This window comes from Cupriavidus cauae, from assembly GCF_008632125.1.
Classification (GTDB): Bacteria; Pseudomonadota; Gammaproteobacteria; order Burkholderiales; family Burkholderiaceae; genus Cupriavidus; species Cupriavidus cauae.
The window spans coordinates 57672-115342 of record NZ_VWRN01000019.1 but is presented as its reverse complement, the minus strand read 5'-3'; the positions used below and the strand labels follow the sequence as shown (position 1 = coordinate 115342).

The 57671-nt window shown below is 67.8% G+C and carries 49 protein-coding genes (2 of these 49 cut by a window edge); 31 read left to right on the top strand and 18 right to left on the bottom strand.

Annotation, left to right across the window (positions count from 1 at the left end; translation table 11 throughout):
* Window positions 1-60 carry the 5' end (the start) of a 2-dehydropantoate 2-reductase gene (locus tag F1599_RS05965; protein ID WP_150082508.1) on the bottom strand. 915 nt of this gene lie to the left of the window's left edge, so only the first 60 of its 975 coding nucleotides appear in the window; the start codon lies at window positions 58-60; its stop codon lies beyond the left edge, outside the window.
* Between the two features lie 390 nt (window positions 61-450).
* On the opposite strand from F1599_RS05965, the gene F1599_RS05960 reads away from it, so the two are divergent.
* From F1599_RS05960 to F1599_RS05940, 5 genes are all read left to right on the top strand, one after another.
* Window positions 451-2070, top strand: coding sequence for a glucan biosynthesis protein (locus F1599_RS05960; protein ID WP_150082507.1), 1620 nt, complete (start codon window positions 451-453; stop codon window positions 2068-2070).
* Between the two features lie 916 nt (window positions 2071-2986).
* Window positions 2987-3784, top strand: coding sequence for a hypothetical protein (locus F1599_RS05955; RefSeq protein ID WP_150082506.1), 798 nt, complete (start codon window positions 2987-2989; stop codon window positions 3782-3784).
* 328 nt (window positions 3785-4112) lie between these two features.
* A complete protein-coding gene (locus F1599_RS05950; RefSeq protein WP_150082505.1) occupies window positions 4113-5354 on the top strand; it encodes a hypothetical protein in 1242 nt (413 codons plus the stop codon).
* A complete protein-coding gene (locus F1599_RS05945; protein ID WP_150082504.1) occupies window positions 5342-6013 on the top strand; it encodes a hypothetical protein in 672 nt (223 codons plus the stop codon). The genes F1599_RS05950 and F1599_RS05945 overlap by 13 nt, the downstream gene beginning before the upstream one ends.
* 70 nt (window positions 6014-6083) lie before the next feature.
* Window positions 6084-6479, top strand: a complete 396-nt coding sequence (locus F1599_RS05940; protein ID WP_150082503.1) for a hypothetical protein — start codon at window positions 6084-6086, stop codon at window positions 6477-6479.
* Window positions 6480-6683: 204 nt separating this feature from the next.
* Here the strand turns inward: F1599_RS05940 and F1599_RS05935 are convergent, their stop codons facing one another.
* The gene (locus F1599_RS05935) at window positions 6684-7157 is read right to left on the bottom strand and encodes a DUF2269 family protein (protein WP_149316250.1); all 474 of its coding nucleotides are present in this window, start codon (window positions 7155-7157) and stop codon (window positions 6684-6686) included.
* A complete protein-coding gene (locus F1599_RS05930; RefSeq protein ID WP_223819504.1) occupies window positions 7145-8701 on the bottom strand; it encodes an SDR family oxidoreductase in 1557 nt (518 codons plus the stop codon). Before F1599_RS05930 ends, F1599_RS05935 begins: the two co-directional genes overlap by 13 nt.
* Before the next feature lie 9 nt (window positions 8702-8710).
* Between F1599_RS05930 and F1599_RS05915 the strand changes: the two genes are divergently transcribed.
* Window positions 8711-9241, top strand: coding sequence for a hypothetical protein (locus F1599_RS05915; protein ID WP_223129670.1), 531 nt, complete (start codon window positions 8711-8713; stop codon window positions 9239-9241).
* A 174-nt stretch (window positions 9242-9415) separates the two neighbouring features.
* Here the strand turns inward: F1599_RS05915 and gdhA are convergent, their stop codons facing one another.
* The 5 genes from gdhA to F1599_RS05890 form a co-directional block, all read right to left on the bottom strand.
* Window positions 9416-10759 carry an NADP-specific glutamate dehydrogenase gene (gene gdhA / locus F1599_RS05910; RefSeq protein WP_149316251.1) on the bottom strand — a complete coding sequence of 448 codons (1344 nt, stop codon included), beginning with the start codon at window positions 10757-10759 and terminating at the stop codon, window positions 9416-9418.
* Window positions 10760-10884: 125 nt separating this feature from the next.
* Window positions 10885-11640 (bottom strand): DeoR/GlpR family DNA-binding transcription regulator, encoded by a 756-nt coding sequence (locus tag F1599_RS05905; protein WP_150082502.1) that lies wholly within the window; start codon window positions 11638-11640, stop codon window positions 10885-10887.
* A gap of 133 nt (window positions 11641-11773) precedes the next feature.
* Complete coding sequence (phnY, locus tag F1599_RS05900) at window positions 11774-13237, bottom strand: phosphonoacetaldehyde dehydrogenase (RefSeq protein WP_150082501.1); 1464 nt, start codon at window positions 13235-13237, stop codon at window positions 11774-11776.
* A 76-nt stretch (window positions 13238-13313) separates the two neighbouring features.
* Window positions 13314-14603 (bottom strand): phosphonoacetate hydrolase, encoded by a 1290-nt coding sequence (phnA, locus tag F1599_RS05895; protein WP_150082500.1) that lies wholly within the window; start codon window positions 14601-14603, stop codon window positions 13314-13316.
* A 126-nt stretch (window positions 14604-14729) separates the two neighbouring features.
* The gene (locus tag F1599_RS05890; RefSeq protein ID WP_150082499.1) at window positions 14730-15518 is read right to left on the bottom strand and encodes a phosphonate utilization associated transcriptional regulator; all 789 of its coding nucleotides are present in this window, start codon (window positions 15516-15518) and stop codon (window positions 14730-14732) included.
* 310 nt (window positions 15519-15828) lie between these two features.
* Between F1599_RS05890 and F1599_RS05885 the strand changes: the two genes are divergently transcribed.
* The 6 genes from F1599_RS05885 to F1599_RS05860 all read left to right on the top strand — a co-directional run bounded on the left by F1599_RS05885 (window position 15829) and on the right by F1599_RS05860 (window position 23207).
* Window positions 15829-16860, top strand: a complete 1032-nt coding sequence (locus tag F1599_RS05885) for a putative 2-aminoethylphosphonate ABC transporter substrate-binding protein (RefSeq protein ID WP_395895010.1) — start codon at window positions 15829-15831, stop codon at window positions 16858-16860.
* A gap of 192 nt (window positions 16861-17052) precedes the next feature.
* The gene (locus tag F1599_RS05880; RefSeq protein ID WP_150082498.1) at window positions 17053-18162 is read left to right on the top strand and encodes a putative 2-aminoethylphosphonate ABC transporter ATP-binding protein; all 1110 of its coding nucleotides are present in this window, start codon (window positions 17053-17055) and stop codon (window positions 18160-18162) included.
* Entirely contained in the window at window positions 18159-19952 is a 1794-nt protein-coding gene (locus tag F1599_RS05875) for a putative 2-aminoethylphosphonate ABC transporter permease subunit (RefSeq protein ID WP_150082497.1), read from the top strand. Before F1599_RS05880 ends, F1599_RS05875 begins: the two co-directional genes overlap by 4 nt.
* Before the next feature lie 57 nt (window positions 19953-20009).
* Window positions 20010-21143, top strand: a complete 1134-nt coding sequence (locus tag F1599_RS05870; RefSeq protein ID WP_150082496.1) for a 2-aminoethylphosphonate--pyruvate transaminase — start codon at window positions 20010-20012, stop codon at window positions 21141-21143.
* Between the two features lie 154 nt (window positions 21144-21297).
* Window positions 21298-22149 carry an EamA family transporter gene (locus F1599_RS05865; protein WP_150082495.1) on the top strand — a complete coding sequence of 284 codons (852 nt, stop codon included), beginning with the start codon at window positions 21298-21300 and terminating at the stop codon, window positions 22147-22149.
* A gap of 272 nt (window positions 22150-22421) precedes the next feature.
* The gene (locus tag F1599_RS05860) at window positions 22422-23207 is read left to right on the top strand and encodes an IclR family transcriptional regulator (RefSeq protein ID WP_149316507.1); all 786 of its coding nucleotides are present in this window, start codon (window positions 22422-22424) and stop codon (window positions 23205-23207) included.
* Between the two features lie 138 nt (window positions 23208-23345).
* On the opposite strand, the gene F1599_RS05855 is transcribed toward F1599_RS05860, so the two are convergent.
* From F1599_RS05855 to tauA, 3 genes are read right to left on the bottom strand one after another with little or no spacing between them, the layout of a single operon-like run.
* A complete protein-coding gene (locus F1599_RS05855; protein WP_223819503.1) occupies window positions 23346-24284 on the bottom strand; it encodes an ABC transporter permease in 939 nt (312 codons plus the stop codon).
* A gap of 10 nt (window positions 24285-24294) precedes the next feature.
* Window positions 24295-25071, bottom strand: coding sequence for a taurine ABC transporter ATP-binding protein (locus tag F1599_RS05850; protein ID WP_150082494.1), 777 nt, complete (start codon window positions 25069-25071; stop codon window positions 24295-24297).
* A 56-nt stretch (window positions 25072-25127) separates the two neighbouring features.
* Complete coding sequence (gene tauA, locus F1599_RS05845) at window positions 25128-26138, bottom strand: taurine ABC transporter substrate-binding protein (RefSeq protein ID WP_150082493.1); 1011 nt, start codon at window positions 26136-26138, stop codon at window positions 25128-25130.
* 492 nt (window positions 26139-26630) lie between these two features.
* Here tauA and pta point away from each other — a divergent pair, with 492 nt between their 5' ends.
* Both pta and F1599_RS05835 read left to right on the top strand, forming a co-directional pair.
* Window positions 26631-27725 carry a phosphate acetyltransferase gene (gene pta / locus F1599_RS05840; RefSeq protein ID WP_150082492.1) on the top strand — a complete coding sequence of 365 codons (1095 nt, stop codon included), beginning with the start codon at window positions 26631-26633 and terminating at the stop codon, window positions 27723-27725.
* Window positions 27725-28498: a sulfite exporter TauE/SafE family protein gene (locus F1599_RS05835; RefSeq protein ID WP_149316264.1), complete on the top strand. Its 774-nt coding sequence runs from the start codon at window positions 27725-27727 to the stop codon at window positions 28496-28498. The genes pta and F1599_RS05835 overlap by 1 nt, the downstream gene beginning before the upstream one ends.
* A gap of 108 nt (window positions 28499-28606) precedes the next feature.
* Here the strand turns inward: F1599_RS05835 and F1599_RS05830 are convergent, their stop codons facing one another.
* Both F1599_RS05830 and F1599_RS05825 read right to left on the bottom strand, forming a co-directional pair.
* The gene (locus F1599_RS05830) at window positions 28607-30337 is read right to left on the bottom strand and encodes a cobaltochelatase CobT-related protein (RefSeq protein WP_150082491.1); all 1731 of its coding nucleotides are present in this window, start codon (window positions 30335-30337) and stop codon (window positions 28607-28609) included.
* A 152-nt stretch (window positions 30338-30489) separates the two neighbouring features.
* The gene (locus F1599_RS05825; RefSeq protein ID WP_370639485.1) at window positions 30490-31464 is read right to left on the bottom strand and encodes an AAA family ATPase; all 975 of its coding nucleotides are present in this window, start codon (window positions 31462-31464) and stop codon (window positions 30490-30492) included.
* Between the two features lie 299 nt (window positions 31465-31763).
* On the opposite strand from F1599_RS05825, the gene xsc reads away from it, so the two are divergent.
* The 6 genes from xsc (at window position 31764) to F1599_RS05795 (ending at window position 40845) form a co-directional block, all read left to right on the top strand.
* The gene (gene xsc / locus F1599_RS05820; RefSeq protein ID WP_187829069.1) at window positions 31764-33566 is read left to right on the top strand and encodes a sulfoacetaldehyde acetyltransferase; all 1803 of its coding nucleotides are present in this window, start codon (window positions 31764-31766) and stop codon (window positions 33564-33566) included.
* A 204-nt stretch (window positions 33567-33770) separates the two neighbouring features.
* Window positions 33771-35171, top strand: coding sequence for an amino acid permease (locus tag F1599_RS05815; RefSeq protein WP_149316511.1), 1401 nt, complete (start codon window positions 33771-33773; stop codon window positions 35169-35171).
* A gap of 228 nt (window positions 35172-35399) precedes the next feature.
* The gene (locus F1599_RS05810) at window positions 35400-35822 is read left to right on the top strand and encodes a nuclear transport factor 2 family protein (protein ID WP_149316512.1); all 423 of its coding nucleotides are present in this window, start codon (window positions 35400-35402) and stop codon (window positions 35820-35822) included.
* A gap of 28 nt (window positions 35823-35850) precedes the next feature.
* Complete coding sequence (locus F1599_RS05805; RefSeq protein ID WP_223819502.1) at window positions 35851-37335, top strand: NAD(P)/FAD-dependent oxidoreductase; 1485 nt, start codon at window positions 35851-35853, stop codon at window positions 37333-37335.
* Between the two features lie 137 nt (window positions 37336-37472).
* A complete protein-coding gene (gene pdxR, locus F1599_RS05800) occupies window positions 37473-38996 on the top strand; it encodes a MocR-like pyridoxine biosynthesis transcription factor PdxR (protein WP_150082490.1) in 1524 nt (507 codons plus the stop codon).
* 280 nt (window positions 38997-39276) lie between these two features.
* Window positions 39277-40845, top strand: a complete 1569-nt coding sequence (locus F1599_RS05795; protein ID WP_150082489.1) for a tannase/feruloyl esterase family alpha/beta hydrolase — start codon at window positions 39277-39279, stop codon at window positions 40843-40845.
* A gap of 20 nt (window positions 40846-40865) precedes the next feature.
* Here F1599_RS05795 and F1599_RS05790 read toward each other — a convergent pair whose 3' ends face one another.
* The gene (locus tag F1599_RS05790) at window positions 40866-41312 is read right to left on the bottom strand and encodes a hypothetical protein (protein WP_150082488.1); all 447 of its coding nucleotides are present in this window, start codon (window positions 41310-41312) and stop codon (window positions 40866-40868) included.
* 298 nt (window positions 41313-41610) lie between these two features.
* Between F1599_RS05790 and F1599_RS26135 the strand changes: the two genes are divergently transcribed.
* The 9 genes from F1599_RS26135 to fdxA all read left to right on the top strand — a co-directional run bounded on the left by F1599_RS26135 (window position 41611) and on the right by fdxA (window position 51128).
* On the top strand, window positions 41611-42309 hold the full coding sequence (locus F1599_RS26135; RefSeq protein WP_223819501.1) for a protein-L-isoaspartate(D-aspartate) O-methyltransferase: 699 nt from the start codon (window positions 41611-41613) through the stop codon (window positions 42307-42309).
* Between the two features lie 120 nt (window positions 42310-42429).
* Window positions 42430-43776, top strand: coding sequence for an erythromycin esterase family protein (locus tag F1599_RS26130; RefSeq protein WP_223819500.1), 1347 nt, complete (start codon window positions 42430-42432; stop codon window positions 43774-43776).
* 121 nt (window positions 43777-43897) lie between these two features.
* Entirely contained in the window at window positions 43898-44830 is a 933-nt protein-coding gene (locus tag F1599_RS05780; RefSeq protein ID WP_150082542.1) for a LysR family transcriptional regulator, read from the top strand.
* A 114-nt stretch (window positions 44831-44944) separates the two neighbouring features.
* Window positions 44945-46096 (top strand): CaiB/BaiF CoA transferase family protein, encoded by a 1152-nt coding sequence (locus tag F1599_RS05775; protein ID WP_150082487.1) that lies wholly within the window; start codon window positions 44945-44947, stop codon window positions 46094-46096.
* Between the two features lie 211 nt (window positions 46097-46307).
* On the top strand, window positions 46308-47243 hold the full coding sequence (locus tag F1599_RS05770; RefSeq protein ID WP_395895013.1) for a Bug family tripartite tricarboxylate transporter substrate binding protein: 936 nt from the start codon (window positions 46308-46310) through the stop codon (window positions 47241-47243).
* A gap of 7 nt (window positions 47244-47250) precedes the next feature.
* Window positions 47251-48153, top strand: coding sequence for an enoyl-CoA hydratase (locus F1599_RS05765; protein WP_223819499.1), 903 nt, complete (start codon window positions 47251-47253; stop codon window positions 48151-48153).
* Between the two features lie 182 nt (window positions 48154-48335).
* A complete protein-coding gene (gene loiP / locus F1599_RS05760) occupies window positions 48336-49088 on the top strand; it encodes a metalloprotease LoiP (protein ID WP_149316271.1) in 753 nt (250 codons plus the stop codon).
* Window positions 49089-49410: 322 nt separating this feature from the next.
* Complete coding sequence (locus F1599_RS05755; protein ID WP_150082486.1) at window positions 49411-50469, top strand: porin; 1059 nt, start codon at window positions 49411-49413, stop codon at window positions 50467-50469.
* A 326-nt stretch (window positions 50470-50795) separates the two neighbouring features.
* The gene (fdxA, locus tag F1599_RS05750) at window positions 50796-51128 is read left to right on the top strand and encodes a ferredoxin FdxA (protein WP_149316516.1); all 333 of its coding nucleotides are present in this window, start codon (window positions 50796-50798) and stop codon (window positions 51126-51128) included.
* Between the two features lie 115 nt (window positions 51129-51243).
* On the opposite strand, the gene F1599_RS25775 is transcribed toward fdxA, so the two are convergent.
* From F1599_RS25775 to F1599_RS05735, 4 genes are all read right to left on the bottom strand, one after another.
* Window positions 51244-51417: a hypothetical protein gene (locus tag F1599_RS25775; RefSeq protein ID WP_174105085.1), complete on the bottom strand. Its 174-nt coding sequence runs from the start codon at window positions 51415-51417 to the stop codon at window positions 51244-51246.
* A 36-nt stretch (window positions 51418-51453) separates the two neighbouring features.
* A complete protein-coding gene (locus F1599_RS05745) occupies window positions 51454-52623 on the bottom strand; it encodes a DUF4382 domain-containing protein (RefSeq protein WP_149316273.1) in 1170 nt (389 codons plus the stop codon).
* A gap of 217 nt (window positions 52624-52840) precedes the next feature.
* Window positions 52841-54934 carry a TonB-dependent receptor family protein gene (locus F1599_RS05740; protein WP_223819498.1) on the bottom strand — a complete coding sequence of 698 codons (2094 nt, stop codon included), beginning with the start codon at window positions 54932-54934 and terminating at the stop codon, window positions 52841-52843.
* 29 nt (window positions 54935-54963) lie between these two features.
* A complete protein-coding gene (locus F1599_RS05735) occupies window positions 54964-56304 on the bottom strand; it encodes a PQQ-dependent sugar dehydrogenase (RefSeq protein ID WP_150082485.1) in 1341 nt (446 codons plus the stop codon).
* A 337-nt stretch (window positions 56305-56641) separates the two neighbouring features.
* Here F1599_RS05735 and F1599_RS25770 point away from each other — a divergent pair, with 337 nt between their 5' ends.
* Window positions 56642-57094, top strand: a complete 453-nt coding sequence (locus F1599_RS25770) for a YybH family protein (protein ID WP_187829070.1) — start codon at window positions 56642-56644, stop codon at window positions 57092-57094.
* Between the two features lie 89 nt (window positions 57095-57183).
* Window positions 57184-57671 carry the 5' portion of a TetR/AcrR family transcriptional regulator gene (locus F1599_RS05725; RefSeq protein ID WP_150082483.1) on the top strand. The gene runs 247 nt beyond the window's last position, so the window shows 488 of its 735 coding nt (coding positions 1-488); it begins with the start codon at window positions 57184-57186; its stop codon lies beyond the right edge, outside the window.

The window sequence follows — 57671 nt, the reverse complement described above, 5'->3', positions numbered from 1 at the left end:
GGCCAGTTGCGCGCCGATGTAGCCGCCGATGGCGCCGGCGCCGTAGATACATACCTTCATGATGGCTGTCTCCCGTGCTTTTTTGGTGAATTGATATATCACATACTATATTTCACAAGCGCGGAATCACAACCTCTATTTGCGTGCGGGGCGAGTCCGAGCAGGGTCGCAGAAGGTGCCAGCTGGGTTCAGGCAGCCCCCAACCAGCGTCCGGCAAGGTCTCATTCCGATCTCACCCCGGTCTCAGCGGCGTCTCGTCTGCTCCTTGTCACGTCTCGACCGCGTCCGTAGCGCATGCCTTCAAGTGCCGAGTGCGCCGGGGCCATGCGGTACCATGCTGCGTTCTGTCGTGCCCGCGGCGTCCGGCTCCCCACGGAGCCGTCGAACTTTTTGCGCCAGCGGGCGTCTTTTCTGCAACTTCATTGAAGGCGCCAGACGCCGATTCACCGCATGCCGAAAATGAACCGACGGACCGTGCTGGTCTCCGCCGCCGCCACTGCTGCGCTCGCCGCACTGGGCATTCCCGCTTCCGCTCTGGCCGCCGGCCGCATCAAACTGGCCAAGGGCCAACCCTTCACCCACGAGGGCCTGGTCGAACTGGCCCGCACCATGGCAGGCCGGCCGTATGTCGCGCCCCCCTCCCCGCCGGCCGACATCCTGGCCCGCATCGACTACGAGGAACACGGCAAGATCCGCTATCGCACCGACGATGCGCTCTTTGCCGACGGTCCCGGCCAGTTTCCGGTGACCTTCTTCCACCTGGGCACCTTCTTCCGCGTGCCGGTCCGGATGCATCTTGTCGAGACCGGCGGTGCAAGTTCGGGAGGCACTGCCCGCGAGATCGTCTATGACGAGTCGTATTTCGACATGCCGGCCAACAGCCCGGCGCGCAAGCTGCCGCGCGGCAGCGGTTTCGCCGGCTTTCGCTTCCAGGAGAGCCGGCTCGGCGACCAGAAGAAGCTCGACTGGCGCAAGAACGACTGGGTCGCCTTTCTTGGCGCCTCGTACTTCCGCGCGATCGGCGAGCTCTATCAGTACGGCCTGTCGGCGCGCGGCATCGCGGTCGATGTCGCGCAGCCGGACAAGCCCGAGGAATTCCCCTCCTTCACTCATTTCTATTTCGAGGCGCCGCGCGACGGCAGCGATACCGTCACCGTGCACGCGCTGCTCGACGGGCCCAGCGTCACCGGCGCCTACCGCTTCACGATGCAGCGCGCCAAGGGCGTGGTGATGGACGTCGACTGCGCGCTGTTCCTGCGCAAGGACGTCGGGCGCCTGGGCCTGGCACCGCTGACCTCGATGTTCTGGTATTCCGAGTCGGTCAAGCGCACCGGCGTCGACTGGCGCCCCGAGGTGCACGACTCCGACGGGCTGGCGATGTGGACCGGCGCGGGCGAGCGCGTCTGGCGTCCGCTGAACAATCCGCCGCGCACCATCGCGTCCGCCTTCGGCGACGACAACCCGCGCGGCTTCGGCCTGCTGCAGCGCGACCGCAATTTCGACCACTACCAGGACGGCGTCTTCTACGAGCGCCGGCCGAGCCTGTGGGTCGAGCCGCGCGAGGGCTGGGGCGCCGGCACCGTGCAGCTGATCGAGATCCCGACCGACGACGAGATTCACGACAACATCGTCGCGATGTGGGTGCCGAAGGCGCCGGCCAAGGCCGGCAACGCCTATCGCCTGCGCTACCGCCTGCACTGGCTGGCGGACGAACCCTATCCCACGCCGCTGGCCCGCTGCGTGGCCACGCGCATGGGCAACGGCGGCCAGCCCGGCCAGCCGCGCCCGCCGGGCGTGCGCAAGTTCATGGTCGAGTTCAAGGGCGCACCGCTCGAAGGCCTGCCCTTCGGCACCAAGCCCGAGGCCGTGCTGTGGGCCTCGCGCGGCAAGTTCTCGTACATCTTCACCGAGGCCGTGCCCAACGGCGTGCCGGGCCACTGGCGCGCGCAGTTCGACCTGACCGTCGACGGCGACGAGCCGGTCGACATGCGGCTGTTCCTGCGTCTGAACGGCAAGCCTCTGTCGGAGACGTGGCTGTATCAGTACCATCCGTTCCGGACGAACGTCTGAGCGGGCAGCGTCGACCCGGCCCGCATCGGTCGGCATCGGGGCACACGACGCTCAGGAGCGCTCCGTAACGCCCCGTAGCGCGCAGGGGCAACGCGGTCAATCATGGGCGCGGATTTGCGCCCGAAGCGCCTCTCTCACCGCCGCACACCTGTTGCCCGAAAGCGACGACCCTGTGATGACGATGGGGTCGTCGTTCCTTCCTCCCGGATCGTTCCCGACCGTCGTCCGTTCGTTCCCTGACCTATTCCCGAACGGTCGGCGATCGGCGCGCCAGGTCCGCGCCGGCCTGGTTCCTCAAATCGCAAAAGTTGCGGCGGAATTCGACAGTTGAGTAAAACCTCGACGTCGACACTTCCGCGTTAGCACCGGCAAGCACGTCCCCCCATCGGTGCTAACCACCGCCAAGCGCTGGCGGTCCCATCCCCACTTCCTCAGGAGCAATCATGGCTGGCACCACTCATGCCTGTTCGTCCGCCGCCGTCGATACCAGACCACCGCCCACAGCAGACGTCAATTCACGGAGCCATCATGGAACGATGGCAATTCAGGCTGGCGGAAGCGCGGCCTGCGTTCAATATCACCGCCGAACGCAAGACGCTGCCCCCCGCTCTCCGCGCGAAGGCATTACCGGCGCATGGGATGCGGTGCTCTCCTTCTTCGGCCGCCTCAATACGCCGTCGCAGCGGCTAAAGCGATGCGCCAGCTCCGATTTGCGCGTCGGGCCGGACAAGCCGCCGCGAGAGGATGATCAGATGTATGCGCCGGTCCAACAGCAGCCCAGGCCGGTACTGCCTTCGAAACCCGCCACGCCGTTTCCAGTACTCGATCTTCCGTCCGAATTGTTATGTGAGGTATTGGTCCGGATTCCCCCAAATGAGCGGTATCTCCAGATCGGAGGTTCCACACTCGCCACCACATGCAAGGCCTTTCATTCGCCCTCAAGGCCTTGTCGATGATGCCGCAGTATCGAAACGACGATGTCATTGCCCGACGCATCGCCGGAATGGATCGCTCCGATCAGATCCTCTCGATGGTCGATACAGTGGCAACGCAGAAGCCGGTCACGCGCGAATGGGCCATGCGAACAGTGATTTTCATGACGCGGTCAATGTCGGTCCAGGGCAGGCAAAACCTGATCATCGACGTGCTCGACCGCGCGCGGAGGCACTCGGATCTGTGGGCACTGGAATTGATGCGCTACTTCGCACGTTGGATCCCCCATACCGACAGCAAGTCCTTCGACATGCTGACCAAAACGGCGCTCGAGCTGGATCCAGCCAATGAGGAAATTCGCTTCGCCCGATTGCGCGTTCTGGCGCAGTTGGCGCAAAGAATCAGTCCGAACGATGTGCCGGGCTCCGTGCGGCGTTGGGAATCGATTTACAAATCAATGTCCGCCGTTCCCCGTGACGAGGACTATGTGGCATTGCGTGCGCTGCGCCATGGCTTCAGCCAACTTACCCACAAGTTCCGCGTCAAGTTCTCGATTGGCCATGAGACGGATCTCTTGATCAGCCTCCTCGACCGGTTATCCAACACGCGCGGACGAGGATCGGATCCCTATATGGCTGCTTGCAGCGAAGAAGAACTCGACTATCTGGCCCCGCCCGAACCCCTACCGGGTACGGTGCCGCCGATCGATCCCATGCGTGCCTATGAGCCCAAGAGTAAGCCGGTGCCTCGCGCCGACTCATTGCCGGCCGTCCTGTGGTAGCCAGGCGAGCGAGCGCGGGCAAACCGCATGAGATTTTTTATCTGCCGTGCGCCGGGACATATGGGCCAAGGCGGCGCTGGCGATAACGAACGGAACAACCCCTGGAGGAGACCATGCCAATTGGCTCTTTTCGGTCTGTCGTTTGTGGGAATCAAGGAAAAATTCTCGAGTCAGTCGGTGGTATCGCAGATCGCGATCCGAGCCCTGCAGAGGCCGACATCGCCACGCGCTCGACAGAAGAGCTAGACAAGTCCCTCCCAAGAACTGCTCAGTTGGCCAACCAGGCAGCTCCCGGCGAGGTTCCCGCAGGCAGTATGGAAACGCCAAGGTGGCCGCCTCCTTTTTTGACACATGCCAAACTGGAAAAAACCAAAGGTTGGCATTTACTCAACGAGTTGACATATGGCGCGTGGGGTTCGACGACGGCCGGTCGCGCGATCCTCCAGGTGACCGCTTTTGCGACCGGAAAGATGGATACGCTGTCCATTACCTCTCACGCGCCAGCGACGAGCGAAGCGGGGTTGGTCGCGGCGTCTTCGCTATTCTGGAAGCAGCTGGGACTGTTCACCTGACATGGAAGGCCGATCGCAAGAAAAGCGAGCTGAAAGAATACATCCGCCAGTGTGCAAATGGTCATGAGCGATTCGTGCACGGCGATGATGAGTACAAAGAGCGGATCGCATGGTTGTTCGACCGGCAACGTGAATTGGAGGCCCTGCTGCGGAACTGGCCGGTCGACGATGAGAACAAACCTCTACCAGAGATCGCGCACGAATCGGATCCGACCCAGCCGCCCAGAAAATTGGCCGATACAGAAGCCGGCCTGCAGGACGTAGTCGAGCAGCTCAAGGAGCGGGCCCTGGAGCTCGTCAAGGATCTCAAAGACTATATCCAGTACGAACAGGCTGCCAACGAACTGGCCGACGCCACCGATAACATTCACGCGCTGGGTCTGGCTACCGCACGCGACGTCGTGATCCAGTTGGGCGGGACCGCGTGCAGCGTTGCGGCGACCCTCGGGAAGGCCGGTGTTCCGGGAGTGAACCTCGCCGCAGCCGGTGTCGCCGGTGGTGCGTTTAGCGTGGCGATGGGCACCATGCATGTCGCTGCGGGGGCACTGGCCTGGTATCAGGCCACGCGCCGGCTGGAAGACATCCAAGCGGCTCGAATCCGGGGATCGGACTGGCAGGACCCGCACGCTCGCCAGCGGCGCGTGTCGGATATCGCGAGTGCGCTTCCACAGGAGCGGCCACGCAATGCTGCTTCCGCCAAGGCATCCGTGCCAGTCATCGCACAACAGCATGAACCGGCACAAGAGGTCGAGCACGCGGAATCGGCAAGACTTGCCGATATTCAGCGCGCCAATGACATGATCGAAGTCATGATGCACCACCGCGAAAAGGCATTTGGGGCCATCGAGGCAGCCGAACGGCTGAAGATCTGGTGGGCCAAGTTCCGCATGGCATATGGCGGCGTCTCGATCGGGATCGGTACCGGTTTGATCGTGGCCGCGGCGGTATTCGGACTGGTACCCCGGTCGGCATCGTGGTGGGTGCCGTGGCGCTGCTGAGCGGCACGGTATGGCTTGTCGCCAGCGTTATCCGCAACTACAAGAACCGCCATAACACCAATGTGCTGGCCGACAACGACATGCAGGCGCATGAGCAAGCCAAACACTTCCTCGATGCACAACGTGACGCCACGATCGACGAGATGCGGGAAAACAAGTTCCTTGCCATCGATGCCTTGCTGAAAGCACTCCTCGATCGCGATCGGCCCGTTACCCGAGACACTCTGTGGAAAGCGATGGCAGAGTTTGGAATGGATCGAGCCCTGCTCCAGGCATTGGAGCTGCGATCCCTGGTTCGTCTCGACGACGTTTATGCCGACGACAGGAAGACAATGATCGACAGCCTGCGGTGCTGTGCGTCTTCCGCCGACGAAATGGCGCTGAGGAAACTGATCGAAAGCATGACCCTACGCAGCGACGAAGCGATGCTCAAGCCGTTGCGGCAGCTGTTCCAGGACTTTGTCGAGGGCAAGACGTCGATGCGGCTGGAATATGAGCGGCGCGCGGGCTTCTTGCTGTACATGGCGGGTAAACTGCCTCCAGGGCTTCGCCATTGGCTTGGCTTCGACAGGCCCGCCGGCGTGGAAGCCGGAGCAACGGTAACCGCTCAGGCGACGGTACCCGTGCACGCCACCGAGCCGCCGGTCCGGCTCGGCTGATCCGGGCGCGCCTCTCCTTGGCCCGGGTTGTGCTTCAAGGGTCGATATCCGGTCCACAAGGAGAGAAATCATGCTGTTCCATCGACATGGTGTCTGCGCCGCGTTGCTGGCGCTCGGCGCGGCGTGGGCGACCACGGCCGCTGCGCAGCCGGCCAATGTGCCGACCGAATCCGAACGCGGCAGCGGCAACCAGATGTCGCGCCAGCCCAAGGCGGTGACCCAGCCGTCGACCCGCGAAGGTGAAGCGATCCGCTCGAATCCGGGCGGCCTGGGCAAGCTGGGCGATCCGATGCCCAGCGCGCCCGGTGGCAAGGACGAGCCTTCGCCACGCACGCAGGCCTCCGGCGCCGCGCCGTCGCCGCCGCAGGCGCCGCTGAAGGGCCGCGAGCGCAAGGGCAGCGGCGGTGCCGCAATCGATCAGGCGCGCGAGCCCAGCACCGATCCGCGCGAGAGCGGCGCACGCTGAAGCCGGTCCAGGGGGGCGCCGAAACTCGCCGCGGGCGCACGCTGTAGCGGCCACGGGCGCGCTGTGGGTCGCCCCCTTGCCGCGCCGAGGCCGGCCACTGACGCGCGCCGAGGCCAGCCACTGACGCGCGCGGAGGCCGTCACTGACGCGCGCGGACGTCGGTCACTGGCACACGCTGAAGCCGGTCACCCCGTCGGCACGCCCTCAGAACAGCGTGGCCGGCTTGGCGATCATCAGATAGAAGATCGCCAGGAAGCTGAACAGCGCCGGCACACCGAGCGCGAACCACCAGCGGAAGTACCGCCAGTAGGCCGGCGGCAGCGGTGCCTGCGCGCCTGCCGCGGCGGCGGACACGGTGCGCATCCGCATCTGCAGCCAGACCACCGGCAGCCAGCACGCGATGGCGACTACATAGAGCAGGATCGACACGCGCAGCCACGCCAGCTCCCACGAGAAATTGGCAATGCGCATCAGCATGTAGCCGGTCACCGGCTGCAGGATCGCCGTGCTGGCGGTGAACAGCCAGTCGGCGATCACCACATGGCGCGAGGTCACCGCGACCGCGCGGCTGTCGCGCGTCAGCGTGGCGGCCAGCAGATAGAAGGCGCTGCCCACGCCGGTGCCGAACAGCAGCGTGCTGCCGACCACGTGGATCCATTTGACGATCATGTAGTCCATCGCTTGCGCTCCAGCGTACCCAGCAGCCACAACACGGCCAACATGGGCAGGTTCTTGGTGAGCGGACCATAGGGATGCAGCCAGAACTCTGGCAGCCGCACGCTGATGATCGCCGTGTAGCCGAGGATCAGCGCGGCCTGCGCGGCCCAGATCCATGGAAAGCGCCAGCGCGCGGGCGCGAAGCACATCAACCCGAACAACAGGTCGAGCCCGGCCGCGCCGTACAGCGCCAGCGGCCGCAGCGCCTGCGGTACGCCGGCGCGTGCCAGCAAGGCATAGCTGTCCTCGACCGGATAGAGCCCCAGCGAGACGATGCCGGTGATGATCCAGACCAGCGCGACGGCGGTGCGCAATATCGGCAATTGCCAGCCGAGCACGGCCTGCGTGCGCGCGGCCTCGCGCCAGCGCGCCGGTACGAATTCGTCGACGGCGCGCGGCGGCCTTCCCAGCAGCCGATGCATCGGCGCGGGGTCGCCGGTATTGCCGCGCGCGAGCATCGCCAATGCGTCCTCGTTCAACGGCAGCCCCGGCGCCAGGCGCGTCATCAGCGGCAGGCCGGCGCGGACCAGCGCGTCGGGCACCGGCAGCACGCGCAGCGCGCCGGGTTGCCCGAGCGTATGGCGCAGTTGGGCGAGGTAGTCGCGCAGGCTCAGGGCCGTCGGTCCGACCACGGGGATGCGTCCTTGCGGCCAATTCCGCCGCATTGCCGGATCGCCGCCGGGATCGCCTCCACGACCGACTCCGCGACCGCCGCTGTAATCACCACCGGAATCACAACCGGGACCAACACCGCGACCACCACCGAGACCACCGCCAGAACCACCGCCAGGGCCACCGCCAGGACCACCGCCAGGACCACCGCCGGGACCACCGCCAGGACCACCGCCGGGACCCCCGCCGTCGCTGTCTCCGGCCATCATTACCAACCGCACGATCGCGGCCACCACATCGTCCAGATGGACCGGCTGCACGCGCTGCTTCCCGCCCTCGGGCAACAGCAGCAGCGGCATCGTCGCCAGCGTGCCGAACATCCGCGCGCTGGTCCCGCCCGGCCCGTAGACCAGCGAGGGCTGCAGGATCGCGGCCGGCAGGCCCAGGCCGGCGAGGAAATCGTCGGCGCCCTTCTTGCTCAGGTGGTACGGCGTGGTGGCCTGCTCGTCCGCGCCCAGCGCCGAGATCTGGATCACCGCGCGCACGTTGGCCTGCGCGCAGGCGGCGAACAGCGCGATCGGCGCGCGCCGATGCAGCAGTTCGAAGGTCTGCGTGCCGCGCTCGGCAAAGATGCCGACCGCATTGACGACCACGTCCACGCTGTCGAGCAGCGGCAGCCATGCCTGCGCGTCGGTCAGCGCGCCGAAATCGACGGCACGGAATTCGCATGCGCCCAGGTCGCGCGCGGCCTTCGCCGGATCGCGCACGCCGCAGAGGACCCGGCAGCCGGCCCGTGCCAGCGCCGCGGCAATCGCGGCGCCGATGAAACCGCTGGCGCCGGTCAGCAGCACCGTGGGAGGCGCGGTGCCGCCGGTCGCCGCATCCCGTTCCAAGGAACCGACATGAGCGCCAACATGAGCCCCATCAAGGATTTCGTTGGCCGCAGCCTGGTCTCCGGCACCAGCGCCAGCGCGCTGTCCACCATCGCCCTGGCCTGCGCCGGCCATTTCGATTGCCGCGACACGCTGGCGCCGGTCAATGCCGTCAGCCACTGGGTCTGGGGCGATCGGGCGATCCATGCCAATGGTCCGGCGTGGCGCTATACCGCGGTGGGATACGTGATCCATCATGCGATGTCGGTATTCTGGGCCGCGTTCTACGAAGCCTGGGTGGGCCGCTCACCGCAGCGGCAGAGGCCCGCGGCGGCGATCCTGGCCGGCCTCGCGGTCGCGGCGGCGGCCTGCGTGGTCGACCTGCGCCTGACGCCGAAACGGCTGACCCCGGGCTTCGAGCGGCGGCTCTCGCCGTGGTCGCTGGCGCTGGTCTATGTCGCCTTCGGGCTCGCGCTGCCGCTGGTCACGCTATGCCGGCCGCGCCAGGGCCCAGATGCAAGAGCCATTCCGGCCTCGGCGCCGTCGGCGGGTACCGACTGACAAAAAGAAAGCGGGCCCGAAGGCCCGCTGTGCGGTGCGGTATCGCTGGCGCCGGCGGCGCGTTCTTACACGGGCTTGCAGAATTGCCACGCCGCAAGCGCCGCCGCTGCGACACGGGCAAGACGCGAGTAAGAAGCTACATCGCCGGCGCGCCCGACCTGAGCGTCAAGAGCGTCAGATCACGCCCTGCGCCAGCATGGCGTCGGCCACCTTGACGAAGCCGGCGATATTGGCGCCTTCGACATAGTTGATGTAGCCGTCGTCCTTGCGTCCGTGATGGATGCAGTTCTGGTGGATGTCCTTCATGATGAAGTGCAGCTTGGAGTCGACCTCGGCGTGATGCCACGACAGCCGCATCGCGTTCTGCGACATCTCCAGGCCCGACGTCGCGACGCCGCCGGCATTGCTGGCCTTGCCCGGCGCGTACAGGATGCGCGCGGCAAGGAAATGGTCCACCGCCTCCAGCGTCGACGGCATGTTGGCGCCCTCGGCCACGCAGAACACGCCATTGGCCAGCAGCCGCTTGGCATCCTCGCCATCGAGCTCGTTCTGCGTCGCGCACGGCAGCGCGATATCGGCCGGCACATGCCACGGCGTGCGGCCGGCCTCGAAACGCAGGCCCTGGCGCTCGGCGAAGTCCGACAGGCGGCCGCGCTCCTCGTTCTTGAACGCCATCAGCGCGGCGAGCTGCTCGTCGTTCATGCCTTCCGGATAGTGCAGCACGCCGCCCGAGTCGGACACGGTCAGCACCTTGGCGCCCAGTTCGATCGCCTTCTGCGCGGCGTACTGCGCGACGTTGCCCGAGCCCGAGATCAGCACGCGCTGGCCGTCGAAGTCGCGACCCGTCCGGTGCAGCATCTCCTGCGCGAAATAGACGGTGCCGTAGCCGGTCGCCTCGGGACGCATCAGGCTGCCGCCGAAGGCCAGGCCCTTGCCGGTAAAGACGCAGGCCGACTGGTTCGACAGCTTCTTCATCATGCCCGCCATGAAGCCGACCTCACGGCCGCCCACGCCGATATCGCCGGCCGGCACATCGGTGTCCGCGCCGAGATGGCGATAGAGCTCGGTCATCAGCGCCTGGCAGAAGCGCATCACCTCGCCGTCCGACTTGCCCTTGGGATCGAAATCCGAACCGCCCTTGCCACCGCCCATCGGCAGCGTCGTCAGTGCGTTCTTGAAGGTCTGCTCGAAGCCGAGGAACTTGAGCACCGACAGGTTGACGGTCGGATGGAAGCGCATGCCGCCCTTGTAGGGGCCGATCGCCGAGCTGTGCTGCACGCGGAAGGCGCGATTGACCTGCACCTTGCCCTGGTCGTCGGTCCATGCCACGCGGAACTGGATCACACGCTCGGGCTCGACCAGCCGTTCCAGCAGGGCCTGGTCGGCGTAGCGCGGGTTGCGCTCGACGAACGGCCACAGGGTCATCATCACTTCCTTGACCGCCTGCTGGAACTCGGGCTGGTCAGGATCGCGCCGGGCCACGCCGGCAAGGAAGGCATCGAGGGTCGGAAGGCTCACAGCTGTCTCTGTCGAATTTTCTTGAGTCGGAGCGCGACTTTAGCACCGAAATGGTGAAATTCGACAGTCAAAAGTGTTGTGACCCGCAGCGCAAAAATGCGGAACTGCCCGTTCCGGCCGCCAATTCAGGCGATCAGCAGCGCCGGTCCGCGGCGCTTCAGCGCCTCGGCCAGCGAGGCCTCGGGGGCCATGTCGCTGATCAGATAGGCCGCCTTGTCGAAGTGCCGGACCTGCACGCCGGTATGCCGGCCGTACTTGGTATGGTCCGCCACCACGCAGGGCACGCTGGCCGACAGCAGCATCCGGCCGCGCAGTTCGGCCGCCGGGCGCGAATACTCGCTGACCTCGCCATCGTTGCTGATGCCGCCGATGCCGATGAAGGCGAAATCAGCGTGATAGCGCGACAGCTGCTCGACGGTGTCCCAGCCGTTGGTGGCGTCCTCGTTGTCCTGCAGCTCGCCGCCGAGCACGACCACACGGTTGCCGTTGCGGCGGCCGAGCAGCAGCGCGATCGACAGGTCGTTGGTATAGACCAGCAGGTTGTGGTGGCCCAGCAGCGCCTGCGCGACGGCATGCGTGGTGGTGCCGTAGTCGATGATCACCGAGGCCCCGTCGGGCACCAGCTCGGCGGCGCGCACGCCGATCGCGCGCTTGCCCTCGGCATTGACGGCCGCCCGCGTCTGGGTATCGGCCTCGGCGCGGTTCGACGCCAGCGCACCGCCATGGGTCAGCGTCAGCAGGCCGCGCGCGGCGAGCGCATTGAGGTCGCGGCGAATGGTCTCGCGCGAGACGTCGAGCTCGCTGACCAACTGGCTGATCTGCAGCGCGCCGCTGGCGGCCAGCTGGTCGAGGATGTATTTCTGCCGTTGTTCGGCCAGCACGGGAGCTCCGAGGCTTGTGGAAGGTGCGGGGATTTTAGCGGAGCGTTGTGACAGGACGGCAGCGGCGACCGCGCACGCCGCTTGCGCACGCACCTCTGACCCCCCCGCTCTCACCCGGCCCCTCTCACCGCTCTCACCCCCACGGCATCGTGATCGACTTCAGGTTGGTGAAGCTCTTGATGGCCTCCTGCACGCCCTCCTTGTAGCCCAGCCCCGAGTCCTTGATGCCGCCGAACGGCGTCAGCTCGATGCGGTAGCCGGGCACCTCCCACAGGTTGACGGTCCCGACCTGCAGTTCGTTGGCAAAGCGCGTGAAGTCGTCCATGCGGTTGGTGCAGATGCCGGATGACAGGCCGAAGGCCGTGCCGTTGGAGATGCGGATGGCCTCGTCAATATCGCGGAACGTGATGATCGGTGAGACCGGGCCGAAGGTTTCCTCCCTCACCAGCGTCATTGCCGGATCGACGCGATCGACCACGGTGGGCGCATAGCGCGCGCCGTCGCGCTGGTTGCCGATCAGCAGCCGCGCGCCCTGCGCCACCGCCTCGTTGACGCGGGCCTCGAACAGCGCCGCGGCCTGCGCATCGATCACCGTGCCCATGTCGACGCCGCGGTCCATCGGGTCGCCGTACTTCCACGCCCGCGTCTTCTCGACCACCAGCTCGGTAAAGCGCGCGGCGACGGCCTGGTGCACCAGCATGCGCTTGACCGCGGTACAGCGCTGGCCGGAGTTCTTGTACGAGCCCTGCACCGCGAGGTCCGAGGCGCGCTCGAGGTCGGCGTCGTCCATCACGATCAGCGGATCGTTGCCGCCCAGCTCCAGCACCACGCGCTTGTAGCCCGCCTTGGCCGCGATGTACTTGCCGATCGCCACGCCACCGGTGAAGGTGATCAGGTCCACCGCCGGATGCGTGATCAGCTCGTCCGCGATTTCGGCCGGATCGCCGGTCAGCACCTGCAGCATCTGCGGCGGCAGCCCCGCTTCGTACAACAGATCGGCCAGGTAGTACGCGGACAGCGGCACCTTCTCCGAGGGCTTGAGCACCATCCGGTTGTTGGTCGCGATCGACGGCGCGACCTTGTGCGCGACCTGGTTCATCGGGTGGTTGAAGGGCGTGATCGCGGTGATCACGCCCAGCAGCGGCTCGCGCTGCGTCATCACGCGGCGCTTCTTGCCGTGCGGCGTCAGGTCGCACGAGAACATCTGGCCGTCGTCGCGCAGCGCCTCGTTGGCGGCGAAGTTCAGCACGTCGGCGACGCGGCCGATCTCGTACAGCGAATCCTTCTTCGACAGTCCCGATTCGAGCGTGATCAGGTCCGAAGCCGGCTCGGTGCGCTCGCGCAGCAGCGCCGCGGCGCGATTGAGGATCGCGGCGCGCTCGTAGCGCGTCAGCGTCGAGCGATAGGCGCGCGCCACCGTATAAGCGCGCCGCACGTCCTCGACGGTCGCCTTCGGCACCGTGCCGACCAGCTTGCCGTCGTAGGGATTGCGCACGTCGATGACGCGGTCGCGCACGACCTTCTCGCCGTCGATGCGCAGCGCTTCGGCGCGGAAATGCGGGCTGACAGAGGCGGCGGGAAACTGGGGGGCGTTCATGTTCGGGGCTCCGTGAGGTGCAGGCAAGGGGCGATCCGGTCCAGGCCAGGCCTAGCCGAGGCCGGGCCGGGCCGGATCAATGCAGATGATTCAGCGCGACGTCGAAGATGTCGAAGTTGCGCAGCACCGCCTTGCCCGGAATGCCGGCGGTGGGACGGTTGAACAGCAGCGGCACGGTCTGCTCCGACACGCCGCCGTGCGAGCGCAGCGGCGCGTCCAGTCCGCTCAGGTCGTGGCGGCTGCGGCTGGTGCCCAGCACCACATGCTTGCCGCTGATCACCACCAGATCGCCGACGCGATCGGGCGGCAGCTCGAAGCGCGCGCAGGCCTCGGCATTGTCGAGCACCGCTTCGACGCCCTCGATATCGCCGAGCTTCGACTTCAACGCGGCGGCGTCGCTGGCGTCGGCATCGTCGGGCAGATAGACGGTCGCGTACGAACCGAGCGCGCCGTGGTGGACGACATAGGGATCGGTGATCGGCAGGATCACGCGCGCCCCGCCCTGCTCCACGCCGCGGCCGAGCCAGGCATCGAGCCGGTCCTGCAGGAAGATCACGTTCGGCGCCTTGGTGTGCGCGTCATGCTTGGCGTTCATGCCGTGGTCGGCGGTCAGCGCCACCACGCAGCCCAGCGCGTCGAGCCGCGCCAGATAGCGGTCCATCATCGCGTAGAAGGCGTTGGCGCCGTCCGAGCCCGGGGCGAACTTGTGCTGGATATAGTCGGTCGTCGACAGATACATCAGATCGGGACGCCGCGTCTCCATCAGCCGCACGCCGGCGGCGAACACGAATTCGGACAGCTCCGCGCTGTAGACGCTGGGCACCGGCATGCCGACCAGTTCCAGCACGTTGTCGATGCCGTTCTCTTCCACGCTGGCCTGGTCTGCCTTCTCCGACGAGAAGCAGATGCCGCGCAGCCCATGGCCAAGCAGCCGGCGCAGCTTGTCCTTGGCCGTGACCACGGCGACGCTGGCGCCCGCTTCGGCGAACGCCGCGAGGATGGTGCCGGCGCGCAGGTACTTCGGGTCGTTCATCATCACTTCCTCGCCGCGGCCGCCGTTGGCCGTGCGATCGAAGAAGTAGTTGCCGCAGATGCCGTGCACCGACGGCGGCGCGCCGCAGACGATCGACAGGTTGTTCGGGTTGGTGAAGGTCGGCACCACGCAGGCACCACGGAACGCCGCGCCCTCGGCCAGCAACCGCTGCAGATACGGCGCGCTACGGCTGGCGGCGGCGGCTTCCAGGTAGTCGAACTCGCAGCCGTCGACGCAGACCACCACCACGGGCTGCTGCATCCATCGGTAGGTGCGCTGGTTGACGGTCACGGCGGGCTTGCCGGGCGAGGAGTCGGAGCGAGGGGCGGGCATGTCGGGGTCCTGTGCGGAAAAAGTCGTGAGAGTCGTAAGGGACAGGCGCGTAAGGGCTGTAAGGGGTGTAAGGAGCGTAAGGGCCGGCAGGCGCGGCCGGGGCCCCGCGCCTGCAGATGGATTGGATCAGGCGGCGCCCGGCGGCGCAGCGGCCTCCGATGTCGCGTCGGAGCCAGTGCCGGTGCCGGCGTCAATGCCGGTGCCGGCGTCAGTGCCGGTGCCGGCCCCGGCGTGGCCCTGCACCGCCGCATGCAGCCGCGCACGGCCGCGCTCGACGTGCTCGCGCATCAGCCGGCCGGCAAGCTCCGGATCGCGCGAGGCGATCGCCGAGACGATGTCGCGATGCTCGCGCGTCGAGGTCGGCATCGCGGTCGGCGCGGCGGACAGTGCTTCCCTCCGGTACAGCGTCAATTCCTTGACCAGGCGGCGATAGGTCTCGAGCAGCTTGCCGTTGCCGGCCAGCTCGACCATGCGATCGTGGAAGGCGAAGTTCAGCCGCGCATATTCGTCGAGGTCGCGCGCCGCGCTGGCGGCGCCCAGCGCCTCGATCATCGCGCGCAGTTCGCGCAGCGCCTCGGGCGTGATGCGCTGGGCCAGCTGCCGGCCGACGTATTCGTCCAGCACGGCGCGCAGCGCATAGATTTCGTCCGCCTCGTGCAGGGAGACCGAGCGGACAAAGACGCCGCGGTTCTTTTCGGTACGCAGCAGCCCGGTTTGTTCCAGCGCGCGAAAGGCCTCGCGCACCGGACCGCGCGACACGTTCAGCTCGCCGGCCAGCTCGATCTCGTTGAGCTTGTCGCCCGGCGCGAGCTCTCCCGCGGTGATGCGCCGCTCCAGCTCACGCTGCACCAGCGACGTCAGCGACTGGCTCTGCAGGATTTCGATTTCGCTCGACAGCGGCGCTTGGCGGGACATGAAGACTCCTGACACGGGATGGCGGTGCACGCGCCGCGCATTCATTTCCACCGTCTTTTGGGCCCGGCTGGCGTGCGTGCATTTCCTGGTTGCGATTAAAGCAAGCGGTTTGTATATTGTCAACAAACCAAGACGCCGACGAGCGCGAAATCGGGGAGACTGCGCGAGTTCGTTTGGGCATATGTCTTGCAAGCGTTGCTGTACAAGGGTTTCAGGTGATTCACGGTGGTGCACGGGTCTGGCCACGCACTGCAACTAATTCACCAAATTGACACAACTCAGCACATACAATGCCGCAAGGAGCCCCACAATGAGAACCGCCATGACACTCGCCAAGCAAGCCCTCGCCGCCAGCGCCGCCCTTCTTCTGGCCGGCGCCGCATTCGCGCAGAAGACCACGCTGACCGTCTACACCGCCTGGGAAACCGAGACGCTGAAGCCCTACGCCGAGGGGTTCGCCAAGGTCGCGCCCGATATCGAGCTGAAGTACGTCCGCGACTCGACCGGCGTGATCACCGCCAAGGCGCTGGCCGAGAAGGCCAACCCGCAGGCCGACGTGATCGCCGGCCTGGCCGCCTCGAGCCTGGAGCTGCTCAAGCAGGAAGGCATGCTGCAGCCCTATGCGCCCAAGGGCTTCGAACGCCTGACGCGCGACTACAGCGACAAGGCGACGCCGCCCTCGTGGCTCGGCCTGGACGTCTGGGGCGCGACGGTGTGCTTCAACACCATCGAAGCAAAAAAGCGCAACCTGCCGAAGCCGGAAACGTGGCGCGACCTGGCCAAGCCGATCTACAAGGGCATGATCGTGATGCCCAACCCGGCCTCATCGGGCACCGGCTTTCTCGACGTGACCGCGTGGCTGCAGCTGTTCGGCGAGCAGGAAGGCTGGAAGTACATGGACGCGCTGCACGAGAACATCGCCCAGTACACGCATTCCGGCTCGAAGCCGTGCAAGCAGGCCGGCGCCGGCGAATTCCCGATCGGCATCTCGTTCGAGCTGCGTGCGCACAAGACCAAGGCAGCGGGCGCACCGATCGACATCATCTTCCCGCGCGAAGGACTGGGCTACGACATCGAGGCCGCCGCCATCGTCAAGGGCACCAGGAAGCAGGAGGCCGCGCAGCGCTATCTGGACTGGCTCGCCAGCAAGGAAGCCAACGAGCTGTTCGCGCGCGACTGGGCCATCGTGGCCTACCCCGGCGTGGCCCGCAAGATCGAGACGATTCCGGCCGACTACGAAAAGATGCTGGTCAAGAACGACTTCAGCCATATCGCGAAGAACCGCGAGCGCGTGCTGGCCGAATGGCAGAAGCGCTACAGCGCCAAGGCGGAGAAGCAGTAAGCAGCGGCAGGCAGCAGGGCATCGCGCTGGCCGGCCACTCGCCGCCGCCCGCCGAAGCCAACCGCCGCAGCGAACCGCCGCACCCAGCCGCCGCAACCACCCGCCGCAACCACCCGCCGCAACCACAAGACGCATTCACCAGACGCATTCACCAGACGCGCGCCCCCGTCCGACTCGATGGAGCCCACATCCATGACCACGTCCCCCACCCGGCACGACAGTTATCTGAGCCTGAAAGGCATCCAGAAGCGGTTCGGCGGCGCCGACGGCTTCACCGCGCTGCGCCATATCGACCTCGACGTGCGCGAGGGCGAGCTGCTGTGCTTCCTCGGCCCGTCCGGCTGCGGCAAGACCACGCTGCTGCGGATCATCGCCGGCCTCGAATCGCAGACCGCCGGCACCATCCTGCAGGCGGGCCGCGATATCTCGACGCTGCCGCCGATGGAACGCGACTACGGCATCGTGTTCCAGTCGTATGCGCTGTTCCCCAACCTGACCGTGGCGGACAACGTTGCCTACGGGCTCGTCAATCGCCGCATGCCGCGCGAGCAGCGGCGTGCGCGCGTGGCCGAACTGCTGACGCTGGTCGGCCTGCCCGAGCGCGGCGCGCAATACCCGAGCCAGTTGTCGGGCGGGCAGCAGCAGCGCGTGGCGATCGCGCGGGCGCTGGCCACTTCGCCGGGCCTGCTGCTGCTCGACGAGCCGCTGTCCGCGCTGGATGCCCGCGTGCGGGTGCGACTGCGCAGCGAGATCCGCGCGCTGCAGCAGCGGCTGAACATCACCACCATCCTGGTCACGCACGACCAGGAGGAAGCGCTGTCGATGGCGGACCGCATCGTCGTGATGAACCAGGGCGCGATCGAGCAGATCGGCACGCCGGCGCAGATCTACCAGCGCCCCGCCACGCCCTTCGCCGCCGATTTCGTCGGCAAGACCAATATGCTGCCGGCGACCGTGGACAGCGACGGCCACCTGAGGCTGGGCGAACGGCGCCTGCAATGCACCGCGCCGCCGGGCTGCTGCACGGACGACACCGTGCAGATCTTCTTCCGGCCCGAGGACGTCTGCGTGCGCGGCTGCGACCAGCAGGGCGAAAACGTGCTCGATGCCACCGTCGACAAGATCGAGTTCCTCGGCGCCTTTTCGCGGCTGACCCTGAAGCTGGCGGACGGTGCCGGCGCGTCGGTGCCGCTCTATGCCGACCTGTCGCTCAACGACATGCACGAACTGCGTCCCAGCGCGGGCGATCCGCTGCGCCTTGCCATTCCCGCCGACCGCCTGCGAGTGTTCCGTCAGCCATGAGCCTGCTCCTGTCCAAGGCGACCGTGCCGCCCGTTCCGCCCCTTCCGCCCGTTCCGTCGGCCCCGCCCGTGCCGCCGCTATCCCCTTCCGCCGCGCCCGGCATCCCCTTCGGTGCGGTCCGTACCCACTGGACCGACCGCATTGCCCACGCGCTGCTGTGGGCCGCCGCGCTGGCGCTGCTGTGCTTCGTGCTGGCGCCGATCGTGATGATCCTGGCCAAGAGCGTGCAGAACCGCGACGGCACGCTGGCCGGCATTGCGCATTTCCGCACGTACCTGGCCACGCCCGCGCTGTGGCACTCGGTCTGGAACAGCGTCTGGGTATCGACGCTGGCCACCGCCATCACGGTGCCGCTCGCGTTCACCTTCGCCTACGCGCTGACGCGCAGCCGCATCGGCGCCAAGGGCCTGCTGCGCAATCTCGCGCTGATTCCGCTGCTGGCGCCGTCGCTGCTGGCCGCGATCTCCTTCATCTTCTGGTTTGGCAACCAGGGGCTGCTGAAGGCCTATATGGGCGAACTGCAGATCTACGGGCCGCTCGGCGTGGTCGGCGCGCTGGTGTTCGCGACCTTCCCGCACGCGCTGATGATCCTGATCACGGCGCTGTCGCTGACCGATGCGCGGCTGTACGAGGCGGCCGATGCGCTGGGCACGTCCACCGTGCGCAAGTTCTTCACGATTACCGTGCCCGCAGCGCGCTATGGCCTGGTCAGCGCCGCGATGGTGGTGTTCACCTACGCGATCTCGGACTTCGGCATTCCGAAGGTGATCGGCGGCAACTTCCGCATGCTGGCCACCGACATCTACAAGCTGGTGATCGGCATGCAGGACTTCTCGCAGGGCGCGGTGGTCGCGCTGATGCTGCTGGTGCCGGTGCTGGTGACCTACTGCATCGACGCGCGCGTGCAGCGCCGTCAGATGGCGCAGATGTCGGCCCGCTCGGTGCCCTACGTGCCCCGCCGCAGCCGCCGCTTCGACCTCGCCATGGCGGCATTCTGCTGGCTGGTCGCGGCGCTGATGGTGGCCGTGATGGGCATGGCGATCTACGCGTCCTTCGTCAAGCTGTGGCCCTACAACTTCTCGCTGTCGCTGAACCACTACCGGGTCGGCCTGGTGGAAGGCGGCGTCGTTGCTTCCTGGTTCAACAGCCTGAAGCTGGCGCTGGCCTGCGCGCTGATCGGTCCGGTCTTCATCTTCACCACGGCCTATCTGCTGGAGAAGACGCGAGGCCTCCCGTGGCTGCGCGGCTTCGTGCGGCTGATGGCGGTGCTGCCGATGGGCGTGCCGGGGCTGGTGCTGGGCCTGGGCTACATCTTCTTCTTCGTGCCGGCGGCCAATCCGCTCAACGTCCTGTACCAGACGCTGGGCATCCTGGTGCTGGTGACCATCGTCCACTACTACGCGTCCTGCCATTTGACGGCGGTGACCGCGCTCAAGCAGCTCGACGGCGAGTTCGAGGCGGTCTCGGCCTCGCTGAAGGTGCCGTTCTACACCACCTTCCTGCGCGTGACCGTGCCGGCCTGCCTGCCCGCGATCGTCGAGATCTCGCGCTACCTGTTCATCAATGCGATGACCACCGTGTCCGCGGTGGTGTTCCTGTACGGCACCGATACCAAGCTCGCCTCGGTCGAGATCGTCAATCTGGACGAGTCCGGCGATATCGGCCCGGCCGCCGCGATGGCGACGCTAGTCGTGCTGACCTGCGCCAGCGCCTGCCTCGCCTACCACGGCCTGCAGCGCTGGCTCGAGCGCCGCACCCAGGCCTGGCGCGGCGCCGACGAACGCGACTGACCACAACAACAACCACACGATTCCCGCTCCGCCACCCCCCTGCCAGGAGATTCGACCATGATTCGCGGCAACGACCCCATTCTGCTGACGCCCGGCCCCCTGACCACCTCGCTCGCGACCAAGCAAGCCATGCTGCGCGACTGGGGCTCGTGGGACGCCGCCTTCAACGCCATCACCGGCAGCCTGTGCGAGGATCTGGTCCGCATCGTGCACGGCGAAGGCACGCACGTCTGCGTGCCGATGCAGGGCAGCGGCACGTTCTCGGTCGAGGCGGCGATCGCCAATGTCGTCCCGCGCGACGGCAAGGTACTGGTGCCGCAGAACGGCGCCTATTGCCAGCGCATCCTGAAGATCTGCAAGGCGATCGGCCGCGCCTGCGTCGAGCTGCCGATTCCCGAAGACCAGCCCGCCAGCGCCGCGGCGATCGAGGCCGCGCTGGCCGCGGACCCGTCGATCACCCATGTGGCGCAGGTCCATTGCGAGACCGGCGCCGGCGTGCTCAATCCCCTGCCCGAGATCGCGCAGCTGTGCGCGCGGCTCGGCAAGGGCCTGATCGTCGATGCGATGAGCTCGTTCGGCGCGATCGAGATCGACGCGCGCACGATGCCGTTCGACGCGCTGGTGGCGGCCACCGGCAAATGCATCGAGGGCGTGCCGGGCATGGGGTTCGTGCTGGTCAGGAAGGACGTGCTGGAGGCCAGCCAGGGCAACAGCCATTCGCTGGCGCTGGATTTGTACGACCAGTACGTCTATATGCGGAAGACCACCCAGTGGCGCTTCACGCCCCCCACGCACGTAGTCGCGGCCTTCCGCGCGGCGCTGGACCAGTATCTGGCCGAGGGAGGGCAAGCGGTGCGCGGCGAGCGCTATCGCCGCAACTGCGCCGCGCTGATCGACGGCATGCGCGAGCTGGGCTTTCGTCCCTTCCTGCGTCCGGAGGTGCAGGCGCCGATCATCGTCACCTTCCACGCGCCCGACGATCCCCGCTACGACTTCAAGACCTTCTATGCGAAGGTGCGCGAGCGCGGCTATATCCTCTATCCCGGCAAGCTGACGCAGGTCGAGACCTTTCGCGTCGGCTGCATCGGCGCGATCGACGACAACGAAATGCGCAACGTGGTGTCCGCGATCTGGCTGACGCTGCGGGAGATGGGGATCGACATGGCGGCGCAGCTGGCCAAGGCGGCCTGAGCCGCGGCGCTCGCCACGGATCCCACCGAACCCACCGATCCCGCCGCTCCGCTCGCCACGCATTGCACCGATCGACTTTCCGGCCGGCCCCGGCAGCCCGCGCGCACGATGCGAGCTGCCGGGCCGGCCGTGCCACTTCCCCAACAGGGCCAGCATGACCCTTCCCGCCGACTTCCACTGGATGGCGTTCGTCGCCGTGATGCTGTCCGCCGTGATGCACGCCTCATGGAATGCGATCGTCAAGATCGGCGGCGACCGCCTGTCGTCGATGGCGCTGATCGACACCTTCTGCCTGCTGGCGGCGCTGCCCTTCCTGCTGGTGGTGCCGCTGCCCGCGCCGGCGGTCTGGCCCTTCCTGCTGGCGACGGTCTGCCTGGAGGTCGTCTACAAGCTGTCGCTCGTCGCGGCCTACAACCGCGGCGACTTCAGCCAGGCCTATCCGCTGATGCGCGGCTGCGCGCCGATGATGGTCGCGTTGTTGCTGCTGGCGATGGGCAGCGAGCGGCTGGGCCCCGGCGGCTATGCCGGCATCGCGCTGATCTGCTGCGGGCTGGTCAGCCTGGTGCGCTGGCGCACGCAGTCGCCGCAGCTGATGGGCTTCGCGCTGCTGGCCGGCGCGTGCCTGGCGGGCGGCACGGTGATCGACGGCACCGCGGTCAAGCGCCACGGCGAAGTGTTCTCGTACATCGTCTGGCTGCAGACGCTGTCGCACCTGTTCATGCCGAGCTATGCGGCGGTCCGGCGCGGCCGCACGCTGCTGACGCTGCTGCGCACGGAGTGGAAGCGCGCGTGGATCGGCGGCATCAACCGGGTCGGGTCGTATGCGCTGATGCTGTGGGCGATGACGCTGGCGCCGGTGGCCAAGCTCGCCGCGCTGCGCGAATCGAGCGTGATCTTCGCCGCGCTGCTGGGCTACTTCCTGATGCGCGAGCCGTTCGACCGGCGGCGGCTGATGGCGACGGCGCTGGTGCTGGCGGGGATCGTGACGTTGCAGCTGGCGCGGTAAGGTCCCAGCAGAGGCAGGGTCCGAGGAGAGGTAGGGTCCGGGGAGAGGTAGGGTCCGAGGAGAGGGTCCGAGGAGCGGCGTCCTGCCGCGCCATACCGCCGTCTCATGGCGGCTCACCCCATCCGGAAGTACAATCGCTTTGTCTCGTTTTCCGGAACGGAGGAATCGCTTTGAAAACCGCCACCACCGCCGCGGCGTCCGCTCCACGCGCGCGCGGGGCCGCCAAGGCCAACTCGGCCGCCGCGGCCAAGGCCGCCGCGCGGCCCGCCCCGGTGCCGCCCCCGCCCTCGCCCAGCGAAGCCGCCAACGACCGTGGCGACACGCCCACGCTGCGCGCCTTCGCGCTGCTCGAATTCCTGGTCGCGGCCGACCGGCCGCTGACGCTGGCGGAGATCATGCAGGGCTTCGAGGCGCCCAAGGCCTCGCTGCACCGGATGCTGGGCGCGCTCGAAGCGGGCGGGCTGGTGATCCGCGAACCCGGCGCGCGCAACGCCTATGCGGTCGGGCCGCGGCTGGCCCGCCTCGGCGTGGCCATCGTCACGCACTCCGGCACCCGCCAGCTGCGCCACGCGATCCTGTCGCGGCTGGTCGAGGACATCGGCGAGACCGTCAACCTGACCATGCTGCACGAGAGCGCCGTGCTGTATCTGGACCGCATGGAGGCGCCCTGGCCGCTGCGGCTGGACTTGAAGCCCGGCTCCCACGTGCCGCTGCACTGCTCGGCCAGCGGCAAGCTGCTGCTCGGATTGCTGCCGCGCGAGCAGCGCCGCGCGCTGGTGAAGCAACTGCCGCTGGAACGCTTCACGCAGAACACCATCACCGATGTCGAACTGCTGGAGGCGGAGCTGGACCGCTGCGCCCACAAGCAGATCGGCGTCGACAACGAGGAGTTCGTCGCCGGCATCAGCTGCGTCGCGGTGCCGGTACGCGACGAGCGCGGCCAGGTGGTGGCCGCCCTCGCGGTCCATGCACCGACGGTGCGCTCGCCGCTGTCGCGTTCGCTGGAATTCGTGCCGCGGCTGCAGCAGGCGGCAAGGGATCTGGCGTCGACGTTCTGAGGGCGGGGGTCGGGCTGCGGGCGCGGCTCGTCTTGCCTCCGGCTTTCGCTATCCGCCAACCGTCCCCCGCCCTCACCCTCTATCCCTCCCCCGCGGAGGGGAGAGGGACGCAAAGCAACGGTATCGCGCCTCAGCCGATCAAGCCCGTCCCTTCCACGGCACCAGCCACTTCTCCATGCCGCGCATCAGCAGATCGAAGCCATAGGCGATCAGGCCGATCAGCACGATGCCCATCACCACCACGTCGGTACGCAGGAAGTTCGAGGCGTTGAGCACCATCTGGCCCAGGCCCGCGGTGGCGGCCACCATCTCGGCGGCGACCAGCGTGGTCCAGCCGAAGCCGATCGCGATGCGCATGCCGGTCAGGATGTCGGGCAGCGCGGCCGGCAACACCACATGGCGAATCACCTGCCACGGCGTGGCCCCCATCGAATAGGCCGCGTTGATCTGCTCGATCGTCACCGAACGCACGCCGGCGCGCGCCGACATCGCCATCGGCGCGAAGCAGGCCAGGAAGATCAGCAGCACCTTCGAGGTCTCGTCGATGCCGAACCAGATCACGATCAGCGGCAGATAGGCCAGCGGCGGCAGCGGCCGGTAGAACTCGATCGGCGGATCGAAGACGCCGCGCGCGATGCGCGACACGCCCATCAGCACGCCGACCGGCACCGCGGTGATGGCCGCCAGCGCAAAGGCGCCGAACACGCGCACCATGCTGGCCCAGAAATGGTCGAGCAGCGGCAGGCCGCCCTGCACATTGCCGTTCCACGCATCGACAAAGGCCTTGCCGATCGACTCCGGCGTCGGCAGGAACAGCGGCGGCACCCAGCCGAAATGGCTGGCGACCCACCACAGTACCAGCAGCGACACCACGGTGACCGCGGAAATCCGCGAGCTGGAGCCCTCGCCCGGCATCCGGTAACCGGAGACCGTGCGGACCTTGCGTGCCGGCGCGGCCGGCCCCGCCGGCCCCACCGACCCAACGGCGGCGGCGTTCGTGGTGGAAGACATCTCGTCGGCAACGATGGCGCCCGGCGCGCGCGGCGCGCCCGACAGGCTCTGAACGGTGGCAGGCATCGGCTTATCCTTATGGCGTGGCATGGATCAGGTCGACGATTTCCTCGCGATGGCGAATGAAATCCGGATCGGATTTGACGGCGCGCGCATCGCCACATTCGATATAGCGGCGCGCGTACGGCAGCTCGTAGGTGTGGGCGATGCGGCCCGGCGACGGCGTCATCACGATCAGCCGCGTGGCCAGGAACAGCGCCTCCTCGACGCTGTGCGTGATGAAGAAAACGATCTTCTGCTCGCGTGCCCACAGCTTCAGGATCAGCGCCTGGATCGACTCGCGCGTCAGCGCATCGAGCGCGCCGAGCGGTTCGTCCATCAGCATCACCGCCGGATCGTTGGCCAGCGCGCGTGCAATGCCGACGCGCTGCTGCATGCCGCCCGACAGCTGATAGACCGGCTTGTCGGCGACGTGCTCCAGCCCGACCAGCGCCAGCTTGTCGCGCGCGATGCGCAGCCGCTCCGCGCGGCCGACGCCACGCATGCGCAAACCCAGCGCGACGTTGTCGGCGACATTGAGCCACGGCATCAGGGCATGCTTCTGGAACACCACGCCGCGCTCCGCGCCTGGACCGTTGACGGCGTGGCCGTCGAGGCGAATCTCCCCTTCGGACGGCTGCATGAAGCCGGCGATGCAGGACAGCAGCGTGGTCTTGCCGCAGCCGGAGGCGCCCAGCGCGACGACGAAGTCGCCGCGCTCCATGGTCAGGTTGACCTGCGACAGCGCGAGCGTCTGCGTACTGCCCGCGCCCCCATAGTTGACGCTGAGGTTGTCGATTTCGAGTTTGGCCATCTCGGTTCCCTGTTGGGTCGTTGGCAAATGACTGGCGGATAGGGACGGACAGCGGCTCAACGCATTGCCCGCTTGACCCACTCGGCGTTGACGCCGGCGGAGTAGTCGGGCAGCACGGTCTGGATCGTGCCCTGCTCCTTCAGGAACTGCGCCGCCGACTGCAGGGCCTTGGCCGCGCCGCCGCCGAGCCAGCGCGCCGAGGCCTGTTCCTCCAGCGTCGGGAAGGCGTACAGCGACATGCTGCCCGGCACGTCCTCGGGCTTGGCGCCCGAGATCCTGGCCACCGTCTTGACCATCGGCGAATCCGCGGTCCACGCCGCCTTGTTCTTGCGGTAGTTGTCGTCCGCGGCCGCCAGCATCCTGACGAACTTGACCATGAAGTCCGGGTTCTCGCGCGCGAACTTCTTGCTGACGATCATGCCGTCGAAGGTCGCCTTGCCGGTGGACTGGGCGATCTGTCCCGAGGTCAGCAGCACCTTGCCGGTCGGCTTGATGCGCGCGAGCACCGGGTCCCAGATGAAGGTCGCGTCGATGTCGCCGCGCTGCCAGGCGGCGGCGACTTCCGGCGGCCGCATGTTCATGATGCGGACCTGCTTCGGATCGACCTTGGCCTGCTCCAGCGCGACCAGCGTGTGATAGTGCGTGGTCGAGACGAACGGCACGCCGATGCGCTTCCCCTTCAGGTCGGCGACGTTCTCGATGCGCGTGCCGTTGCGCGCGACCATCGCCTCGGCGGCGTTGATGTCGTCGAGGATCCAGAACAGCTCGACGTCCAGCCCCTGCGACAGGGCCGAGGCAATCGGCGAGGTGCCGGCCTCCGCGATCGCGATCTGTCCCGACGCCATCGCGCGGATCACGTCGCCGCCGCCGGAGAACTGGCGGAACGACACCTTGTAGCCGGTCTGCTTCTCGATCTCCTTGGCGTCCTGCACATGGCGCCATGGCACCACCATGTCCTGGTAGGCGATCACCACTTCCCTGGGCTGTGCCAGCGCGCCCGTCTGCACGGCGGCGGCCAGCACCGCGCCCGTTGCCAACTGCTTGATCCAACGCTCGATCCAACGCATCGTCGTATTCCTCAAGAAAAACAGGTTGCGTGCCGCGGCAGGGAGCGGCACGGAGATCCAGGCACCGGCAAGGTGCCTACTCGAGGAGGGGAAGACAGAAAGCAGGTCGCATGCCAATGTCTCCTTGCAGTGGACGGCTGTCGCGTCCTTGTATCGGCCGTCGCCACGTCGTGGTGGCAATCGGCGGCCAACGCCTTGCACGTTGGGTAGCGCTATCGTAGGCAGCCGGGGGCGCGGGCCATAGTGCCACTGGGCGGCAATCGTGGGTCCAAGCGCCCGCCGGCCGCCGAACCGCGCGAATCGCCTCACCCGGGAGCCCGGTTCCGGGGCTTTTTTCGCGCCCTCAGCGCACCGTGGCGGGCTGTTTTGTCCCGTTTTAGTGCATATCACGTACCGTTTTCCGAGATTTTTGTTGACCGGAATGCCTCGCCGCCCTATCCTTCCGTCATATCACCGTTTTCGGTACGTTTCATCCCACTTTTCAATCCCGCCATGAAAGCGATCCACCGCATCATCGAGCGCGCGCGCTCGTCTCCCCGGCGCATCGTGCTGTGCGAGGCGGAGGACCCGCGCGTGCTGCAAGGCGCGCGGCGCGCCACGCAAGAGGGCATCGCCCGCATCGTGCTGGTCGGCGATGCCGCCCGCATCGCCGATGCGGCCGAGCGGCACGGCATCGCGCTGGACGGCATGGAGCTGGTCGATCCCGCCAGCGCCGCGCAGCGGGACCGCTACGCGCAGCAATGGCTGGCGCTGCGCCAGTCCAGGGGCATGACGCCCGAGCAGGCGCAGCGCGACGTGCTGGCGCCGCTGTGCTTCGCCAATCTGATGGTGCGCGCCGGCGACGCCGACGGCTCGGTGGCGGGCGCGGTCCATACGACCGCGGACGTGGTGCGCCACGCGATCCAGATCATCGGCATCGCGCCGTCCTTCCGGCTGGTATCGAGCTTCTTCCTGATGATGTTCTGCGAGCCCTTCCACTCGCTCAAGGGCGGGCTGATCTTCTCCGACTGCGGCCTGGTGATCGACCCGGACGCCGAGGCGCTGTCCGAGATCGCGATGGCCGCCGCCGACAGCGCGCAGAGCCTGCTGATGGAGACGCCGCGCGTGGCGATGCTGTCGTTCTCGACCAATGGCAGCGCGCACCACGCCGCCGTCGACAAGGTCGCCGCGGCCACGCAACGCGTGCGCGCGCTGCGACCCGACCTGGCCATCGACGGCGACGTGCAGCTCGACGCGGCCATCGTCGCGGAGATCGCGGAGCGCAAGCTGCCCGCCTCGCAGGTCCATGGGCATGCCAATGTGCTGGTGTTCCCGAGCCTGGAGGCCGGCAATATCGGCTACAAGCTCGCCGAGCGCCTGGGCGGCGCCGTGGCGATCGGGCCGATGCTGCAAGGGTTGCGGCGCCCGGCCAACGATCTGTCGCGCGGCTGCAGCGCGGACGACATCTTTCACGTGATCGCGGTCACCGTGGTGCAGGCGCAGGCCGCCGACCTCGAAGCGGGCGATGCCAGCGCGCAGATGGCGCTGCCGGGCATGGCTGGAGGCCCGGCGACTGGCACCACATCATCGGGAGCCACGCAGTCCTGATGAGTCTCGACACCTTGCTGCCGGTACTGGCCCTGCTCGGCCTCGGCAGCTATTTCCAGACCGTGACCGGGTTCGGCATGGGTCTGATCGTGATGGGCGCGGCCAGCGGCCTGCATCTGGCGCCGGTCGCCACGCTGGCCGCGCTGGTCAGCCTGCTGACGCTCGCCAACGGCGCACTCGCGCTGCCCGGCAAGCTGCACCATATCGACTGGCGCGCGGTGCGGGCCGCCACGCTCGGCATCCTGCCGTCGGTGGTGGCCGGTGTCGTGCTGCTGCATTACCTGAGCGGCACCGCCGCCGGCGTGCTGCAGCTGATGCTCGGCGCCGTGGTGCTGTACGGCGGCATCGGCGCGGCCCTGCGTCCCGCCGCGTTGTCCAGCCGCTCCGGCGACGGCAGCTTCTTCGTCAGCGGCGTCTGCGGCGGCCTGCTCAGCGGCCTGTTCGGCGTCTCCGGGCCGCCGCTGATCTTCCAGTTCTATCGCCAGCCGCTGAACATGGTGCAGATCCGCTGCGCGCTGATCCTGGTCTTCACCACCACCTCGGCGGTGCGCACCGCCTACAGCGCCTGGCAAGGCGAACTGGCCAGCGACGTCTGGCTGCAGGCCGCGCTGGCCTTCCCGGTGGTCGCGCTGAGCACGATCGCGGCACGGCGCTTCCCGCCGCCGCTGTCGGCCGAGGCGACGCGGCGGGTGGCGTTCGGGGTGCTGGTGGTGCTGGGCGCGTATCTGATGGCCGGGCCCCTGTGGCAGTGGTTCGCGGCGCCTTCGGCATAAGGCGCACCGCATAACGTAGCCGCTCGTATCCTTTATTGCCGTTGCGCGGCCGAAATGCCCTCAACGTAGCCGCTCGGCTACGTTATGCGTGACGCCATCGCGCGCCGGCTACCCCAGCCCTCCCCGTCCCCCGCTCCCCACCCAGCGCGCGATCGCGTCGATCGCCGCCGTGTCGAGCGGCCGCGAGGTATCCAGCGGGAAATGGCGCCGGTAGTAAGGGCTCAGGTCCAGATCGACGCCGAGCCCCATCACTTCGATGCGCCCCTGCGCCTCGTGGCGCGCCACCACGTCCTTCAGATGGTCGTCCAGCAGCCGCTCGCCGTTGGCCTGCGCGGTGGCTCGGTCCATCGGGCTGCCGTCGGATACCACCACCAGCAGGCGGCGCGACTGCGGGCGGGACAGCAGGCGGGCGCAGGCCCAGTCGACCGCCTCGCCGTCGATCCCTTCGCGGAACAGGTCGGCCTTGAACAGCGCGGCGATGCCGGTTCGTGCGCGGCGCCAGCTGGTGTCGGCATCCTTGAACACCAGATGGCAGACCTCGTTCAGGCGGCCAGGCGATGGCGGGCGGCCCGCGGCCTGCCAGTCGCGCGCCACGCGGCCGCCGTTCCAGGCGCCGGTGGTGAAGCCGAGCACTTCGGTGACCAGGCCCGCGGCATCGGCCGCGCGGGTCATCACGTCGACCAGCAAGGCGATCTGGTCGATATGGGCCTTCATCGAGCCCGAGCAATCGATCAGGAAACTCAGTACCGCGTCTGTGCGCGGCTGCAGCCGCGGCTGGCGGAAAATGCGCGGCTGGCCGCCGGCGCAGGCCAGTTGCGCGAGCCGGCTGCGATCGAGCCGGCCCTCCTCTTCGCCGGACGACCAGCCGTCGGCGGCCGGTATCGCGAAGGCGGACGACAGCGTGCGCGCGATGCGGACCGGATTGATGCCGCCCTCGACGATGCGCCGGTCCAGGCGTTCGCGCCATGCCTGCAGCGAAGCCTGGCGCGCCAGCGTGGCGGCGCGCAGCTCGTGATCGTAGCGCGTGGTGAAGGCCGCGTAGCCCGGTGCGAGTGCACCGTGGGCGCCGGCGCGCGCGCCGCCGGGGCCGGCACCGGCTCCCTGCTGCAACGGCGCCTCGTCCTCGAAATCGAGCAGCAGCGAGAAGCCGTCGCGCACGGTCTCGGGCGATTCCCGCGCCTCGTCGTCGGCCAGGCCGGCTCGCCGCGCATCGTCGCGCAGCATCGCCGCCACCATCTCGGCCGCGGCGAGCGCATGTTCGGCAAAGGCGCGCTGGTCGGCGCGCGTGCGCCGCATGCCGGCCAGCGCGGTGCCCAGCGCCGGCACGATGGCGGCGCGCGTGGCCTCGATCAGGTCCTCGGTCTCCTCGATCACCGGCCGGCCCGACAGGCGCGACCAGACCACCTGCGCGACCGTGTAGATCAGGATGCCGAAACGCCCTTCGGTCAGCCCGGAGCGATGGAAGGCCAGCGACCATTGCGCGAAGCGCCGGTGCAGGTTGGCGGCCACGCCCGGCATGCCGGCGGGCAGATGGGTTTCGCAGCGCAGCTGCTCGAACAGTTCGAACAGCAGCCGCGCGACGGGATCGGCGGGACGCAGCGCGCGGTGCAAGGCCGCATCGCCATGCCGCAGGCGCAGCGCGACGGCGTCCGCGCTGCCGCGCAGGTCGGCGAAGGTATCGCGTGCGGCATCGGTCAGCAAGTGCGGGGCGTGCAACGGCAGCGGCCGTTGGCCGCGCCAGGGCCTGCCGGCGCGGTAATGCAGCGTGGCGTCTCCCGCCAGCGCACGCAGGGCCGCCGCGCACAAGGCCTCGCGCCGGCGCTGGGTCGACGCGGGCAACGGTTGCTCCGGCCCCACCGCGGTCCCAGCCTCCGGCGGCGTTGCGGCCCCAACCTTCGGCGACAACACGGCCCCAACCTCCCGCGTCGCCGCGGCCGCAACCTTCGACGCCGCCGCGTGCTCGGCCTCCGGTATCGCCGGTGCCAACATCGTCAGGCCGCCGCGTCGCCGCAGGGCTCCAGCTCGGTGCCGAAGCCCCGCTGGAAATACTCGGCGACGATCGGGCGCTCGCCCGGCTCGCACTTGTTCAGGAAGCTGAGCCGGAACGCCAGCGCCGGATCGCGGAAGATCTGGCAGTTCTCGGCCCAGGCGATCACGGTGCGCGGCGACATCAGCGTCGACACATCGCCCGCGGCAAACCCTTCGCGCGTCAGCTGAGCGACGGCGACCATCGCGCCGACCAGCTCGCGTCCCGCCGCGTCGGCCAGCTCCGGCACGCGCGCCAGCACGATGTCGATCTCCGCCTCGCGCGGCAGATAGTCGAGCGTCGCCACCACGTTCCAGCGGTCGATCTGCGCGTGGTTCAGCAGATGGGTGCCGTGATACATGCCGGTCAGGTTGCCGAGCCCGACGGTATTGGCGGTCGCGAACAGCCGGAAGAACGGATGCGGCTGGATCACGCGGTTCTGGTCCAGCAGCGTGAAGCGGCCATCGCGCTCGAGCACGCGCTGGATCACGAACATCACGTCCGGACGGCCCGCGTCGTATTCGTCGAACACCAGCGCGATCGGCCGCTGCAGCGCCCACGGCACGATGCCCTCCTGGAATTCGGTGACCTGCTGGCCATCGCGCAGCACCACGGTGTCGCGCCCGACCAGGTCCATGCGCCCGATATGCCCATCCAGATTGACGCGCAGGCACGGCCAGTTCAGCCGCGCCGCCACCTGTTCGATATGGGTCGACTTGCCGGTGCCGTGCAGCCCCTGCACCAGCACGCGGCGATTGCGCACGAAGCCGGACAGGATCGCCAGCGTGACCTCCGGCTCGAAGCGGTAGCCCGGATCGATTTCCGGCACGTGGTCATCGCGCACGCCGAAGGCCGGCACCCGCATCGCGCTGTCGATGCCGAACACATCACGCACCGACACCATGCGGTCCGGTTCCACGCTGGCAAGGTCGATCGCCACTTCGGTTCTCCTGGATGAGGCTCTATGAGGCTGGATAAGGCTGTATGAGGCCGGACAAGGCTGGAGGGATGTCCCCGATGTCCCGGCTGTCCCGGGCGGCGCAGGCGCGCCATGGCTCCCGCGGTTCCATGGAGCCATCATAGCTCAGTCTCATTTTTAGACACAACACATTCCGAATAATGGATTTTCCTATTGACGATACCTGCGGTCCGTCCTACATTTCAGCGAAACAACAGTTTTCGGTACATCACGTACCGTTTTACGATCACAACGATCCCAACCTACCGGAGACCGCAAGCATGTCCGACCACACCCCCACCGCCGGCCCGCAGGCCATGACGCCTTCCGAGGCCTTCGTCGAAACCCTCGCCGCCAACGGCGTCACCGATATGTTCGGCATCATGGGCTCGGCCTTCATGGATGCGATGGACATCTTCGCGCCGGCCGGCATCCGCCTGATCCCGGTGGTGCATGAGCAGGGCGCGGGCCACATGGCCGACGGCTATGCCCGCGTGTCGGGCCGCCACGGCGTCGTGATCGGCCAGAACGGTCCGGGCATCAGCAACTGCGTGACCGCGATTGCCGCGGCCTACTGGGCGCACAGCCCGGTGGTGATCGTCACGCCGGAGGCCGGCACCATGGGCATCGGCCTGGGCGGCTTCCAGGAAGCCAACCAGCTGCCGATGTTCCAGGAGTTCACCAAGTACCAGGGCCACGTCACCAACCCGGCGCGCATGGCCGAATTCACCGGCCGCTGCTTCGATCGCGCGATGGCCGAGATGGGCCCGACCCAGCTGAACATCCCGCGCGACTACTTCTACGGGCAGATCAAGGCCGAGATCCCGCAGCCGCGCCGGCTGGACCGTGGCCCCGGCGGGGAGCAGAGCCTGAACGAAGCGGCCGAGCTGCTGGCGCAGGCCAAGTTCCCGGTGATCATCTCCGGCGGCGGCGTGGTGATGGCCGACGGCGTCGAGGAATGCAAGGCGCTGGCCGAGCGGCTGGGCGCGCCGGTGGTCAACAGCTATCTGCACAACGATTCCTTCCCCGCCAGCCACCCGCTGTGGTGCGGCCCGCTGGGCTATCAGGGCTCGAAGGCGGCGATGAAGCTGATCTCGCGTGCCGACGTGGTGGTGGCGCTCGGTTCGCGCCTCGGACCGTTCGGCACGCTGCCGCAGCACGGCATGGACTACTGGCCGAAGACGGCCAAGATCATCCAGATCGATGCCGACCACAAGATGCTGGGCCTGGTGAAGAAGATCTCGGTCGGCATCTGCGGCGACGCCAAGGCGGCCGCCGTCGCGCTGACCGAACGCCTGGCCAACCGCACGCTGGCGTGCGACGCGACCCGCGCCGCGCGCGCCGACCAGATCGCCACCGAAAAGGCGGCCTGGGAGAAGGAACTGGACGAGTGGACGCACGAGCGCGACCCGTTCAGCCTGGACATGATCGAGGAGCAGAAGAACGAGCGCACGCCGAACGGCGGCTACTACCTGCATCCGCGCCAGGTGCTGCGCGAACTCGAGAAGGCCATGCCGGCCGACGTGATGGTGTCGACCGACATCGGCAACATCAACTCGGTGGCCAACAGCTATCTGCGCTTCGAAAAGCCGCGCAGCTTCTTCGCGGCAATGAGCTGGGGCAATTGCGGCTACGCCTTCCCCACCATCATCGGCGCCAAGGTCGCGGCGCCGCACCGTCCGGCGATCTCGTACGCGGGTGACGGCGCCTGGGGCATGAGCCTGATGGAAACCATGACCTGCGTGCGCCACAACATCCCGGTCACCGCGGTGGTCTTCCACAACCGCCAGTGGGGCGCGGAGAAGAAGAACCAGGTGGACTTCTACAACCGCCGCTTCGTCGCCGGCGAGCTGGACAATCCGAGCTTCGCCGAGATCGCCCGCGCGATGGGCGCCGAAGGCATCGTGGTCGACCGGCTGGAAGACGTCGGCCCCGCGCTGAAGAAGGCCATCGACCTGCAGATGAACCACGGCAAGACCACCATCGTGGAAATCATGTGCACCCGCGAACTGGGCGATCCGTTCCGCCGCGATGCCTTGTCCAAGCCGGTCCGCCTGCTCGACAAGTACAAGGATTACGTATAACGGAAGCAAACGAGGCGCGCGGTGCGGCCCCGGCCGCGCCGCGCGATCACGGCCTTCGGGGCCGCCGCAGCAATGCGGCCCCGGACAGACAAAACAAAGACAGCGACGCCGTGACGACACCATCATGAGAAGCACTGGAGACAAAAATTGCTGGATAACCCCGAGGGCTCGCGCGGCCTCAAGCACAGCCTGAAACAGCGCCACATGACGATGATCGCGCTCGGCGGCGTGATCGGTGCCGGACTGTTCGTCGGCAGCGGCGTCGTCATCAAGTCGGCCGGCCCGGCGGCCGTCCTGTCCTTCCTGCTGACCGGCATGCTGGTGGTGCTGGTGATGCGGATGCTCGGCGAGATGGCCTGCGCGCTGCCCACCGTCGGCTCCTTCTACGAATACGCGCGCGAAGCATGGCACGGCAAACCCGAGGCCGGCGCGCTCGCCAGCTTCCTGACCGGCTGGATGTACTGGTACTTCTGGGTCATCGTGGTCGCGCTCGAGGCCGTGGCCGGCGCCGACCTGATCCGCTACTGGCTGCCCGACGTGCCCTCCTGGGCCATCAGCCTGGTGCTGCTGGTGATGCTGACGCTGACCAACCTGTTCTCGGTCAAGTCCTTCGGCGAGTTCGAGTTCTGGTTCGCCTCGATCAAGGTGGCCGCGATCGTCGTGTTCCTGTTCCTGGCCGGCCTGTTCGTGCTCGGCATGTGGCCCGATACCGCGCCCAGCGTCGCCAACCTGAGCGCGCACGGCGGCTTCGCGCCGAACGGCATCATGCCGGTACTGACCGGCGCCGTCGCGGCGACGGGCTTCTACTTCGGCGCGGAAATCGTGACCATCGCCGCGGCCGAGACCGCGGAGCCGCAGAAGGCGGTCGCCAAGGCCACCCACTCGGTGATCACGCGCGTGCTGGTGTTCTATGTCGGCTCGGTGCTGCTGGTGGTGTGCCTGGTGCCGTGGAACTCGCCCGGCATCGCCACGCCGTATGTCAGCGCGCTCGACGCCATGGGCATCCGCGGCGCGGCGCAGGTGATGAACGCGGTGGTGCTGACCGCGGTGCTGTCGGCGCTGAACTCGGGCCTGTACGCCTCGTCGCGGATGATCTTCGCGCTGACGCGCCGCGGCGATGCCCCGGCCGGACTGGCCAAGTTGAACCGCAACGGCGTGCCGGTCCGCGCGATCCTGTTCTCGACGCTGTTCGGCTATGCCGCGGTCGTGATGTCCTACGTCTCGCCCGACACGGTGTTCGCCTTTCTGGTCAATTCGTACGGCACGGTGGCGATCTTCGTCTACATCCTGATCGCGGTATCGCAGCTGCGGCTGCGCGCGCGGCTCGAACGCGAGGCGCCGCACAAGCTGCGCGTGCGCATGTGGATGTATCCGTATCTGACCTATGTGGCGATCCTCGGCATGACGGGCATCGTGGTGGCGATGGCCTTCATTCCGGACCAGCGCAAGCCGCTGCTGCTCGGCGTGGTCAGCCTCGGCATCCTGCTGCTGGTCTATCTCGTCCGTCGGCAGTACCGCCGCGGCGCGGAGCGGCGCGAGAGCGAGATCGACCCGCACCAGCAGCATCTGGGCGACATGCCCCGCGCCCACGCGGTACGGCGCTGATCCCGTCGTCCCCGCGTCCGCCGGGGACGACAAGCCCACCGGGCCGGCAGCCGCTGGCCCAATCGATTCCATCCAACTGGCCCTACAGCGCGTCCCGGCGCTTCCCTATGCTGGGAACGTGCAAAGGACCGGGTCCGCTGCCGCGCGGACCGCAACAACATCGAGGAGATTCAAGTGGAGTACGCAAGCAAGCAGGCCGGCACCGAAGCGACCGCGGCCGACAGCAACCTGTCCGGACAGCAGGCCGGTGGCGCCAGCGGCGGCGTCACCGCCGCCACGCTGCAGGCCTTCAGCGATGCCTGGAACCGCCACGACATCGACGCGCTGATGTCCTTCATGACCGACGACTGCGTGTTCCACGCGGTGGCCGGCGGCGAGCTGTTCGGCCGTACCTTCAGCGGCCGCGAGGCGGTGCGCGAGGGCTTCCAGCTGGCCTGGCAGACCTTCCCGGACGCGGCCTGGCTCGACGGCGAGCATTTCGTCTGCGGCGACCGCGGCGTCAGCGAATCGACCTTCCGCGGCACCAAGGCCGACGGCTCGCGCATCGAGGCGCGCATGGTCGACGTGTTCACCTTCCGCGACGGCAAGATCGCGGTCAAGAACGCCTATCGCAAGGACCGTCCCGCGCTGGCGGCCGGTTCGCGCGGCTGATCGAACGCGTCGCAACAGGAGCGCAGCGATGGAAGCCATTGCCGATATCACCGCCATCGGGCGGGAGAACGGGACGCCCGGCCAGTCGGGCGGGCAGTCTGGTGGACACACCGGGTCCACGGGCCCTTCCCGGCCCTACGATCCCGCCTACGACCCGCTGGTCGCGCCGACGCCCGGCCAGGGCCGCGACTACGCCCCGACCTACTGGATCGGCACCGCCGGCGAGCCCCCGCCCGACGACGGTCCGATCACGCACGACGTCGACGTCGATGTCGCGATCATCGGCTCGGGCTTCACCGGGCTGACCTGCGCGATCTTCCTGGCGCAGGAACACGGCATCAAGGCGACCGTGCTCGAGGCCAACCGCGTCAGCTGGGGCTGCAGTACGCGCAACGGCGGGCAGGCGCAATGCGCCTCGGGCCGGCTCAAGCGCTCGCAATGGATCCAGCGCTACGGCCTGGACGCCGCGCTGCGGCTGCACGAGGAAGTGTGCGCCGGCATGGAGACCTTCAAGACGCTGATCCGCGATATCGACTGCGATCCGCAGCCGGGCGGCCATCTGTACATCGCGCATCGTCCGGAGGCGATGCCGGCGCTGGAGAAGGAAGCCAGGCTGCTGCGCGAGGTGTTCCACTACGACGCCCGCATTCTCGATGCCGATACCGTCAAGCGCGAATACGTCGACGACAAGGAGGCGGCCGGCGCGATGCACGAGCCTGAAGGCATCGGCATCCATGCCGGCAAGCTGGCCTTCGGCTATCTGCGCCGCGCCCGCGCGCTGGGCGCCACCGTGCATCCGTCGAGCCCGGTGCTCGACTGGACCACGCGCGACGGCGTGCACTACCTGCGTACGCCGGGCGGCATCGTGCGGGCGCGCGCGGTCGGCGTCGCCACCGGCGGCTACACCTCGCAGAGCCTGCATCCCCATCTGAAGAATCGGCTGTTCCCGATCCTGTCGAACTCGATCGTGACGCGGCCGCTGACGCCCGACGAAATCGCGGCCTGCAATTTCCGCACGACGCAGGTGATCACCGACACCCGCATCCTGCGCCACTACTACCGGCTGATGCCGGACGGCCGCCTGCAGATCGGCAGCCGCAGCGCGATCACCGGCACCGACGCGCCGCGGCCCCAATACGAGCAGAAGCTGGTCGACGACATGGTGCGCAAGTTCCCGGCGCTCAAGGGCATTCCGATCGACTACTCGTGGTGGGGCTGGGTCGACGTCAGCCACGACATGATGCCGCGCATCTTCCAGCCCGATCCCGCGCAGACCCTCTATTACGCAATGGGCTACGGCGGCAACGGCGTCATGTACTCGGCCCAGGCGGGCCGCCGCATGGCGGCGATGATCGCGGGCAAGAACCCGGGTCCGGAGCTGCCGATCTTCCGTTCGGCGCTGCCCTTCCCCAATGTGCGGGAGTGGGTCGAGTCGCCGGCATTCGCACCATTCCGGCGGCTGGGGCAGCGGTTCCTGTACCACTGGTATCACCTGAAGGACGACGTGCTGTAGCGCGGCTTGCGCTCTCTCCTGCCGTACATGCCGCGTGCGGGAGAGGGCGTCGAAGCACCGGCTTTCCCTCATATCCCCTCCCCGCCCCTTGCCCGATAATGCTCCCCGACCCCAACACAAGATGGAGCGCGAACGGCATGGCCACGGCGGGCAAGGGAAACACGTTCTGGAATCGGCTGCTGCAATTGCCCGCCGATTCGGGCCTGAGCCTGCAGGCCCAGCTGCGCCAGCAGATCGTTTCCGCGATCCTGTCGCGGCAATTGCCCGAAGGCAGCGCGCTGCCCTCGAGCCGCGAACTCGCCGCGACGCTGGGCATCGCGCGCAATACCGTGATCCTGGCCTTCCAGCAGCTGGTCGACGAGCACTTCCTCGAGACACGGCCGCGGCGCGGCTACTTCGTCGTCGAACAACTGCCGAGCGTGGCGCGGCCGCCGTCCGTGGGCAACGCCGGCACCGCCGGCACGCCGGCCAGCACGGACGGCGGTAGCGAATCCCCCGGCCCCGACTGGAGCGAACGGCTGCCCGACATCAGCGGGCTGCGCGCGATCGTCAAGCCCAACGACTGGCAGAACTACCCCTACCCCTTCATCTATGGCCAGTTCGATCCGGCGCTGTTTCCGACCGCGGACTGGCGCGAATGCTCGCGCATGGCGCTGGCCGTGCTGGAGATCCGCGGCTGGGCCTCGGACCTGATCGACCGGGACGATCCGCTGCTGATCGAGCAGTTGCAGCGGCACGTGCTGCCGCGCCGCGGGGTCTGGGCCAATCCCGACGAGATCATGGTCACGCTGGGCGCCCAGCATGCGCTCTATCTGCTGGCCGATCTGCTGATGCGCGACGCGGTGGTCGGGCTGGAGGAGCCGGGCTACAGCGATGCGCGCGCGATCTTCGGCATGCGGGCACGCGAGGTCGTGCCGCTGCCGGTCGATGACTACGGCCTGCGTCCCGAGGGCGAGCTGGCGCGCTGCGACTATGCCTTCGTTACGCCGAGCTACCAGTGCCCGACCACGGTGACGATGCCGCTGGACCGGCGCGAGGCGTTGCTGGCCGAGGCGCACCGGCACGACGTGGTGCTGATCGAGGACGACTACGACACCGAGAATCCGGCGCTGACGCAGCCGATCCCCGCGCTGAAAAGCCTGGACCGCGAGGGCCGCGTGATCTATGTCGGCAGCCTGTCGAAGTCGTTCGTGCCCGGCATCCGGCTCGGCTATATCGTCGCGCCCAGCACGGTGATCCGCCAGGCGCGGGCGCTGCGGCGCTACATGCTGCGGCACCCGCCGGCCAACAACCAGCGTGCCACCGCCCTGTTCATCTCGCTGGGCCACCACGACGCGCTGCTGCGGCGCGTGGCGCCGATCTTCCAGCGCCGCGCGGCCGTGCTGCGCGACATGCTGGCGCGGCATCTGCCGCAATGCCGCGTACAGAATTCGCCGGGGGCGTCGTCCTTCTGGGTCGAAGGGCCGCCGGGACTCGACGCACGCAAGCTCGGCGATGTCGCGCTGCGGCATGGCGTGATCATCGAGCCGGGCGATGTGTTCTTCGCGGCCGACGGGCCATCTCCGCACTTCCGCCTGGGCTACACGGGGATTGCCGAGGAACGGATCGAGGAAGGCGTGCGGCTGCTGGCCCAGCTGATCGAGCACGAGCGGCGGCGCTGAGGCGCGGGGGTTCCTGCGTTTCCCCTCGCCTTGCCTCCGCGGCGGGCTCCGCGCCCATCACTTCCCGACCCGTACCTAGGGCAAGTCCCGATGCCACGGCTCCCGGATTGTCCTCGCGGGGACAATCTGCGTCGTCACCGGCGTCTATGCTTTCTTCGGACCGCCCCCAAGCAGCAGCAACCGCAGCAACCGCAGCAGCCGCTCGAGTTTGCGCCAGACCGGTGTCGAGGGGCAGGTCGCGCCCGTCCTGGCCGGACTCCACGACATCGAAGGAGACGACATGGCACCGACTTTGGCATTTCATTGGCACCGTATTGCCCTGACTGCTGTCACAGTGGCCGTGCTGGCCGCGTGCGGGGACAGCGACGACGATCACAAACCCCGGCCTTCGGCCAACGCCGCGCAGGCGTGCGCGGAGTTGGCCGGCAAGACCGTCGCCGGCGCGACCGTCACGGGGGCGGCGACCGTCGCGGCAAGCGGGCCGCAACCGCTCTTCTGCAAGGTCAACGCGACCATCGCGCCGCAACTGAACCTGGAGCTGCGGCTTCCGGATCGGTGGAACGGCAAGCTGTATTACGGTGGCGGCGGCGGTTACAACGGATCGATCCCGGGCATCGACGTGCCGACCAACCTGACCGCGCTGAAACAGGGCTACGCCACCGTCAACAGCGACTCCGGCCATACCGGCAACGGGCTGTCGGCCGACTTTGCCCTCGACGATCCGCACGCCGCCGCGCTCTTCGGCCATCAGTCGGTGCCGACGGTGATGTCCTCCGCGCGCGAGATGCTTCGGACCGCCTATGGCAAGGCACCGGAACGCTCCTACTTCGAGGGCTGCTCCAATGGCGGCCGCGAGGCACTGATGGCGGCGCAGCGCAATCCGGACCTGTTCGACGGCATCATCGCCCGCGCGCCGGCCTACAACTGGGTCGGCTTCATGGGGGCATTCAACCGCAATGCCAAGGCGCTGGCCGCCCCCGGCGGCATGTTCAACAGCGCAAAGACCAATCTGCTGGCGAAGGCGGTGCGCGATGCCTGCGATGCGCAGGATGGCATCACCGACGGCGTGGTATCGAATCCGCTGTCGTGCAGCTTCGATCCGGCGGTACTTCGCTGCTCCGGCGGCACGGACGCGGGTGACGCCTGCCTGTCGGACGCGCAGCTGGCGGTGGTGCAGTCGTGGACCACGCCGGCGGTGTGGGCCAACGGCGCCTATTCCAATGCGGGCTGGGCACTGACCGGCAACGAGGACGATCCGGGCGCCTGGGGCCTATGGCTGACGGGCAACGGCAACCTGAACATGGCGCTGCAGTTCCTGTTCCAGGACACGACGGTCAAGAACTATCTGGCACGCGACCGCTCGCAGAACTCGCTGACCTATACCTGGGACAGCAATGTCGCCGCGCTGGCCAACCTGGCGAATCTGAACGACGCGACCAACATCGACCTGCGGCCATTGAAGAACAGCGACGCCAAGCTGATCCTCTGGCACGGCACCAACGACTCGGCCCTGAGCTTCAAGGCCACCAACGCCTATTACCAGGGGATGGTCGGCGCGGTCGGCGGTCAGGCATCGGCCGACGAGTTCGTGCGCTACTACCTGGCGCCTGGCGTCAATCATTGCGCCGGCGGACCGGGCGCGGATCAGACCGACCTGTTGGCGGCGCTCGATACCTGGGTCACCAGGGGCACCGCGCCGGGCACGCTGACGGCCACGAAGGAGACCAACGGCGCCACCGCGTTCTCGCGTCCGCTGTGCCGCTATCCGCAATATCCGCGCTATACGGGACCGGCAAACGACGCGGCGGCCGCGGCGCAGGCGTCGAACTACACCTGCACCGCGCCGTAAGTTCCGAGGCAACGCGGGCGCTACTGCACCGTAGCGCCCGCCTGGGTCCCGCCCGTCATCCCGCCCAACGCTGCCGCGGGATTCCAGGTAAAGAACCGCATCCATGCATCGAGCCAGCGCCCCTGCATGTCGGCGCCGATCTCCCAGGCGGTCTGCCCGTATCTGCTCGCCATTGCCAGCGCCGGCGCGGGCGCGGTGATCTGCTGCGCAAGGCGCTCGTCGGGGTCCCACTTCCAGATCCACGAGGTCCACTGGAAGCCGGCCTCCTCCATCAGCGCCCCATAGAAGCTCCAGCCCAGCGCGGCCAGCTTCAGGTAGTCGCGCGCCAGCATGGTGGAAGCATCGGGCACTTCGGTGACCGCGGGAATCGGCCGCTGCGCGGCCAACGACTCGCTGGTCACATCGGTCACATCGGTCGCATCCGTGACGTCGGTCATCGGATTCGCGCGTGGTGCTTTGCTCTTCATCGTCATGCTCCCTGGAAGTCGCCGGACGGCGGGGGAAAAGAAGCCGAGCGTTACGCAAGATCGTTGCCAGCGGCGGCGTGCCGTTAGCGTCGTGCGGCGGCGTCGCGCACGCGCATGGAGCATTTACACGGCGTGTACGCGGGCCCATGCACGATCTTCCAGCGGCGCAAAGGCAGGCAAAACGACGTGATCGACAGCACGCGGGAATCGCGGCCGCCATCGGTGGCACGGTCGATGCGTGACACAAGCGAAACACGAAACACGACATGCGCCACACGCGCCGCGCCCCGATCCCGCCATGCATCCCCCTCTCTTCAACGGCCCCGAACACCAGCCCGAACGCTACCGGCAGCGCATGGTCGAGCTGCAGATCGCCGCACGCGGCATCCGCGACCCCGCGGTACTGGCGGCCATGCGCGCGGTGCCGCGCGAGCGCTTCGTGCCCGACGCGCTGCGGCAATCGGCCTACGACGATGCGCCGCTGTCGATCGGCTCCGGCCAGACCATCTCCCAGCCCTATATCGTCGCCCGCATGGTCGAGGCCGCGCGGTTGCATCCCGCCTCGCGCGTGCTGGAGATCGGCACGGGCTCCGGCTATGCGGCCGCGGTGATGGCGCGCATCGCGGCCCACGTCATCACGCTGGAACGCTGGCGGCGGCTGGCCGAACGTGCCAGCGACGTGCTGGGCGCGCTCGGCTTCGATAACGTCGAGGTCCACCTGGCCGACGGCACCGCCGGCTGGGAAGCGGGCGCGCCTTACGACGCCATCGTTTCCGCCGCGGCCAGCCCCGACATCCCCGCCGCGTGGCTGGCGCAGCTTGCGCCGGGCGGCACGCTCGTGATGCCGCATGGCCATCCCGGCCACGCGCAGCGGCTGCTGCGCATCGGCAAGCGTGCGGACGGCACGTTGGAGCGCGAGGACCTCGCCGGCGTGGCCTTCGTGCCGCTGGTCGCGCGCACGGCCGAGGAAGCGGGCAACGAGAATGCCGGCGATTGAGGACCATCGACTCCAGCATCATCGAATCGAGAACCCCGCATCGATCTACGACCATCGATCTACGACCATCGATCGGGGACCATCGACCGAAAACCATCGACGAACTCCCGGAGGACCGACATGACCAGCGCACTGCACGATCCCATCACCGGCCAGGTGCTCGCCGATACCGATATCGTCGAATGCATCGCCGAGGCGGCCGAACGGCTGCCGGCGATCGACGATCCGGCGTTTGCCGCGGCGGTGGACCGGTTTGCCGACTGCCGCGTGGTATTGCTCGGCGAATCGACGCACGGCACCGCGCAGTTCTACGATGCGCGCGCGGCCTTCACGCGACGGCTGATCGAGCGGCACGGCTTTCGCATCGTGGCGGTCGAGGCAGACTGGCCGGATGCTGCCGCGATCGACCGCTATGTCCGCCAGCTGCCCGCGGCCGAACATCAGGAACCGCCGTTCCGGCGCTTCCCGACCTGGATGTGGCGCAACACGTCGGTGGAGGCGCTGGTCGAATGGATGCGGGGCTACAACGCCGATCGCGCGCCGGACCAGCGCGCGGGCTTCTTCGGCCTGGACATCTACAGCCTGGGCAGCTCGATCTCGACCGTGCTGGGCTATCTGAACCGCGTCGATCCCGACGGTGCGCGCGAGGCGCGTGAACGCTACGGCTGCCTGCTGCCGTGGCGCGAGGACCCGTCGCGCTACGGCCGCGCGGTGCTGAGCGGCCGCGCGCGCGATTGCGAGGACGAAGTCATCGCCCAGCTGCAGGCGCTGCTGGAAAGACAGCTTGACTACGCCCTGCGCGGGCGCGAGCCCTTCTTCGACGCCGCGCAGAACGCGCATCTGGTGGCCTCGGCCGAGCAGTACTACCGGCTGATGTACTACGGCGGGCCCGAAAGCTGGAACCTGCGCGACACCCATATGTTCGACACGCTGACGCGGCTGCTGGACACCTATGCGCCGGGCGCGAAGGCGGTGGTATGGGCGCACAACTCGCATATCGGCGATGCGGATGCGACGGCGATGGGCCGCGACCATGGCGAGACCAATATCGGCCGGCTGTGCCGCGCGCGCTTCGGCAAGGAGGCGGCGCTGATCGGCTTTTCGACGTCGCGCGGCACCGTGGCGGCGGCGGCCGACTGGGACGGGCCGATGCAGGTGATGGACGTCGTGCCCGCGCGCGCCGACAGCTACGAGGCGCTGTTCCAGCGCACCGGCATCGACCGCTGCTTCATCGACCTGCGCGAAGGCGTTCACGAGCAGGCGCGCGCGCTGCTGACGGTGCCGCGGCAGGAACGCTTCATCGGCGTGGTCTACCGGCCCGACACCGAGTTCGCCAGCCACTATGCGTTCGCCTGCCTGCCGCAGCAGTTCGATGCGCTGGCATGGTTCGACCGCACCGACGCCGTCAAGGCCTTGCCCACCGTGGCGCGCACCGGCATGCCGGACACGTACCCATTCGGCCTGTAGTCCGGCTCGGAGCGACGTCGGCGCCCGGTGCGGGGGCGCGGCTTAGAATGCGGCACCGGGCTTGCAATGCAATACATTGCCTCGCATGGCCCGAACCGACCGACCCGCCAGAGAGAACCCGGTGCGCTACGAATTGACGGACCTTCGGCTGTTCCAGGCCATCGCCGAATCGCAAAGCCTGTCCGGCGGCGCCGCCGCCATCCATATCACCGCATCGGCGGCCAGCTATCGGCTCAAGAACCTCGAGCTGGCGCTGGGCACGCCGTTGTTCGTGCGCGCGGCACGCGGCATGGAGCTGACCGCAGCCGGCACCGCGCTGCTCGGCCACGTGCGCGAACTGCTGCGCGGCCTGGAGCGGATGCACGGCGAGCTGGGGCGGTTTTCCGCGGGGTTGAAGGGCAATATCCGGCTGATCGCCAACAGCAGTTCGCTGAACGGCTTCATTCTGCCGAGCGTCGGCCGCTTCCTGAACGCCCATCCCGAGGTCAATATCGACCTGGAGGAACGGGCCAGCCGCGAGATCGCGGCCGCCATCGCCGCGGGCGAGGCCGACGTTGGCGTGCTCGCCGGCGAGGTCGAGACGCAGGGCGTGCGCTGGATGCCGTACGCGGTCGACGAGCTGATCCTGGCCGTGCCGGCCGACCACCCGCTGACGCGCGAGGCGCAGGCGCAGCCCGGCGGCGTGCGCTTCGGTGCGGCGCTGGAGCACGACTTCGTCTGCCCGGGCCGCGATACCAGCAATGTGGTGTTCCTGCGCGATACCGCGCACCGGCTGGGGCGCTCGCCCAATGTCCGCCTGCATGCGCCGACCTTCGACGCGGTGCTGGCGCTGGTCGAGGCGGGCGTGGGGCTGGCGCTGGTGCCGCGCAGCGTCGCCGCGGCCTCGCTGCGCGACGGCCGCGTGGTCGGGGTACGTCTCGCCGAAGAGTGGGCGCGCCGCCAGCTGAATCTGGTGCTGCCGGCGGCGGGCAAGCTGCCCGCCTTCGCCGAGGCCTTTGCCGAGTTCCTGCTGGGCGATCCGCACGTGGCCGCGACGCGCGACGCGCTGCCGTGACCGGGCCCGGCCGTACCGTTGAATTGCCGCGAACGGTGGCTTGAAGACATTCGACTGGTTGGCCGAGGGGCGCAAAAATATACTGCTCCGCGATCGAATCGACGCGGAGGCCCCATGCTGCACAAGGCCCTGTCCGGCATCAAGGTGCTGGACCTGTCCCGAATCCTGGCCGGGCCCTGGTGTACCCAGAATCTGGCCGACCTCGGTGCCGAGGTCACCAAGATCGAGCACCCGGAGCGCGGCGACGATACGCGCGGCTGGGGGCCGCCCTACCTGCAATCGGCCGACGGCGGCGAGCGGATGTCCGCCTACTTCGCCTGCTGCAACCGCGGCAAGCGCTCGCTGGCGATCGACTTCACCACCCCGGAAGGCAAGGCCGCCATCCTGGCGCTGGCCGACGAGGCCGACGTGCTGGTCGAGAACTTCAAGGCCGGCACGCTGCGGCGTTACGGGCTTGACTATGCGAGCCTGCAGGCGCGCAATCCGCGGCTGGTCTACCTGTCGATCACCGGCTTCGGCCAGAGCGGCCCGATGGCCGACAAGCCAGGCTACGACTACGTGTTCCAGGGCATGGGCGGCCTGATGAGCTATACCGGCCAGCCGGACGGCGAGCCCGGCGAGGGACCGCTGCGCACCGGCGTCGCGGTGGTGGACCTGAGCACCGGCATGTATGCGACCTCGGCGGTGCTGGCCGCGCTGTTCCAGCGCCAGGCCAGCGGCGTGGGCCAGCATCTGGACATCGCGCTGCTCGACGTCGCGGTCGCGCTCAACGCCAACCAGGGCGCCAACTATCTGTTCTCCGGACGCAATCCGCCGCGCAGCGGCAATGCGCATCCGAACTGCGCGCCCTACGAGGTGTTCCGCTGCGCCGACGGACATCTGATCCTGGCAATCGGCAACGATGCGCAGTTCGCGCGCTTCTGCGAGGTAGCCGGCCTCTCCGACCTGCCGGCCGATGCTCGGTATCGCACCAACAGCGCGCGCATCGCCAATCTGCAGGCGTTGCGGGCATTGCTGGCGCAGGTATTCGCGACCCGCTCTCGCCAGCAGTGGACCGATGCCTTCGATGCGGCCGGCGTGCCATGGGGGCCGATCCACTCGATCGAGGAAGTGTTCGCGCATCCGCAGGTCCGGCATCGCGGCCTGCTGCAACACGCCGAGCATCCGACGCTCGGCCGCATTCCGATGGTGCGCAATCCGATGCTGCCCCACTCGCCCGCCGCCGCGCTCGCTCCCCCGCCGCTGCTGGGCGAGCACGGCGCCTGACGCTTTGCCATACGAGCGCCCACGACCGGCCACGAACACCTGCGGACACCGACGAAGAACCACGAACAACCACCAAGACCACGCAGACCACGAAGACCACGAAGACCACGAAGACCACGAGGAGACACCCTTGAAACATCCGCATCGCGCCACCGTGCGCAAGTCCCGCCAGCTGATCGCCGCGGTGGCCGCTACCACCGCCACGGCCGCCATCGCCACCATCGCAAATCCCGCGCATGCCGACAGCTATCCGAGCAAGCCGATCAAGCTGATCGTCCCCTACGCGGCCGGCGGCACCACCGACATCCTGGCCCGCATCGTCGGCACCAAAATGGGCGCCATCCTGGCGCAACCGGTGGTCGTCGAAAACCGCCCGGGCGCCGGCGGCGCGGTCGGCAGCGCCTATGCGGCCAAGCAGCCGGCCGACGGCTACACGCTGGTGATGGAGGTCGAGAGCTCGCACGCCGTCAATCCCAACGTCTACGTGAAGACGCCGTACGACCCGGTCAAGGACTTCGCGCCGATCAGCAACCTCGCCGACGTGCCCAATGTGCTGGTGGTCAATCCGTCGTTCCCTGCCACCGACGTGGCCTCGTTCGTCAAGCTGCTGAAGGCCAACCCCGGCAAGTACTCGTTCGGCTCCTCCGGCAATGGGGGCCTGAGCCATATGAACGGCGAGCTGTTCATGAGCGAGACCGGCACGCGCATGCTGCATGTTCCGTACAAGGGCCTGGGGCCGGCGCTGAACGATGCGGTGGCGGGGCAGATCCAGGTGGTGTTCGACAATATCCCGTCTTCGTCGGGCCTGATCCAGGGCAAGCGCCTGAAGCCGCTGGCGGTGGCCGCCAGGCAGCGCCTGAAGCTGCTGCCCGATGTGCCGACCTACGCGGAAGCGGGCCTGCCGGCGATGAACAATCCGTCGTGGTTCGGCCTCGGCGCGCCCGCCGGCACGCCCGACGCGATCCTGGACAAGCTCAACGACGCGGTGCGCCAGGCGCTGGCCGATCCCGAGGTCATCGCCGCGATCGAGAAGCAGGGTGCGATTCCGGCGTGGACCTCGCGCAAGGCCTTCGCCGACCTGATCCGCAACCAAAACCAGCACTGGAAGCGCGTCGTCGACAAGATCCAGTTCGCCAAACTGCAGTGAGGACTTCATGAGCGCTCCCGCCAATCCGCCGACGACTACGCCCGCCTATACGCCGACCAATACGCCGACCAATACGCCGACAAATACGCCGACCGATGGGCCCACCAATCCGCCGGCCAATCCCTCCGGCGATACGAACGCCCATCCGGGCCGCCACGCCGCCGTCGCCATCGACGAGCGCGGCATTGCCACCCTGACCATCAGCAACGCCGGCTCGCTCAATATCCTCGGCACGCCGGTGATCGCCGCGCTGACCGACGCGGTACGCAGGCTCGCCGCCGATCCGCAGGTGCGCGTGCTGATCCTGCGCGGCACCGGCGACAAGGGCTTCATCGGCGGCGCGGACATCAAGGAGATGGTCGCGCTGACGCGGGACTCCGCCGAACGCTTCATCGGCGGCCTGCGCGAACTGTGCGATGCCGTGCGCCACTGCCCGGTGCCGGTGATCGCGCGCATGCCGGGCTGGTGCCTGGGCGGCGGACTGGAGCTGGCGCTGGCGTGCGATCTGCGGATCGCCGCCGACAACGCCAACCTCGGCATGCCCGAAGTCAAGGTCGGCATTCCGTCGGTGATCCACGCCGCGCTGATGCCGCGCCTGATCGGCAATGCCCGCGCGGCATGGATGCTGCTGACCGGCGAGCTGTGCGACGCCGCGCAGGCGCTGTCGTGGGGCCTGGTCCATCGCGTGGTGCCGCTGGCCGAGCTCGACGCCGAAGTCGAGCGGGTCGCGCAACTGCTGGCCGGCTTCGGCCCGACGGTGGTACGCCAGCAGAAGCGGCTGCTGCGCGAATGGGAAGAGCAACCGGTCGATACGGCGATCGCCAACAGCGTCGCCGAATTCGGCAGCGCCTTCGATACCGGCGAGCCGCAGCGCTATATGGCGGAATTCGTCAATCGCAAGCGATCCTGATACTGCCATCCGCTTGAATTGCCTCGAATTACCTCGAATTGCCTTGAAACGCCGGCCTGTCCGGCGTTTTTTTATTACCGTTGTTTGCAATCCGGGATTCCAAAAAATCGTACAATGCGGCGCCTTTTATTCGTCGGGCATGCTTGAAACGAATCAATAAAAATCCAGGGGCAATTCCACTGATGACCAAGGTTCTCTCGCTCACTCTGCTTTCCACCTGCGCCGCGGCGCTGATCGCCGGCTGCGCCGGCAGCAACGTCAACGGCCTGGTCGATGCCGGCGGCTCGCTGTTCAAGGCGGCCACGCTGTCGGACGCGGACGTCAAGACGCTGTCGGAACAGGCCTGCGCCGAATCGGACAAGGAAAACAAGATCGCGCCGGCCAACAGCCCGTACACCAAGCGCCTGACCGCGATCATGGCCGGCCTGAAGGACAGCGGCGTGCCGGTCCAGGCCAAGGTCTACCTGACCAAGGACGTCAACGCCTGGGCGATGGCCAACGGCTGCGTGCGCGTCTACAGCGGCCTGATGGACATGATGAACAACGACGAGGTGCGCGGCGTGCTGGGCCATGAGATCGGCCACGTGGCGCTGGGCCACAGCAAGAGCCAGATGCAGGTGGCCTATACCGCCGTCGCCGCGCGCGGCGCGCTCGCCGCCAGCGCCAACGGCACCGTGGCCGCGCTGTCGCAGTCGCAGCTGGGCGACCTGTCGGAGAAGCTGATCAACGCGCAGTTCTCGCAGGCGCAGGAAACGGCCGCCGACGATTACTCGTTCGATCTGCTGACGAAGAACAAGGCGAACCGCCAGGGGCTGGTGACGGCCTTCGAGAAGCTCGCCAAGCTCGATGGCGGCAAGTCGGGCATGTTCGATTCGCACCCGGGTTCGGCCGATCGCGCCAAACGCATGCAGAGCCGTCTGGCCAAGGGCAGCTGAGGCGCCGCGGGTCCTCGTTTGACCTGAAGGGCCGTTGGGGCGAAGCGCTTTGGCGCTTCGCCCTTGTCATTTCAGCGCGATTCAATGTCTTCATGGACACGGGCCGGCCGGTAATAAGGACTTTTTATGGCGTAGGGGCTTTCACAGCGCAGGGGCTTTCAATGCGGCTTTTTTGCAACGTGATTTTCACCGTACTTATAGGTGTCATAAAAGCAAGCGAAGATCGCCCCCGTTTGCGCCGGCAGGGGTTCACGGGTCGAACCCGCGCCACGCTGCCGGCGACAGACTCTGTCTTCCATCACCAGTCAAAAGAGAACACACCGTGAAGAAAGCCCTCCTCGCGCTGGCCGCGACCGCTGCCACCGCCGCCTCCGGCGCAGCGTTCGCCCAAACCAACGTCACGCTGTACGGTATCGTCGATGCCGGCATCGAAGTCATCAGCAATGCCCCGAGCGACGGCGGCGGCGACACCGCCGTGCGCATGAACTCGGGCAACCTGTCGGGCTCGCGCTGGGGTCTGCGCGGCACCGAGGACCTGGGCGGCGGCCTGAAGGGCCTGTTCGTGCTGGAAAGCGGCTTCGATATCGACACCGGCCGGTCGGCCCAGGGTGGCCGCCTGTTCGGCCGCGCCGCCTACGTCGGCCTGCAAGGCAACTTCGGCACCATCTCGCTGGGTCGCCAGCAGAACGCGCTGTACGACCTGTTCGGCGCCTTCGACCCGATGGGCGTCGGTCCGCGCTACTCGCTGAACAGCGTCGACTCGGCCTTCAACGGCCGCGCCGACAACAACATCAAGTACACCGGCAAGTTCGGCGGCCTGACCGCGACCGGCTTCTACAGCTTCGGCCGCGACAACAACGGCGAAGTCCCGGGCGAAACCAAGGTGGCGCGCCAGTTCGGCGGTGGCCTGTCGTACGCGGCGGGCGGCTTCTCGGTCGGCACGGCCTATGACCAGTACCAGGGCGCCACCGTCGCGCTGCAGGACCGCGCGGCAAAGCGCCTGGCGGTCGGTACCGCGTACGAGTTCGGCGCCGCCAAGGTGTTCGCCGGCTATCGCTGGATGCGCGACGAGGGCGTGGGCAGCGCCACCGCCACCAGCGTCCGCAGCAACCTGTACTGGGCCGGCGCTCGCTACAAGTTCACCCCGGCCTTCAGCCTGACCGGCGCGGCCTACTACGAAGACACCAAGAACACCGGTGCCGATCCGTGGATGTTCGTGCTGTCCGCCGACTACTCGCTGTCCAAGCGCACCGACGTCTATATGAACGTTGGCTACGTGCGCAACAAGGACGGTTCGGACCTGGGCCTGAACGGCGCGGGTACCGCCCAGGCCGGCGAGAACCAGACCGGCGTGACCATCGGCATGCGTCACCGCTTCTAAGCGAAGCCTCCGAAGGCCCGCCACGCGGGCACGCGGCGGCGCCAGGACACTCGCGCGCCGCCGCGCGAACGATCATATCGACCTTGTCTTCTTCATGGGTGCAAGGACGTTGGGCCGGTAGGACTACCGGCCCCTTTTTATTTCGCCCCTCATTGGCGGCCCTCATTGGCGGCCCTCATTGGCGCCCTCCTTGGCCCCATCGAATGCCGTACCGCGGCATGGCTTGAAGATTTTTGATGGTGTCGCACAAACCGGCGCCGGCACGGCGACCCGATCGCGCGCTAGCATCGGGGCTTTCGTTGTTCCGTGTCCCCGCGCATTGCCCCATGACGTTTGTCGTAACGGATGCCTGCATCCAGTGCCGCTATACCGATTGCGTCGAGGTCTGCCCGATGTCGTGTTTCCACGAAGGGCCGAATTTCCTCGTGATCGATCCCGACGAATGCATCGATTGCTCGATGTGCGTGCCCGAATGCCCGGTCGGCGCCATTTATTCCGAAGAGAATCTTCCCGAAGACCAGCGGCATTTCGTTGCGATCAATGCCGAATTGGCCCGCAAGACCGAATGGAAACGGCTGACGCATGCCAAGGGGCCGTTGCCGGAGCATGAGGCCTGGGCCAGGGTCCAGGGCAAGCTCGACAAGCTGATCCGCGATTGAAGCATCGCGCTCGGCCGTAACGGGAAATCACGGAAAAAAAAAAGATGGGCCCGCAGGCCCATCTTCACCGTGGCGGTTGGCGGATCGTCAATCGGTCGCCAACCGGGACGCCTAATCAGCAGCGGCCCTTCTTCGCCTGTCCCGGCGGGCAGTGGTACGGGCCGGGGCCCGGGTCCACCACGACCGCGCCCGGCGTGACCACCGCACCGTGCGGGGTATAGACAGCGCAGCCGCCGAGCAGCGTGCCGGCGCCGATCAGCAGCGCGCAAATTCCCTTCATTGCCTTCATTGCGTTTTCCTGGTTTTTCGTTGGGGGTTCATTGCATCAGAACTGGAAGTTTGCCGTCGCATCGGTCGCCGACACGTCGCGGTCGGTGCTCAGCGTGGCGCCAGTAATCGATGTCGCCGTGACAGTGTACTTGCCCGCGGCCGCCGTGTCGGCAGCGAGGGCGATCGGCAGCGTCGGCTGATACGTTCCCACCAGCGGCGCGGCGGCCGGCACGTTCAGCTGATAGGCGCCGGTATCGAAGTTCGCATTGGCGACGGCCACTTCGATCGGCGAGCCGGCCACGGTCTGCTTCGCCTGCACGAAGGCCTGCGCGGATGCGGGCAGCACCGAGCCGGTGATCCGGCGCATCGGCGAGGCCGGCAGCGTGATCGGCGCCGCCGAGGTCGAGACCGTGGTGGTGGTCTGCGCGGTGACCGGCACGTTCTGGATCACGCCGGTGGCACGATCGTTCTGCACGACCACCACGCTGTAGTTGCCGGCGTCGCTGCTGCGCAATAGCGGCGACAGCGTGAAGGCGCCATTGCTGTCTGCCAGCGTGCCCTTGATGGTCACGCCATTCTGCTGCGCGTAGACGGTCGCGCCTGCCTGTGCCGGCGAGACATAGCCCTGGATCGCGCCGCTGACCACCAGCGGCACCGCGGTCACCACCGGCTTGAGCGCATAGGAACCGTTGCCGCGCTGCACGATCGAGCGGCACGCATCGAAGTCGAGCACCAGGTCGACCAGCGTGTCGGGCTGCACGGTAAACGGACGGATGATCTTGTACCCGCTCTGGGTCGCGCTCGGCGTATCGAGCGGCTGTTCGGCGCCGCCCGTGGGCACCACCGAGTTGGCGAGGGAATTGCCGGTATTGCGATCGAGCACCAGGCGGATCTGCTGGTATTGGCCGGCCGGCAGCACGGTCTGCCCCAGCTTGGTCAGGGTGCCGTTCTGCAGCGACAGCAGGTCGATGCGGCGGGACGGATTGACGTCGATCTCGGCCCAGCCGCCGGTGCCGTCTTCGGCGTTGGCGCTGGTATGGACGCGGATCTTGTCGACGGTGACGAAGACATGATCGAAACCGCAGGCGGGCGCGTCCGTCATCGATACGCTCAGCGTACCCTTGCCGCCGCCATCGTCATCACCGCCGCCACCGCAGGCGGCCAGGATTGCGGCAGACGCGGCCACGCCGAATGCCAGCCCCCGGTACTTGAAATTGGTTCTCATTTCCCTCTCCTTGACTTCCTTATTGGGAATCTTGAGCATAATTTCCGATCGCTCCGGAAAGGCGTGACATATTGTAAGAGCTGAAACACGGCGCGCTTTTTGCGAACTCCATTGCGTTTTCGAACCACCGGAATTAACGGAGCGATTACCACAATTGGCGCGCGGAATCCGGAGCTCGGCGTTCAAGAGCTCGGAACCGGGGTTCGAAATCTGAAGCTCAGAACGCATACGACAGCGATATCCCCGCAAATGCATTGCGCCCCGCCGCGGGCTCGAAATATCGCCCATTGCCATCGTTGACGATCACCGAACCCGCATAGCGGCGGTCGAACAGATTGTCGATGCGCGCAAAGGCATTGACCGTCCAGCGGCCGAATGGCATCGCATAGCCCGCGTGAATGCCGGTCACGACATAGCCCGGCGCGCGGTCGCTGTTGCGGTCGTCGACCGGCACCGCGCTCAGATAGCGCAGATCGATGCCGGCGCGCCAGCCGCGCGGCGGCGCCCAGCCCAGCGAGCCATAGAACGCGTGGCGCGCGGTGCCGGGCAGGCGGTTGCCGGCGACGATGCCGGGCGGCACGGTGTCGCGAAAGGTCGCATCCAGAAAGCTGTACGCGAGTTGCGCCTGCCAATGACGGTGCAGCACGCCGCTCCAGCCCAGTTCCACGCCCTGGCGCAGCGTGCGGCCGGCATTGCGATAGCTCGCGCGGCCGCCGCTGCTGGTCGCGGTGACGATCTCCTGGTCGGTACGGGTCTGGAACAGCGCAGCCGTCAGCAGGCCGCCGGCGAGCTTCTGCTTGGCGCCGACTTCCACCGACGTGCTGGTGGCCGGCCGCAACGCGAAATTGAGGCCCGCCGCGCCATCGGGCCGATACGAGATCTCGTTCAGCGTCGGCGTCTCGAAGCCGCGTCCCGCGGTGGCATACAGATTCAGCGATTCGCCGACGCGATAGCGCAGCGCGCCCACGGGCAGCCATTTGTCGTAGCGCACCGAGCCGCTGTCGTCGCCATTCGCGCCGACGATATAGCGGTCGCTCGACGAGAAGCGCACGGTGCTGTGGCGCAGGCCCGCTTCGACGGTCAAGCGCGGCGTGAGGCCCAGCGACGCCTGCAGATACTGATCGAAGTTCCACACCGTATTGCGTTCGTCGCGCCGCAGCCGGCCCTGTTCGCCGAGCACGGGCTGCCCCGGGCCGCCGATGAAATTCTCGTAGCCGCGGCGCGCTTCCTCCATCGTGTCGTAGGCGAGCCCCGCAATCAGCGTCAGCGGCATGTGGCCGATCCGAGCATGGTGCGTCCAGCGCAGGTCGGCGCCGCCGTAGTCGCGCGCCAGATCGATGACACCACCCGCCGACAGCGGGCTGCGCTGCGCCGCCGGCGGGATCGACAGGAACTGGCGCGTCTCGCGCCGGCCGTAGTAGATCATCGCAATCAGCGTGTTGTCGGCGTCGATCCGACGCTCATGGCGCAGCCCGCCCTGCGCCTGCTGCACGGTCTTGCGCGTATGGAACTGTTCGGCCAGCGGCGCCGAGCGCGGCGCGCTCTCGAACTGCGCGCGTGTCAGCCCGAGCGGGTCCTGCGCGCTCAGGTCGACCGCATTGGCGACCAGCGTCCAGCCGCTGTCGGCATCGGGACGCCACGTCAGCCGCGCATTGCCCAGGTTCTTGCGCGCGGCGCTGTGGTCCCGATATCCCTCGGTGGTGAAGCGCGATGCGCTGACCAGATAGTCCAGGCCCGGCTCCCCCTCGGCCGGCGCGCCGCTGGCCTTCAGGCCATGGCGCCAGGTGCCGTAGCTGCCGGCGCCGAAGCTGCCTTCGAGCAGTGGCGGACGCGCGCCGGGTTCGGTCCAGACCTGGATCACGCCGCCCGATGCGTTGCCGTACAGCGCCGATGCGGGGCCGCGCAATACCTCGACGCGGTCGATCGAGGCGATATCGATGTTCGAGGTCTGCCCCTGCCCGTCCGGCATCGTGGCGGGAATGCCGTCGACATAGAGGCGCAGCCCGCGCACGCCGAAGCTCGAACGCGCGCCGAAGCCCCGGATCGACAACTGCAGGTCCTGTGCGTAGTTGTGCCGGTCCTTGACCAGCAGGCCCGGCACGCCGCCAAGCCCTTCGCTCAGATTGATCTGCGGCCGGCTATCGCGCAGCGCGCCGCCAGCCACCACATCGGCGGATGCGGGGGTATCGAACACCGAGGCGTCGATGCGCGTGGCCGTCACGACCACCGGCGCCAGCGCGGGCTGCGCGTCCGGCTCCGGCACGGCGGGCGCTTGCTGTGCGCCGGCCCATCCCGACAGCGGCAGCAGCATGGCCGCCGCCCACCCCGCTCCACCGCCCCTCATCGGCGCTTCGCCGTCATTGCCGTCACGCGCCAGACCACATTGCCGACATCGTCGGTTACCAGCAGCCCGCCGCGCCGATCGTCCTTGACGTCGACCGGGCGGCCATGGGCGCGCTCCTCGCCATCGAGAAAGCCGGTCAGCACATCGATCGGCTCGCCGTTCGGCATGCCGCCGCGGAACGGCACGAAGATCACCTTGTAGCCGCTCTTGGGCTTGCGGTTCCAGGAGCCATGCTGGCCGACGAACAGTCCCTCGCGGAACGGCGCGGGCCAGTGCAGTCCGTCCGCGAACGTGATGCCGAGCGAGGCGGTATGCGGACCCAGCGCATAGTCGGGCACCAGCGCGGTGGCCACCAGCTCGGGCCGCTGCGGCTGGACGCGCGTATCGACGTGCTGGCCCCAATAGCTGTAGGGCCAGCCGTAGAAGCCGCCATCCCGCACCGACGTGATGTAGTCCGGCACCAGGTCGCTGCCGATCTCGTCGCGCTCGTTGACCGCGGTCCACAGCTTGCCGGTGACCGGTTCCCACGCCAGGCCGTTCGGATTGCGCAGGCCCGTTGCATACAGCCGCATCTTGCCGCTGGCGCGATCGAGCTCCCAGATCGCGGCCCGGCCCTGCTCGATCTCCATGCCCTTCTCGGCGACGTTGCTGTTCGAGCCGACCGTGATGTACAGCTTGCGGCCGTCGTGGCTGGCGATCACGTTCTTGGTCCAGTGATGGTTGATGCCGGCGGGCAGGTCCACCACCTTGACGCCCGGCTCGTCGATCCGGTCGGCGCCGGGACGATAGCGGAAGCGGACCAGCGCGTCGGCATTGGCGACATAGAAGTCGTTGCCGACCAGCACCATGCCGAACGGCGAGTTCAGGCCCTGCAGGAAGACCGAGCGCTTGTCGGCGACGCCGTCGCGATCGGTGTCGCGCAGCAGCGTGATGCGGTTGGCGCTGGGCGTGCCGGCGCCGGCGCGTTTCATCACCATCTTCATGACCCAGTCGCGGATGCCCTTGCCCGATTCCGGCTTGGGCGGCGCGTTCGACTCCGCGACCAGCACGTCGCCGTTGGGCAGCACATAGAGCCAGCGCGGATGATCGAGCCCGTCGGCAAACGCCGTCACCGCGAGCCCGGGCGCGGGCGTCGGCCGCGCCCCTGCCGGCCAGCCGATCGCCGGCGCGATGTCCACGGTCGGCAGCAGGGTCTTGTTCGGCGGCGGCAGGGTCGGCGACGGACCGGTGCCCTGCGCCACCGTCAGCGTGGCGCGGTCCCCCATGCCCAGCAGGAAGCAGCCGCCAACCAGCAGCATGACGGCACCCATCACGATGACAAGGCGAACCTTCCTCATGACGCACTCCTCGATGGTTTGCGACCTGACAGGTCTTGCGACAAGTATCGGCGCGAATGCCGCCGCTGCCAGCGGTGGCAAACCCGGTTCTGTGCATTCTAAGGCACCGCTGTCCGTCGTCCCCGTGGACGCGCCCCCCCAACGCGCGGACCCGGCGTCCTGCCGCCGCCCCCGGGGCCATCGGCCACGACTTCGGGGGCGCGACCGATGCAGCGGCGGATGTCGATTTGGCTCGAAGCCGTTCGACAACAGGACAGGAGCCGCCGCCCTGGCACACCGGCCACGCCGGGTCCACCCCATGCGGCGGGTTCGAAACCGAACCGACAAGGAGCACATCATGAGCATCAGCAAGGACGAGCAGACCATCGCGCAGATGATGGAAGACTGGGCCCGCGCGCTGGAACGGCGCGACGCCGCCGCCATGACGGCGAACTATGCGCCCGACGTGGCGCTGTTCGACGTCAAGCCGCCCTATGCGCTGCAAGGTGTCGACGCATATCGCGCCACCTGGGAGGCGTGCTTTCCGTATCTACCCCGGCGCTTCCGCTCCGAACGCAAGGACATCGCGCTGACCGTCGGCGCCGATCTCGCGTTCTGCCACTGCCTGAGCCGCATCGCGCCAGTGGACGAGCCCGACCATCCGGCCGGCGGCACCTGGATCCGCATCACGGTCTGCTTCCAGAAGCGCGATGGGCGCTGGCTGGTGGTGCACGAGCATGGCTCGCTGCCGTTCGATCCGATGACCGAGAAGGTCGTCTATATCGGGGATACGGAGGCGGAGACGGCCTGAACGACCATCCGGGCGTTTTTACCGAACGGCTTGACAAGGGAGGCGCGAAGCATAAAATTGCACGACGTTCAAAATTAAGCGACGTGCAAATGGAAGCCACGCCTCGGCGAACCGCCCAGCGAACCGCCCAAACTCCGTTCGACCCGCCCACCGACACCCCGCCGCCCGCGGGGCGGCGTCAGCGCAAGCGCAACCAGACGCTCGATCATCTGGCGGCCACCGCCTTCGGCCTGTTCGAGACGCATGGCTACGACGCGGTGACGATGGAGCAGATCGCCGCGCAGGCCGACGTGGCCAAGGGCACGCTGTACAACCACTTTCCGGTCAAGGAGGCGCTGCTGGCCCACCAGTTCCACGGCGAGCTGGCCGCGGGACTGCAGCAGTTGCGAGGGGCGCTCGACGGCCTCGGCAGCTTCCAGGCGCGGCTGTGCTATCTGCTGTCTGCCTCGGCCGACTGGTGCGAAGCGCGCCGCGGTTACCTGCCGCACTATCTGCGTTTCCGCTTTCTCGATCTAGGCCCGGGGCGCTTCGGGCAGAGTGCCGGCGGCAACAGCGACGGCAACGGCAGCGGCGAAGC

Bases quoted from the DNA above. Each gene is read 5' to 3' on its own strand.
- F1599_RS05960 (WP_150082507.1), top strand. From the start codon at position 451: ATGCCGAAAATGAACCGACGGACCGTGCTGGTCTCCGCCGCCGCCACT.
- F1599_RS05955 (WP_150082506.1), top strand. From the start codon at position 2,987: ATGCAAGGCCTTTCATTCGCCCTCAAGGCCTTGTCGATGATGCCGCAG.
- F1599_RS05940 (WP_150082503.1), top strand. From the start codon at position 6,084: ATGCTGTTCCATCGACATGGTGTCTGCGCCGCGTTGCTGGCGCTCGGC.
- F1599_RS05935 (WP_149316250.1), bottom strand. From the start codon at position 7,157: ATGGACTACATGATCGTCAAATGGATCCACGTGGTCGGCAGCACGCTG.
- F1599_RS05915 (WP_223129670.1), top strand. From the start codon at position 8,711: ATGAGCGCCAACATGAGCCCCATCAAGGATTTCGTTGGCCGCAGCCTG.
- phnY (WP_150082501.1), bottom strand. From the start codon at position 13,237: ATGAACGCCCCCCAGTTTCCCGCCGCCTCTGTCAGCCCGCATTTCCGC.
- phnA (WP_150082500.1), bottom strand. From the start codon at position 14,603: ATGCCCGCCCCTCGCTCCGACTCCTCGCCCGGCAAGCCCGCCGTGACC.
- F1599_RS05890 (WP_150082499.1), bottom strand. From the start codon at position 15,518: ATGTCCCGCCAAGCGCCGCTGTCGAGCGAAATCGAAATCCTGCAGAGC.
- F1599_RS05885 (WP_395895010.1), top strand. From the start codon at position 15,829: ATGAGAACCGCCATGACACTCGCCAAGCAAGCCCTCGCCGCCAGCGCC.
- F1599_RS05880 (WP_150082498.1), top strand. From the start codon at position 17,053: ATGACCACGTCCCCCACCCGGCACGACAGTTATCTGAGCCTGAAAGGC.
- F1599_RS05875 (WP_150082497.1), top strand. From the start codon at position 18,159: ATGAGCCTGCTCCTGTCCAAGGCGACCGTGCCGCCCGTTCCGCCCCTT.
- F1599_RS05870 (WP_150082496.1), top strand. From the start codon at position 20,010: ATGATTCGCGGCAACGACCCCATTCTGCTGACGCCCGGCCCCCTGACC.
- F1599_RS05865 (WP_150082495.1), top strand. From the start codon at position 21,298: ATGACCCTTCCCGCCGACTTCCACTGGATGGCGTTCGTCGCCGTGATG.
- F1599_RS05855 (WP_223819503.1), bottom strand. From the start codon at position 24,284: ATGCCTGCCACCGTTCAGAGCCTGTCGGGCGCGCCGCGCGCGCCGGGC.
- F1599_RS05850 (WP_150082494.1), bottom strand. From the start codon at position 25,071: ATGGCCAAACTCGAAATCGACAACCTCAGCGTCAACTATGGGGGCGCG.
- tauA (WP_150082493.1), bottom strand. From the start codon at position 26,138: ATGCGTTGGATCGAGCGTTGGATCAAGCAGTTGGCAACGGGCGCGGTG.
- pta (WP_150082492.1), top strand. From the start codon at position 26,631: ATGAAAGCGATCCACCGCATCATCGAGCGCGCGCGCTCGTCTCCCCGG.
- F1599_RS05835 (WP_149316264.1), top strand. From the start codon at position 27,725: ATGAGTCTCGACACCTTGCTGCCGGTACTGGCCCTGCTCGGCCTCGGC.
- xsc (WP_187829069.1), top strand. From the start codon at position 31,764: ATGTCCGACCACACCCCCACCGCCGGCCCGCAGGCCATGACGCCTTCC.
- F1599_RS05815 (WP_149316511.1), top strand. From the start codon at position 33,771: ATGACGATGATCGCGCTCGGCGGCGTGATCGGTGCCGGACTGTTCGTC.
- F1599_RS05805 (WP_223819502.1), top strand. From the start codon at position 35,851: ATGGAAGCCATTGCCGATATCACCGCCATCGGGCGGGAGAACGGGACG.
- pdxR (WP_150082490.1), top strand. From the start codon at position 37,473: ATGGCCACGGCGGGCAAGGGAAACACGTTCTGGAATCGGCTGCTGCAA.
- F1599_RS05795 (WP_150082489.1), top strand. From the start codon at position 39,277: ATGGCACCGACTTTGGCATTTCATTGGCACCGTATTGCCCTGACTGCT.
- F1599_RS05790 (WP_150082488.1), bottom strand. From the start codon at position 41,312: ATGAAGAGCAAAGCACCACGCGCGAATCCGATGACCGACGTCACGGAT.
- F1599_RS26135 (WP_223819501.1), top strand. From the start codon at position 41,611: ATGCATCCCCCTCTCTTCAACGGCCCCGAACACCAGCCCGAACGCTAC.
- F1599_RS26130 (WP_223819500.1), top strand. From the start codon at position 42,430: ATGACCAGCGCACTGCACGATCCCATCACCGGCCAGGTGCTCGCCGAT.
- F1599_RS05775 (WP_150082487.1), top strand. From the start codon at position 44,945: ATGCTGCACAAGGCCCTGTCCGGCATCAAGGTGCTGGACCTGTCCCGA.
- F1599_RS05765 (WP_223819499.1), top strand. From the start codon at position 47,251: ATGAGCGCTCCCGCCAATCCGCCGACGACTACGCCCGCCTATACGCCG.
- loiP (WP_149316271.1), top strand. From the start codon at position 48,336: ATGACCAAGGTTCTCTCGCTCACTCTGCTTTCCACCTGCGCCGCGGCG.
- fdxA (WP_149316516.1), top strand. From the start codon at position 50,796: ATGACGTTTGTCGTAACGGATGCCTGCATCCAGTGCCGCTATACCGAT.
- F1599_RS25775 (WP_174105085.1), bottom strand. From the start codon at position 51,417: ATGAAGGCAATGAAGGGAATTTGCGCGCTGCTGATCGGCGCCGGCACG.
- F1599_RS05745 (WP_149316273.1), bottom strand. From the start codon at position 52,623: ATGAGAACCAATTTCAAGTACCGGGGGCTGGCATTCGGCGTGGCCGCG.
- F1599_RS05740 (WP_223819498.1), bottom strand. From the start codon at position 54,934: ATGCTGCTGCCGCTGTCGGGATGGGCCGGCGCACAGCAAGCGCCCGCC.
- F1599_RS05735 (WP_150082485.1), bottom strand. From the start codon at position 56,304: ATGAGGAAGGTTCGCCTTGTCATCGTGATGGGTGCCGTCATGCTGCTG.
- F1599_RS25770 (WP_187829070.1), top strand. From the start codon at position 56,642: ATGAGCATCAGCAAGGACGAGCAGACCATCGCGCAGATGATGGAAGAC.